The organism is Vogesella lacus (genome assembly GCF_979366295.1).
In genome coordinates this window covers 1-41,744 of sequence record NZ_CEETQT010000017.1, presented here as the reverse complement: position 1 = coordinate 41,744, position 41,744 = coordinate 1, and the positions used below count along the sequence as shown (strand labels likewise).

Annotated in this window: 36 protein-coding genes; 14 read left to right on the top strand and 22 right to left on the bottom strand. The window is 55.9% G+C overall.

Annotated elements, in window-relative coordinates; genetic code table 11:
• The first annotated feature begins 203 nt into the window (after nucleotides 1-203).
• The gene (gene nadB, locus ACZ9W6_RS17125) at nucleotides 204-1,781 is read left to right on the top strand and encodes an L-aspartate oxidase (RefSeq protein WP_465192402.1); all 1,578 of its coding nucleotides are present in this window, start codon (nucleotides 204-206) and stop codon (nucleotides 1,779-1,781) included.
• Nucleotides 1,782-1,817: 36 nt separating this feature from the next.
• Here nadB and ACZ9W6_RS17120 read toward each other — a convergent pair whose 3' ends face one another.
• Entirely contained in the window at nucleotides 1,818-4,091 is a 2,274-nt protein-coding gene (locus ACZ9W6_RS17120; protein WP_465192401.1) for a PAS domain-containing sensor histidine kinase, read from the bottom strand.
• A gap of 187 nt (nucleotides 4,092-4,278) precedes the next feature.
• Here ACZ9W6_RS17120 and ACZ9W6_RS17115 point away from each other — a divergent pair, with 187 nt between their 5' ends.
• The 5 genes from ACZ9W6_RS17115 to ACZ9W6_RS17095 all read left to right on the top strand — a co-directional run bounded on the left by ACZ9W6_RS17115 (nucleotide 4,279) and on the right by ACZ9W6_RS17095 (nucleotide 10,023).
• Nucleotides 4,279-5,277: a TRAP transporter substrate-binding protein gene (locus tag ACZ9W6_RS17115; protein ID WP_465192400.1), complete on the top strand. Its 999-nt coding sequence runs from the start codon at nucleotides 4,279-4,281 to the stop codon at nucleotides 5,275-5,277.
• Between the two features lie 60 nt (nucleotides 5,278-5,337).
• A complete protein-coding gene (locus tag ACZ9W6_RS17110; RefSeq protein WP_465192399.1) occupies nucleotides 5,338-6,009 on the top strand; it encodes a TRAP transporter small permease in 672 nt (223 codons plus the stop codon).
• Nucleotides 6,006-7,286 carry a TRAP transporter large permease gene (locus ACZ9W6_RS17105; protein WP_465192398.1) on the top strand — a complete coding sequence of 427 codons (1,281 nt, stop codon included), beginning with the start codon at nucleotides 6,006-6,008 and terminating at the stop codon, nucleotides 7,284-7,286. The genes ACZ9W6_RS17110 and ACZ9W6_RS17105 overlap by 4 nt, the downstream gene beginning before the upstream one ends.
• A 133-nt stretch (nucleotides 7,287-7,419) precedes the next feature.
• Entirely contained in the window at nucleotides 7,420-9,696 is a 2,277-nt protein-coding gene (locus ACZ9W6_RS17100) for an NADP-dependent malic enzyme (protein ID WP_465192397.1), read from the top strand.
• 72 nt (nucleotides 9,697-9,768) lie between these two features.
• Nucleotides 9,769-10,023 carry a PhaM family polyhydroxyalkanoate granule multifunctional regulatory protein gene (locus ACZ9W6_RS17095; protein ID WP_465192396.1) on the top strand — a complete coding sequence of 85 codons (255 nt, stop codon included), beginning with the start codon at nucleotides 9,769-9,771 and terminating at the stop codon, nucleotides 10,021-10,023.
• Nucleotides 10,024-10,077: 54 nt separating this feature from the next.
• Here the strand turns inward: ACZ9W6_RS17095 and ACZ9W6_RS17090 are convergent, their stop codons facing one another.
• The 16 genes from ACZ9W6_RS17090 to ACZ9W6_RS17015 form a co-directional block, all read right to left on the bottom strand.
• Nucleotides 10,078-10,572, bottom strand: coding sequence for a hypothetical protein (locus tag ACZ9W6_RS17090; protein ID WP_465192395.1), 495 nt, complete (start codon nucleotides 10,570-10,572; stop codon nucleotides 10,078-10,080).
• A 34-nt stretch (nucleotides 10,573-10,606) separates the two neighbouring features.
• A complete protein-coding gene (locus ACZ9W6_RS17085) occupies nucleotides 10,607-11,980 on the bottom strand; it encodes a sodium-dependent transporter (RefSeq protein WP_465192394.1) in 1,374 nt (457 codons plus the stop codon).
• Between the two features lie 194 nt (nucleotides 11,981-12,174).
• Complete coding sequence (gene argE / locus ACZ9W6_RS17080) at nucleotides 12,175-13,326, bottom strand: acetylornithine deacetylase (protein ID WP_465192393.1); 1,152 nt, start codon at nucleotides 13,324-13,326, stop codon at nucleotides 12,175-12,177.
• Between the two features lie 8 nt (nucleotides 13,327-13,334).
• On the bottom strand, nucleotides 13,335-14,279 hold the full coding sequence (gene flgL, locus ACZ9W6_RS17075) for a flagellar hook-associated protein FlgL (protein WP_465192392.1): 945 nt from the start codon (nucleotides 14,277-14,279) through the stop codon (nucleotides 13,335-13,337).
• Between the two features lie 18 nt (nucleotides 14,280-14,297).
• A complete protein-coding gene (gene flgK / locus ACZ9W6_RS17070; RefSeq protein ID WP_465192391.1) occupies nucleotides 14,298-16,106 on the bottom strand; it encodes a flagellar hook-associated protein FlgK in 1,809 nt (602 codons plus the stop codon).
• 45 nt (nucleotides 16,107-16,151) lie between these two features.
• Nucleotides 16,152-17,084, bottom strand: a complete 933-nt coding sequence (gene flgJ, locus ACZ9W6_RS17065; protein WP_465192390.1) for a flagellar assembly peptidoglycan hydrolase FlgJ — start codon at nucleotides 17,082-17,084, stop codon at nucleotides 16,152-16,154.
• Nucleotides 17,085-17,199: 115 nt separating this feature from the next.
• Nucleotides 17,200-18,270 (bottom strand): flagellar basal body P-ring protein FlgI, encoded by a 1,071-nt coding sequence (locus ACZ9W6_RS17060; RefSeq protein WP_465192389.1) that lies wholly within the window; start codon nucleotides 18,268-18,270, stop codon nucleotides 17,200-17,202.
• Nucleotides 18,271-18,306: 36 nt separating this feature from the next.
• Complete coding sequence (locus ACZ9W6_RS17055) at nucleotides 18,307-18,993, bottom strand: flagellar basal body L-ring protein FlgH (protein WP_465192388.1); 687 nt, start codon at nucleotides 18,991-18,993, stop codon at nucleotides 18,307-18,309.
• 16 nt (nucleotides 18,994-19,009) lie between these two features.
• Nucleotides 19,010-19,792, bottom strand: coding sequence for a flagellar basal-body rod protein FlgG (gene flgG, locus ACZ9W6_RS17050; protein WP_465192387.1), 783 nt, complete (start codon nucleotides 19,790-19,792; stop codon nucleotides 19,010-19,012).
• A gap of 18 nt (nucleotides 19,793-19,810) precedes the next feature.
• Nucleotides 19,811-20,542, bottom strand: a complete 732-nt coding sequence (gene flgF / locus ACZ9W6_RS17045; RefSeq protein WP_465192386.1) for a flagellar basal-body rod protein FlgF — start codon at nucleotides 20,540-20,542, stop codon at nucleotides 19,811-19,813.
• A 25-nt stretch (nucleotides 20,543-20,567) separates the two neighbouring features.
• On the bottom strand, nucleotides 20,568-21,851 hold the full coding sequence (gene flgE, locus ACZ9W6_RS17040; RefSeq protein ID WP_465192385.1) for a flagellar hook protein FlgE: 1,284 nt from the start codon (nucleotides 21,849-21,851) through the stop codon (nucleotides 20,568-20,570).
• A 26-nt stretch (nucleotides 21,852-21,877) separates the two neighbouring features.
• Nucleotides 21,878-22,546: a flagellar hook assembly protein FlgD gene (locus ACZ9W6_RS17035; RefSeq protein WP_465192384.1), complete on the bottom strand. Its 669-nt coding sequence runs from the start codon at nucleotides 22,544-22,546 to the stop codon at nucleotides 21,878-21,880.
• A 14-nt stretch (nucleotides 22,547-22,560) separates the two neighbouring features.
• On the bottom strand, nucleotides 22,561-22,971 hold the full coding sequence (gene flgC / locus ACZ9W6_RS17030) for a flagellar basal body rod protein FlgC (RefSeq protein WP_465192383.1): 411 nt from the start codon (nucleotides 22,969-22,971) through the stop codon (nucleotides 22,561-22,563).
• A 2-nt stretch (nucleotides 22,972-22,973) separates the two neighbouring features.
• Nucleotides 22,974-23,495, bottom strand: a complete 522-nt coding sequence (flgB, locus tag ACZ9W6_RS17025; protein ID WP_465192382.1) for a flagellar basal body rod protein FlgB — start codon at nucleotides 23,493-23,495, stop codon at nucleotides 22,974-22,976.
• Nucleotides 23,496-23,585: 90 nt separating this feature from the next.
• A complete protein-coding gene (locus ACZ9W6_RS17020) occupies nucleotides 23,586-24,188 on the bottom strand; it encodes a 3'-5' exonuclease (RefSeq protein ID WP_465192381.1) in 603 nt (200 codons plus the stop codon).
• Nucleotides 24,185-24,388 carry a hypothetical protein gene (locus ACZ9W6_RS17015; protein ID WP_465192380.1) on the bottom strand — a complete coding sequence of 68 codons (204 nt, stop codon included), beginning with the start codon at nucleotides 24,386-24,388 and terminating at the stop codon, nucleotides 24,185-24,187. The genes ACZ9W6_RS17020 and ACZ9W6_RS17015 overlap by 4 nt, the downstream gene beginning before the upstream one ends.
• Before the next feature lie 132 nt (nucleotides 24,389-24,520).
• Between ACZ9W6_RS17015 and ACZ9W6_RS17010 the strand changes: the two genes are divergently transcribed.
• Nucleotides 24,521-25,210 carry a nitroreductase family protein gene (locus tag ACZ9W6_RS17010; protein WP_465192379.1) on the top strand — a complete coding sequence of 230 codons (690 nt, stop codon included), beginning with the start codon at nucleotides 24,521-24,523 and terminating at the stop codon, nucleotides 25,208-25,210.
• A gap of 65 nt (nucleotides 25,211-25,275) precedes the next feature.
• Here ACZ9W6_RS17010 and ACZ9W6_RS17005 read toward each other — a convergent pair whose 3' ends face one another.
• On the bottom strand, nucleotides 25,276-26,061 hold the full coding sequence (locus tag ACZ9W6_RS17005) for an HAD family hydrolase (protein WP_465192378.1): 786 nt from the start codon (nucleotides 26,059-26,061) through the stop codon (nucleotides 25,276-25,278).
• 147 nt (nucleotides 26,062-26,208) lie between these two features.
• Here ACZ9W6_RS17005 and ACZ9W6_RS17000 point away from each other — a divergent pair, with 147 nt between their 5' ends.
• The 3 genes from ACZ9W6_RS17000 (at nucleotide 26,209) to ACZ9W6_RS16990 (ending at nucleotide 30,717) form a co-directional block, all read left to right on the top strand.
• A complete protein-coding gene (locus ACZ9W6_RS17000) occupies nucleotides 26,209-26,994 on the top strand; it encodes a DeoR/GlpR family DNA-binding transcription regulator (protein ID WP_465192377.1) in 786 nt (261 codons plus the stop codon).
• 190 nt (nucleotides 26,995-27,184) lie between these two features.
• Nucleotides 27,185-28,297 (top strand): 3-phosphoserine/phosphohydroxythreonine transaminase, encoded by a 1,113-nt coding sequence (gene serC, locus ACZ9W6_RS16995; protein WP_465192376.1) that lies wholly within the window; start codon nucleotides 27,185-27,187, stop codon nucleotides 28,295-28,297.
• Nucleotides 28,298-28,368: 71 nt separating this feature from the next.
• On the top strand, nucleotides 28,369-30,717 hold the full coding sequence (locus ACZ9W6_RS16990) for a 2OG-Fe(II) oxygenase (protein WP_465192375.1): 2,349 nt from the start codon (nucleotides 28,369-28,371) through the stop codon (nucleotides 30,715-30,717).
• A gap of 86 nt (nucleotides 30,718-30,803) precedes the next feature.
• On the opposite strand, the gene ACZ9W6_RS16985 is transcribed toward ACZ9W6_RS16990, so the two are convergent.
• The 4 genes from ACZ9W6_RS16985 to ACZ9W6_RS16970 all read right to left on the bottom strand — a co-directional run bounded on the left by ACZ9W6_RS16985 (nucleotide 30,804) and on the right by ACZ9W6_RS16970 (nucleotide 35,048).
• Nucleotides 30,804-31,241 (bottom strand): calcium-binding protein, encoded by a 438-nt coding sequence (locus tag ACZ9W6_RS16985; RefSeq protein WP_465192374.1) that lies wholly within the window; start codon nucleotides 31,239-31,241, stop codon nucleotides 30,804-30,806.
• A gap of 77 nt (nucleotides 31,242-31,318) precedes the next feature.
• On the bottom strand, nucleotides 31,319-31,504 hold the full coding sequence (locus ACZ9W6_RS16980; RefSeq protein ID WP_465192373.1) for a hypothetical protein: 186 nt from the start codon (nucleotides 31,502-31,504) through the stop codon (nucleotides 31,319-31,321).
• Between the two features lie 220 nt (nucleotides 31,505-31,724).
• The gene (gene dmeF, locus ACZ9W6_RS16975) at nucleotides 31,725-32,696 is read right to left on the bottom strand and encodes a CDF family Co(II)/Ni(II) efflux transporter DmeF (protein ID WP_465192372.1); all 972 of its coding nucleotides are present in this window, start codon (nucleotides 32,694-32,696) and stop codon (nucleotides 31,725-31,727) included.
• 114 nt (nucleotides 32,697-32,810) lie between these two features.
• Nucleotides 32,811-35,048, bottom strand: coding sequence for a patatin-like phospholipase family protein (locus ACZ9W6_RS16970; RefSeq protein WP_465192371.1), 2,238 nt, complete (start codon nucleotides 35,046-35,048; stop codon nucleotides 32,811-32,813).
• Between the two features lie 213 nt (nucleotides 35,049-35,261).
• Between ACZ9W6_RS16970 and ACZ9W6_RS16965 the strand changes: the two genes are divergently transcribed.
• From ACZ9W6_RS16965 to ACZ9W6_RS16950, 4 genes are all read left to right on the top strand, one after another.
• On the top strand, nucleotides 35,262-35,801 hold the full coding sequence (locus ACZ9W6_RS16965; protein WP_465192370.1) for a DUF1523 family protein: 540 nt from the start codon (nucleotides 35,262-35,264) through the stop codon (nucleotides 35,799-35,801).
• A gap of 167 nt (nucleotides 35,802-35,968) precedes the next feature.
• Complete coding sequence (gene cysC, locus ACZ9W6_RS16960; protein WP_465192369.1) at nucleotides 35,969-36,484, top strand: adenylyl-sulfate kinase; 516 nt, start codon at nucleotides 35,969-35,971, stop codon at nucleotides 36,482-36,484.
• Nucleotide 36,485: 1 nt separating this feature from the next.
• Nucleotides 36,486-37,328, top strand: a complete 843-nt coding sequence (locus ACZ9W6_RS16955; RefSeq protein ID WP_465192368.1) for a sulfotransferase family protein — start codon at nucleotides 36,486-36,488, stop codon at nucleotides 37,326-37,328.
• Nucleotides 37,325-41,744: Ig-like domain-containing protein (locus ACZ9W6_RS16950; RefSeq protein ID WP_465192367.1), on the top strand; the 4,420-nt coding region annotated here is incomplete at its 3' end. The genes ACZ9W6_RS16955 and ACZ9W6_RS16950, both read left to right, overlap by 4 nt.

Genomic DNA, 41,744 nt, shown 5'->3' with positions numbered 1-41,744 from the left:
AACTATACCCACCCCGACCAACCTCGTCAACACCTCAAAACCAAAACAATCACACAAAGTGAACAAGTCGTTGATTATAAAGAACCCCACAAAGCAAAAAAGTTGGCCGCAATCGCTTGCGGCCAACCTTGCTTATCTTGAAACAGGCTTTCTGCTACCCTAACAACCACTTTATTTCCTCATAAAGCGCAAAGCTGATCGCGATGTCTTCATATCAATTTGATGTTCTGATTATTGGCAGCGGCCTTGCTGGCATGACGCTGGCCCTGCATCTGGCTGAAACCCTGCAAGTCGGCCTGATTACCAAACGTGACTTACTAGAAGGCAGCTCGACTTATGCCCAGGGCGGCATTGCTGCAGTACTCGACACTGGCGACTCGATCGAGAAACACATAGAAGATACGCTGATCGCCGGTGCCGGCCTGTGCAATAAAGAAACCACGCGCTTTATCGTCGAAAACTCGAAAGACGCGATTGACTGGCTGATCGACCTCGGCGTCCCCTTCACCAAGGATGAAAGCCACCAGACCGGTTACCACCTGACACGTGAAGGCGGCCATAGTCATCGCCGCATCATTCATGCCGCTGACGCTACCGGTGCCGCAGTAACCAGCACACTCGGGCAAAAGATCAAGGCACACCCGCGCATTACCCTGCTGGAAGACTTCATCGCAGTTGACCTGATCACCGGTGACAAACTGGGCCTTGCCGAGCAACGTTGCTTTGGCGCTTATGCACTGAACAAACCGCAGGACGAGGTTGTTACCATTACCGCACGACATACAATTCTGGCCTCGGGCGGCGCGGGAAAAGTCTACCTTTACACCACCAACCCTGACACAGCTACCGGCGACGGCATCGCCATGGGCTGGCGCGCCGGCTGCCGCGTCGGCAATATGGAGTTCATCCAGTTCCATCCGACCTGCCTGTATCACCCGCACAGCAAGTCATTCCTGATTACCGAAGCCGTGCGTGGCGAAGGCGGCATTCTGCGCCTGCCTGACGGCACCCGCTTTATGCCACACCACGACGAACGCGCCGAGCTGGCCCCTCGTGACGTCGTGGCTCGCGCCATCGACTTCGAGATGAAAAAGCATGGCCTGGATTGCGTGTATCTGGATATCTCTTACAAACCGGCCAGCTTTATCCAGGAACACTTCCCCAATATCTACGCCCATTGCCTGGAACTGGGTATAGACATCACCCAGCAAGCCATTCCGGTAGTACCAGCCGCGCATTACACCTGCGGCGGTATTGTTACCGACCTAAAAGGTCGCACCGATGTTGCCAGCCTTTACGCCGTCGGTGAAGTCGCCCACACCGGCCTGCATGGCGCCAATCGCCTGGCCAGCAACTCGCTGCTGGAATGCATGGTGATCGGCAAGGCTGCGGCCAACGATATCCTGGCCGCCCAACCGGTCGCCATTCCAAGCATCCCCGCCTGGGACGATAGCCGCGTGACTGATCCGGACGAAGACGTGGTGATCTCCCACAACTGGGATGAGCTGCGCCGAGCGATGTGGGACTACGTCGGCATCGTGCGCACCAACAAGCGACTGGAACGCGCGCTGAACCGCATCAAGCTGCTGACCGAAGAAATCGACGAGTACTACAGCAACTACCACGTCAGTAATGACCTGATCGAGCTGCGCAATCTGGTGCAGACTGCCGAGCTGATTGTCCGCTCGGCACTGCAGCGCAAGGAAAGCCGCGGCCTGCACTTCAGCCGCGACTACCCGCAAACCGAAGCCACATGCGAAGAAACCATCCTCGCACCGTAATCCTCCGGTAAAGGTTGGCCGCATGCGGCCAACCTTTCAAGCCAAAGGCAGGCTGAAGTAAAACGCACAACCGCGCAGCTGCGTATCGTCAACGCCAAATTCGCCGCGATGAAATTCGACAATCGAGCGGCAGATATTCAGACCAATCCCCATCCCCTGACTCTTGCTTGAGAAAAACGGCGTAAACAGATTCTCCAGCATGCCTTCGCCCAAGCCTGGGCCATTATCACTGACGCGCACATACCAGCGCCCGCCCTCTCGCCAACTGCTGATCTGCACTGTCGGCACAGGATCGAGCTGCCCCTCCAGCGCCTCGGCAGCGTTCTTGATCAGGTTGATCAACACCTGCTCGATCAGCACCGGATCCATCAGCACCTGCACGGCATCACCCAGCTGAAGCTGCACCCGCACCCGCCCCTTTTCCAGCTGCGGCTGCAACACCTCTACGGCAATACGTACAGCCCGATCCGGATCCGCCTTTTCCAGCTGCGGCGCGCGTTTTTTGACGAAAGCGCGGATGCTGTTAACGATCTGCCCTGCCCGCCGTGATTGCTGCACCAGTGCCTGCAGGGCATCCCTGACACCAAATTGCTGCTGAACCGGCTCGCTCAAACGCCGAGACACCCCTGCCGCATAAGTAGATATCGCCGTCAGCGGCTGATTCAGTTCATGCGCCAGGCTGGACGCCATCTCGCCCATGGCAATCAGTCGCGAGGTGGCCTGCAGCTTTTGCTCTTGCGCCAAGCTCAGCTCGGCCTGCTTTCTGCTGAGCGAAACATCGGCCAGCATCACCAGCCAGGCCTCTTCTTCATCCACCCAGCTGATGCGGCGGTACTGCAGCTGATACCAGCTGCGGCCAGCATCTGGCGAGAATTCGTGCGGCACTCGCGAAACAACCGACATATCCGGCAATGAGGGCAACAAGGGGCAGTAAGCACCCACCGGGTCAAAGTCAGCCCACATCTCGCCAAAAGCCGGATTGGCATACAGTAGTTGGCCACCATTTCCGGCCACCACGCACACCCCCATATCCAGTCCATTCAATACCGTCAGGAAGCGACGATGCGAAGCATTGAGCGCCAGCCGCTTTTTTTTCAGCTCGGTGATGTCATACATTGACACCACCCAGCCATCATGACGCCCGTCATCGAGCAACAAAGGTGCGGCATACCAGCGCACTTCGAACTTCTCACCATTGCGATGACAGAACGGCAGTTCAAAACCATGCTCGGGCAACTGCCCATTGCGCATGGCCTGCATCGCCTGCAATAGCAGGTCATGATCCTCATTCGACCAGAAAGAGTATGGTGGCAACTGCCCCTCAAGCTCTGACTGGGACAGGCCAGTCAGCTCGCACATGGCACGATTGACACGACGAATCCCGCCATCCGGCCCCAGCGCCAACAGACCACTTTTCATGCTGTCTTCAACCGCTTGCCGCAAAGACATCTCGCGCTGCAAGGCACGCTCGGCCATTGCCCTCACCCGAACCTGAGCTCTGATACGCCACAACAGGAACAACAAAGACACCACAAGCAATGCAATCAGCACACTCAAGGCCGGCAAGGAGAAGCCGACCCCCGTGCGATAGCTGATGGCCCTCAAGCTCAAACCATAGCCTGGCGGGTCAAAACTCAGCGCATGCGACAGCGTGCCAACCGGCGCATTCTGCTCGAACTTGCTGGCCAGAATCTTGCCGCCCAGATCCACCAGACTGATGTGATACTTGGTCGCCAGCCACCACGGCACCTGGTATTGCAAAAGCAGATCCATGCGATACACCAGCCGCAGACCACCAACGTATCGCCCAGCCACAAATACCGGCACCGCCAGATCAAAACGGTATTTGCCATCCGCCCCCAGGTACGGCGGGCTGTATGATGCATGACCAAGACGTTCGGCACGCCACAAGGCATCGTAGGCATCGCCACCTAATTGCAAGCCTTCGCGCCGCTGGGCATCCAGCAAGACCTCACCGCGCCGCCCCACCCATTGCAAGGCATCCACCTCCCGACTTTCACGCTGCAATAGCGCCGCAGCCGCCAGAAAACGTGCTGACGCCTGCGCATTCAAGGGCAGATCATCCTGCAAACCCTGCACGACCTGCTGATGCCCCTCCAGATGCAGCCGCAGACTCTGCTCGAGCCACAGCAGCTCCTGAATCAGACTGTCGCGCTGCTCATCCTGCCAGTCCTTGTAAACCACCCAGAACAAGCCGGAAAGCGCGGCAAGCAAGCCTATCAATATCAAGGCAGCACCCAGCCACAAACGGCGTGGCGTACCCGTTACCGGTCTAACATCCGTATCCATTTTCCGAAACCAAGGTTGGCCACATCACGGCACGGTGCCGCACAGAAAAAACAAACGGCATTAGGGAAAACCCTGATGCCGAATTCCCCAATAGAGAACTGTGCATATTACTTCTAAGGTAGGGATAGTCATGAGCAGGCGCCAATAAGCCAGCCATGCAACACGACAATTAACGGAGAGTATAGAGATGAAACTGAAATACGCAGCCCTCGTTGCCAGCCTGGCCTTTGGCGTATCCGGCATTGCCAGCGCCGCCGACTTTGTCATCAAGTTCAGCCATGTTGTGGCACAGGACACCCCTAAAGGCAAAGCCGCCGAATACTTCAAGAAGCTGGCCGAAGAGCGCAGCAAAGGTCGCGTACAGATTCAGGTCTTCCCGAACAGCCAGCTGTACAAGGACAAGGAAGAAATGGAAGCACTGCAACTGGGCGCCGTCCAGATGCTGGCACCCTCCCTGGCCAAATTCGGCCCACTGGGCGTGAAAGAATTCGAAGTTTTCGATCTGCCTTACATTTTTGACAACTACGACGAGCTGCACAAAATCACCCAGGGCCCGATCGGCCTGCAACTGCTGTCCAAGCTCGAGAACAAAGGCATCAAGGGCTTGGCTTTCTGGGACAACGGCTTCAAGGTACTGTCCGCCAACAAACCACTGAAATCACCAGCCGACGTCAAAGGCCTGAAGATGCGCATTCAGTCCTCCAAGGTACTGGAAGAGCAGATGCGCAGCATGGGTGCCCTGCCGCAGGTAATGGCTTTCTCCGAAACCTATCAGGCGCTGCAAACCGGCGTAGTGGATGGCACCGAGAATCCACCTTCCAATATGTTCACCCAGAAGATGCACGAAGTGCAAAAGCACGCCACCGTGACCAATCACGGCTATCTTGGCTATGCCGTCATCGTGAATAAGAAGTTCTGGGACGGTCTGCCAGCTGACGTGCGCACCATTCTGGATGGCGCCATGAAAGACGCCACCAACTACGCCAACAAGATTGCCAAGCAAGAAAACGATGAAGATCTGGCCAAGATCAAGGCCAGCGGCAAGACCCAGGTTTACGTGCCTACCGAAGCCGAACGCCAGGCCTTCAAGAAAGCCCTGGTGCCGGTACACACCAAGATGGACGACCGTATCGGCGAAGGCCTGGTACAGCTGATCTACAAACAGACCGGCTACACCCCGAACTAAGCCCCGCCTCACAAGCGCGCCCGCAGTCCTGCGGGCGCGTTTTTATCCGGAGAATTCACCGTGATCAAGATACTCGACCATCTTGAGGAGTGGCTTATTGCCTTCCTCATGGCTGCGGCCACCCTGATTACTTTTGCCTCTGTCGCACATCGTTACGGCAGCGGCTTTGAAAGCCTGCAACCCATCTTGCTGGAAATCAATATGGGCTGGGCACAGGAACTCACCATCTACATGTTTGTGTGGATGGCCAAGATTGGTGCCGCCTATGGCGTACGCACCGGCATCCACGTGGGCGTGGATGTTCTGATAAACAAGTTCGAAACCCCATTGCGCAATAAATTCGTGTTGTTCGGGCTGTTTTCCGGCGCCGTGTTCACCGCCATCATCGGCACACTGGGTGCCTACTTTGTCTGGGAGAACGGCATGGCTTACGCCACGCTGACCACGTTTGGCATGGACGTCGGTCATTTCTACGAAGGCCCGACTACGCCTGACCTCGAGTGGCCAACCTGGATGGTTTATTCGGCCATCCCAGTCGCCTCATTCCTGATGTGCTTCCGTTTTCTGCAAGTAGCCTGGATTTTTGCCAAAACCGGCGAGCTGCCACATCACGATCATGGCCATGTTGACGGTATCGATGAAGAGCCTGTGGCGATTGGCGAAGCCTTTGCGATCGCAGAAGAACAAGAACACGCTGACGGCGGCAAAGTACGCAAAGGAGACCAGCAATGAGCGGTCTGATCATTTTTGGCATCCTTGCGGTGCTGATGCTTACCGGCATGCCCATTTCCATCTCGCTGGGCCTGACGGTTCTGACCTTCCTGTTCACCATGACCGAAGTACCGATCGAAGCCGTGGCACTGAAGCTGTTCACCGGCATCGAGAAGTTCGAGATCATGGCGATTCCGTTCTTCATTCTGGCCGGTAACTTCCTCACCCATGGAGGCGTAGCCAAGCGCATGATCAACTTTGCTTCATCCATGGTTGGTCACTGGCATGGCGGCTTGGCTTTGGCTGGCGTGGTCGCATGCGCCTTGTTTGCTGCGGTTTCCGGCTCCAGCCCGGCAACCGTGGTAGCTATCGGCTCCATTCTGCTACCGGCCATGGTCAAACAGGGCTATCCCAAATCATTCGGTGTCGGTGTTATCGGTACGGCAGGTGGCTTGGGCATTCTGATTCCACCATCTATCGTAATGGTGATCTACGCGGTATCGACCAACAGCTCCATCGGCAAGTTGTTCATGGCCGGTGTCGTGCCGGGCCTGCTGCTGGCACTGGTATTGCTGGGCGTCACCTGGTTTGTTGCACGCAAGAACAACTACCCGCGCATGGCCAAAGCCAGCTGGGGCGAGCGCATCCGCGCCTTCCGTGAAAGCTTCTGGGGGCTATTCCTGATTGTTGTGGTTATCGGTGGCATCTATTCGGGCATTTTCACGGCCACAGAAGCCGCTGCCATGTCGGCGGTGTACGCTTTCTGCGTCGCCTTGTTTGTCTACAAGGACATTCGCTGGAAACAGGTTCCCAAGGTATTGATCGATTCGGCCAATATGTCGGCGATGCTGCTGTACATCATCACCAACGCCGTACTGTTCTCCTTCCTGCTGACCAGTGAAAGCATTCCGCAAAACCTGGCCGCCTGGATTAACGAACAAGGTCTGTCGCCGTGGATGTTCCTGCTTGCAGTCAACATCCTGCTGCTGGTTGCCGGCAACTTCATGGAGCCATCCTCCATCCTGCTGATTACCGCACCTATCCTGTTCCCGATTGCGATGGCGCTCGGTATCGACCCGATTCACCTCGGCATCATCATGACCGTCAACATGGAAATCGGCATGATTACACCACCGGTTGGCCTGAATCTTTACGTTGCCTCGGGCATCGCCAAGATGGGCCTGACAGACGTCACCAAGGCCTGCGCGCCATGGATTCTGGTAATGATTGCCTATCTGATGCTGATCACTTATGTACCGGCAGTATCACTGTGGCTGCCAAACGCCCTTGGCATGTAAGGGTTGGCCGCAAAAAACGCGACGGATTCCGTCGCGTTTTTTGTCAGCATCAAAGTAGCCCGTGACTCCGGGTTAGCCCTATAATGTCAAGCCTCTCCACACCCTCATGAAATAATAATCAGGAGCCAACAGAATGGACGAGCAATTGCGCCAAGCCGCACTCGAATTCCACCAGTTCCCACAACCCGGCAAGATCCAGGTTTCCCCGACCAAGCCTCTGGCCACTCAACGTGATCTGGCACTGGCCTACTCCCCGGGTGTGGCTGCACCTTGCGACGCTATCGTCGAAGACCCGCTGAATGCCTACAAATACACCGCGCGCGGCAATCTGGTTGCCGTCGTTACCAACGGTACCGCCGTCCTCGGTCTCGGCAATATCGGCCCGCTAGCCGGCAAGCCGGTCATGGAAGGTAAAGGCGTCCTGTTCAAGAAATTCGCCGGCGTCGATGTGTTTGACATCGAACTGAACGAGAACGACCCGGACAAGCTGGTTGACATCATCTGCTCGATGGAGCCGACTTTCGGCGGCATCAACCTCGAAGACATCAAGGCGCCCGAGTGCTTCTACATCGAGAAGAAGTGCCGTGAGCGCATGAATATCCCGGTATTCCACGATGACCAGCACGGCACCGCCATCGTTGCCGCCGCCGCAGTACTGAACTCGCTGCGTCTCGTTAACAAGGAAATCGGTAATGTACGCGTAGTTGCCTCCGGCGCCGGCGCCGCAGCGATTGCTTGCCTGGACTTGCTGGTTGCCCTTGGCGTGAAGCGCGAGAACATCACCGTCTGCGACTCCAAAGGCGTGATCTACAACGGCCGCGACGAAAAGCTGGACGAATCCAAGCAGCGTTACGCCATCAATGACAACGGCTGGCGCAAGCTGGCTGATGCCATGGTTGGTGCCGACATTTTCATGGGTCTGTCGGGTCCGAAACTGGTTAGCCAGGACATGGTTAAATCCATGGCTGCCTACCCGGTGATTCTGGCGATGGCCAACCCTGAACCGGAAATCCTGCCGCCACTGGTAAAAGAAGTTCGTCCGGACGCCATCATCGGCACCGGTCGTTCCGACTTCCCGAACCAGGTCAACAACGTACTGTGCTTCCCGTTCATCTTCCGTGGCGCACTGGACGTGGGTGCCACCACCATCAATGAAGAGATGAAACTCGCCTGCGTACGCGCCATTGCCGATCTGGCCATGGCCGAGCAGAACGATGTGGTAGCCACCGCCTACGGCGACCAGGAATTGTCCTTCGGTCCGGAATACGTGATTCCGAAGCCGTTCGACCCGCGCCTGATCGTGAAGATCGCCCCGGCCGTGGCCAAGGCCGCGATGGAATCCGGCGTGGCAACTCGCCCGATCCAGGACTTCGACGCCTACATCGACCAGCTGGCACAGTTCGTCTACAAGACCAATCTGTTCATGAAGCCGGTGTTTGCCCAAGCCAAGAAAGCCAAGAAGCGCGTAGTTCTGGCTGAAGGTGAGGACGAGCGCGTACTGCACGCCACCCAGGAAATCGTATCGCAAGGCCTCGCCTTCCCGATCCTGATCGGCCGTCCGTCGGTTATCGAAAAGCGTATCAAGAAGCTGGGCCTGCGCCTTGAAGTCGGCCAGGACTTCGAGCTGGTGAACAACGAATCCGACCCGCGTTACGCTGACTACTGGCAGGACTACTACCAGCTGATGAAGCGCAAGGGCGTGTCGCAAGAGCAGGCACGTCGCCGCGTAATCGGCAACACCACCCTGATCGCGGCACTGATGGTTCGTCGTGGCGAAGCCGATGCGCTGATCTGCGGTACTTACGGCCCGTATCGCCAGCACTTCGACATCATGGAAAACGTGATCGGCTATGCCCGCAAGGACAAGGTCGCCGCTGCCATGAATGCGCTGATCCTGCCTACCGGCAACATCTTCATCACCGACACCTACGTGAACCCGACTCCGGATGCCCAAGAGTTGGCCGCCATTACCGAAATGGCTGCCGAATCGGTACGCCGCTTCGGTATCGCACCGAAGGTTGCCATGCTGTCCAACTCCAGCTTCGGCACCTGGAATTCCGACGGTGCCTGCAAGATGCGTGATGCGCTGGCACTGGTACAGGAAGCCCATCCGAATCTGGAAATCGATGGCGAGATGCAGGGTGATGCGGCACTGGTCGAGTCCATCCGTCAGCAAGCCATGCCGGACAGCCCGCTGAAAGGCGCGGCCAACGTGCTGGTGATGCCGAATGTGGAAGCGGCCAACATCAGCTACAACCTGCTGCGCGTATCGGCCTCCGATGGTGTCACCATCGGCCCTATCCTGATGGGTATGGCCAAGCCGGTTCACATTCTGACCCCGATTTCTTCGGTACGTCGTATCGTGAACATGGTGGCACTGGCCGCAGTAGACGCTCAGTACAACAGCTAAGCGCTTTGCATGGCTATACTGAACGGGTGAGCAACTGCTCACCCGTTTTTTATTTGCGCAACAGGAGCGAGCATGACCCCGGACTTCAACCCAGCCGACCCGTTTGCCGTTTTTCGCCAGATGCTGCAATCCGCCGCGCCACCCGGTGCGCAGCCCTTCCTGCCACCGATGAGCGAAGAAGAAATCGAACGCAAGATTGCCGAGCTACGCGTCGTCGAGACCTGGCTCACCATGAATATGGGCATGCTCGGCATGCAGATCAAAACACTGGAAATGCAGAAAGCGGCGCTAGCCAGTTTGCGCCCCAAGCCGAAACCGGAGCTGTAGATCAAGTCGAATGAAAAGACAAAAGGTTGGCCGCAAGTATGCGGCCAACCTTTTTTAACCCGGCAAGGCAGCCAAGTCGAAGCTGCAAGGATTGAGCGGGGTACGATCATGCGGAATCAGGCTTGCCCTACTCTCGAAGCTCAGCCAGCGCTGCCTGCGCGCTGACGTATCAAACAGCTGGGCATGCATCTGCTCCATGAACAGATGCATTTCCTGCGGATCGACAGCAGCCTTCTGTAGCGTCGGCTCGGACAGGATACAGCTGATAGCATGCCGGACATTTTCGACTTCGCGCCCGAATAACGACTCGCCATCGTGCATGACTGCTCGTTGCCAGGCTCGAGCCAACTGCCGGCTTGCCGCGCCGGCCACCGCATTGCCGGCGAATCGCCGGTCTATCATCAGGCCGACATCATCGCGGATCAGATCACCATTGCGATCAGGCGGAAACACGTTGGCCGCATGGCTCATCCCCAAGCCGTAAAGCCACACCAGCAGCAACAGTAGCAGCGAGACCGGCAGCAGCAAGATCAGATACTTTCGGTGCATACCGCCTCCTCCCCGCCTACTACCCATACACCTATCAGATCGCGCCCAAACCCTTAAGCATTACCAGCAGGATCAGCAAGGGGGTTACATACTTGATGATCAGGTACAGCACATCAATCAGCTTGTCATTGGCCAGCGAGCCATCATTGCTGAGCGCCGCACGCATATTCTGCCTGCCCCAGAACCACGCCACGAAAACGCAAATCGCGATACCGCCGACAGGCATCAGGATGGACGAAGACACAAAGTCGAACAGGTCGAAGAAGGTCATGCCGAATGGTTTGACATCGGCCAGCAGATTATTCGACAAGGCGCATGTCGAGCCGATAGCAGCCAGCAACAGCAGGTTGATCAGGGTGGCACGTGTGCGGCTGATGCCGAAGCGGCCAGCCATGACCGATACCGGCACTTCAAGGATAGACAACATCGCACCGGTTGCCGCCACAGCAGACAACACAAAGAACAGCACCATGAACAAATGGCCAAACGGCATGCTGGCAAACACCGCCGGAATGGTGATGAACAGCAGGGACGGGCCGGCCTCCGGCTTGAAGCCGAAAGTAAATACTGCCGGGAATACCACGATACCGGCAAGCATGGACACGAACAGGTCGGCACTCATCACGCGCATGGTAGTAGACGGAATATTCTGGTCGTCACGGAAGTAGCTGCCATAAGTCATCATGGTGCCCATGCCGATAGACAGCTTGAAGAAGGCTAGGCCCATGGCAATCAGCACCACCTCGGCCGTGATCTTGCTGAAATCCGGGGTAAACAGAAAGGACAAGCCCTCAACCGCACCTGGCAACATCAGACTGCGCGCCCCCAGCACCAGCAGCAGGATCAGCAGGATAGGCATCAGCTTTTTGGTAACGGCCTCGATACCCTTGGATACGCCTAGCAGCAGAATGCCGCCAATCATCACCAGCACCGCCCACTGCCACAGCAAGGACTGCACCGGGTCCGACACCAGCGCGCCAAAAGCGGCGGAGGTCTGTGCGGGGTCACTGGTCAGGATCTCGCCGCTGATTGCCTTGAACACATAGGCAAACACCCAGGCGGCAACTTCTGAATAAAACGACATGATCAGGAAAGCTGCCAGTACGCCCATCACGCCAATCAGCCACCAGTATTGGCCAGGCCTCGACAGCGTATGCAGCGTCGTCACCGCATCAGCCTTGGCCTTGCGCCCCATCATGATTTCGGAAATCATCACCGGCAGACCAACCAGCAAGGTTGCCAAGACATACACCAGCAAGAATCCGGCACCGCCGTTGGCACCAGTCACATACGGAAACTTCCAGATATTCCCCAAGCCGACGGCTGAACCCAAAGTTGCGGCCAACACGCCAAAGCTGCTGGTGAAACCATCACGGCTGATCTGCTTGCCGCCTGAATTATTCTTCATACTTCATCCCACCTGAAACAAAATGGCTCTCGAACGAGAGCCATGGATACAATCGACAAGATGTCAAAGGTGCGGATTTTGCGCTTGCCGCCAAATCTCGTAAAGCGCGTTTTCAGTTATAGCAATAAATCAGACCACACCTGCCAAAAATACCCATATTGGCAGCATGCCATGCCCAACAGGCAGCCTACCGTCTAATGACACAAACGCTCGGTCAGCCGCTGCAACCACGCCTCACATTGTGCCAGCTGTTCAAGCTCAATGAATTCATCCGGGCGATGAGCCTGCGCAATACTGCCCGGCCCGCAAACGATGGCGGCAATACCAGCCTCGGCAAATCTGCCGGCTTCGGTGGTATAGGCAACGGCATCTTTCTCGCCACAGCTGCACAAGGCATCCAGATGCTGCCAGACACTGCTGGCCTGATCAGCCTCGAAAGGCGGGCAGTCGACAAGGTTCTCGAAACTGATATCAGCCTCTGGTGCGATCTGCCGCATTTCGGCCAACAGGTTGGCCGCATAATCCTGTACTGACTCGAGAAAGCGCTGATGAGTATCGCCAGGCAACCAGCGGCACTCGAAAATGAATTCGCAATCCTTGGGCACGATATTTGCAGCCGTACCACCCTGAATCACACCAGTTTGCAAGGTAGTAAATGGCACATCATAAAGCGCATGCCGGGTACCGAATGATTGCTCAGCCTCGGCCAGCTTGCGGATATGCAGCACCAGCTTGGCCGCATACTCGATGGCATTAACGCCAAACGGCGTCAGCGACGAATGCGCCGCCCGACCTGTCACACGACAGCGATAGTGGGCGATGCCCTTGTGTGCAATAACGGGGCGCATGGATGTCGGCTCGCCGATGATGCAGCCCTCGATCGACTCACCACCCTCCTGCAAATCAGCAATCAGACGCCCCACCCCCAGACAACCGACCTCTTCATCATACGAGAGCGCAATACCGATACGCGATGCCAGTGCATTGCTGGCGGCCAACTGCTGCCAATGTGGCACCATGGCCAGCACGCAAGCGATGAAGCCCTTCATATCGCACGTCCCGCGGCCATACAGCTTGCCATCACGCTCAACCAGCTCAAACGGGGCAGTCTGCCAACGCTGCCCGTCAACCGGCACCACATCAGAATGTCCGGACAAAATCAGCACCGGCAAGTCTTTATCACCGATGGCGCAGAACAGATTAGCCTTGCTGCCATCATCCGAATAAGTCAGGCGTGATGTCAGCCCAAATTGTTGCAGGTACTCTTCAACCCACGCTATCAGCGCCAGATTGGAGTGACGACTTGTCGTATCAAACCCGATGAGACTTGCCAGAATATCGCGCATATCAAGTATCAGATGTAGTTGAACAGGGAAAGCCCTTTGACCTGGCTATAGGTCTTCTGGCTTACCTCCAGTGCCATCTTGGCCATTTCCATATCACTGACGGCTTTGGCCAGATCGAGATCTTCGAGGTTACTGGCTTGTGTTGCATACTGGATATTCAGCGCATCACCGGCGTCTTTCAGCGCATCGGCTTCCTGCATCCGCGCCCCCAAGGATGCCTGCCCTGCCAGCATGCGAGACAAGCCGGCATCCAGCCCGGACATGACCTTGCCAATATCCGCCGCATAGGTGGCACTACCGGCTGGCCCTGCTACCAAAGACTCATCAAACAAGGTAAGGGCTTGCAACAATTCATTACCGCTCGCTGCAGGTGGTGCCGAGGTAACGCCAAACAAGGCAGCGCCGGGCTCGGTAATAGCCACATCGCGACCAGGGGAAATTGCCATGTATTGGCGCTGATCATTGCCGTGATAATCGATTGCAATATTTGGTGCAGTATTACCAAAGGTCAGGGAAAACGGCGGCTGCCCTTTGCTGGTGCCACCGAACAGGTAATTGCCATTACCGTCCGTGCTGTTCGCCAATGACACCAGCTCCTTAACGCGCTCTCTCATTTCATTCTGGATCGCCTGGCGGTTCTCGTTATTGAGAGAGCCATTACCCGCCTGCACCGCCAGCGTCTTGATATTCGAGATCGATGTCGCAACCTGCCGCAAAACCGTATCGGAAATTGCCAGCTGAGTACTGGCTGCCTCGGCATTTTTGGCTTGCTGGGCATTGATGTCTTTTGACTGCCGGATTTCGACCAGACTTGCCGATGCCACCGGATCATCCGAGGCACGATTGATACGCTTCAGCGTTGAAAGCTGCTCGCCCAGCTTGGTCAGCTGGAACTGTTTATTTTGCAAGTTGAATGTACCCATGATGTACTGGGTATTGCTACTTACTCGCATGATTCAACTCCTGACCATTCAGGCAATCTGCAGCAGGGTCTGAAACATCTCCTGCGCCGCCTGAATAACCTTGCTTGATGCCTGATAGGCTTGTTGGTATCGCAAAAGATTTGCTGCTTCTTCGTCAAGATTCACGCCCGAAAACGACTCTTTCTTGAGCTTCACTTCCTGCAATGCTGCATCTTGCGCCTGCTTGCTGATCTGAACCACATTGGTACGACTGCCGACATAACTGACCATCTGCCCATAAAACGACTGCATGCTGGCTGTTCTCGGGTCTGTTGTTGGCGGAAGGACAGTTGAAGTCGAGGTTGGCGTTGGTGCCATCAAAGGCTTGGTTTGCAACTTGCTCATCTCTAGCAGGTTAGAGTTATCAAGTTGCACATTGGTGCCAGCGCTCAAACCGATAGGTATTGTCTGGGCGGCAGATGACTGCCCCTCAAACTTGAACGCAAAAGTCTGCCCTGTCGCCAGGGTAAACTGATACACCCCTGACTGATTGGGTGACTGAGTCACACTGAACAGCGAACCACCGGCGTTGGCCTGAAATGGCGGATTGATCCCCGGATCATACTCAAGACTTAATGCGCCACCAGGCCAAGGCGTGTTGGCCGCAGCCGTACCACCAATCTGACCCACCTGCCAGATCGAACTGATCTTCGGCTGAATGCCCGTCGCTGCCGTTGACACGACATTTGAAGACAGTGCCAGTTTTGATGGATCCTGAATTGCCACGCCAAAGTTATCCAGCGCATCACGCATTGCCTTGGCTTGACCACCCACCGTAGTCGCAGCATACGCAGTGGTACGAAATGAAGACAGATCAGTAAACAGCCCACTGGTAGCTGCATTACCATTGAGATCAACACCCATCAGATGCTGGGTATTGATGGCATCCGTAAACTCGATCGCCATTCTGCCCATGTCGGCCTGAACACGTGTCAGATCATACGTCAGAGTCGTCATTGCACCGGCAATCGACCCACCCTTGATCAGCTGTGGATCAACAGCAACCTGGTTATTAGTACCCGGCAACTTGATATTCAGTGACGGCGCCTCAGGATCTTCAGGGTTATTTACCCCGCCCCTCGCCATTACCAGCTCATAATTTGACTCACTCAGCACCAGCGGGTGACCTTGACCAATAAAAACATCAACCGTGCCATCCGGCTTGGCAATCATGTCGGTCTTGATCAGCTTGTTCAGATCACGAACAATTACATCACGCTGATCCAGCAGGTCATTAGGCAAGCGACCATTTTGCTCATTCAATGACACAATCTGCTTGTTCAGGTCAGCAAGCTGCTTGGCATAGGCATTTACCGCCCCTACAGAGTTCCCCACCTGGTTTATCAGTCCATTGCGTAGCTCTTCAAGACGATTATTCATGGACTGAAACCGTCCGGCCACAGTTTCCGCCTGGCTGATCACAGTCTGCCTGGCAGCAACCGAGCTCGGCTGCTGGCTCAGCTGCTGCAAACTGCTATAAAACCCCTGCATGACGCTTGAGAGACCAGTACTGGGATCTGACAAAAGATTGTCTATGTCATTCAAGGCAAGCTCTTGCGTCTGAAAACCACTACTCGACGCGGTCACCGCTTGCAGCTGATTCTCCATAAAACCATCGTACATCCGTGAAACCGCATAGAGATCCACGCCACGACCCACATAGCCAAAGCCGACAAACTGCGGACTAGCCGCAGCCTGCTCCAGCCGCTGTCGGTTATAACCATCCGTATTCACATTACCAATGTTATGGCTGGTTACTTCAAGTGCGGCCTTGGCCGCATTAAGCCCGCTCACACCAATGCTGAAAATACTGGACATGTTGAATCTCCCATCTACTTCTTATCGTCACGGCATCAAGGTGCTTTAGCGTTGAAATACTGCCTGCGCCACATCAGTCAATTTACGAGCATATGCCGGGTCGGTTGCATAGCCACCTCGTTGCAAACCGTTGGCAAAAGCCGAGGCATCCGTACCACGATTCAGCGCAGCCTGATAACGACCATTGTTTTTCAACAGATTTGCATAATCATCAAATGCTGCCTGCAAATCCGGATACGACCTGAAACTCTCGACCTGCTTCTGCGCCTTGCCATTCACATACTCGGTTGTCAGCGTCGCCACGCTGTCCCCTCCCCATGCAGCATTGGCCTTGATACCAAACAAGTTATAACTTTCCCGGCCATCCGGATGCTTGATACTGCGCTTGCCCCAGCCACTCTCAAGGGCGGCATGCCCAACTAACAGCTCTGGTGCCACGCCCAGTTTTTCAGCCGCCTTGCTAGCAAATGGCAGCAAGGTAGAAACAAAACCTTCTTTATCCGTCGGAATATCAGTCACTGCTGCAAGCGGTTTGACAGGGCTGGTCGCAACATCAGCCTGCATCGATTGATAACGACCGACTGCATAAGAAATTTTTGCCGGTGCCGGCAAGGCCAGCGGCAAGTCCTGCAAGGCGGCAACGGCAGGGTCGTTTTGCAACTTGTCAGTGTGCGCCAGCTTTTCAATTTGCCTGGCCAGCATTTCTGCCATCCCCAAACCACCACCTTGTGTCAGCCCCATCACCAACTGCTGATCTACCAAGCCCTTGTAAGTACCAAGCTCCGAAGAGTCCTCATCACCGCTTAAACTGTTCTCACGAGCACTTGATAGCAACTGATTCACCAGCATTGCCTCAAACTGACCGGCAACTTGTTTGATAGCCAGATTAGGATCTTGCTTGGCAAGTGCCATCATCTCCTGACTTGCGCTCGGATCAATAGCAAGGCGATTAGCCAAAGGGTTGGATAGAATCTGCATGACGAGAATCCCTGATTAACACTCAAATCAAAGCAAGATCCAGGCCAGAAATAAAAAAAGGCGATGCTCAAGAGCATCGCCTTAAAACTCCATTAATAACGGAGTGCCTATCAACCTAGATGATCTGCAGATCTGCTTTCAACGCCCCAGAAAGCTTCATCGCCTGCAAAATCGAAATCAAATCCTGCGGTGTTGCCCCGACTGAATTCAGCGCACCAACCACCTCGGACAGCGAAGCGCCATTCGGCATGTTCACCATCCTGCCGCCATCAGCACTCAGCTTGATGTCAACTTTGTTTGTAACCTGAGTCTTGCCGCCAGCCAAAGCATTCGGCTGACTGACCTCTGGCGTACTATTAACAGTCACCGACAGATTTCCGTGAGCAATCGCGCACGGATCAATTCTTACCGACTGATTCATCACAATCGACCCAGTCCGCGCGTTGATGATAACCAGTGGCGTTGCCTCTCCAGCCTGCACGGAAATATTCTCCAGCCGTGACAGAAACTGAATTCGTGCATTACTGTCTTGCGGAGCACGAACCTCAATTTGCCTACCATCAAGAGCACGCGCCATCTGGCTGCCAAACTCCCGGTTGATCGCAGACACCACCCGGTTTGCCGTCGTGAAATCAGCATCATTCAATTGCAGCGACAACACATCACCCATACCCAGCGAGGCCGGCAACTCTCGTTCGACAATCGCACCCGCAGGCACGCGGCCAACACTCAGATGATTCACCTGCGTACGACTGCCACCCGCAGATGCACCCGCGCCACCGACGACCACATTACCCTGCGCCAACGCATAAATCTGGCCATCAATCCCCTTCAGCGGCGACAACAGCAGCGTCCCACCGCGAAGACTCTTCGCATCACCAATCGAAGAAACTGTCACATCGAGCTCCTGCCCTCTGCGCGAGAACGGCGGCAAGGTTGCAGTCAAAGAAACAGCGGCGACGTTCTTGGGGTCAAGTTCAACGCCTGATGGCACCTGAATACCCAGCTGATTCAACATATTTGCCAGCGATTGACCCGTAAATGGCGAAGCCGATTTCTTGTCACCACTACCATCAAGCCCGACCACCAGACCATAGCCGATTAAAGGATTGGATCTGACGCCGGCCACATTGGCCAACTCCTTGATTCTTTGTGCCGCATGCACAGGACCGGCAAACACCAGCATGCACACACACAATAACAAGACCCTCATTTTTACCCCTTAGAACGGCATCAAGGACAGGAAGACTCGCTGCAGCCAGCCAGTATCGTTATACGCCCTACTGCGCCCCTGATTGATCTGCTCTATCCTTGCATCCGCCACTCGGGTTGACGCTATCGTATTGCCACGTTCGATATCACGTGGATTAATCACGCCAGAAAGACGAATAAACTCGTGCTCCCCGTTGATCTTCATCTGCTTCTCGCCACTCACCAGCAAATTGCCGTTCGGATAAACATCAATAACCGTTACCGTCACCGACGCACTAAACGAGCTGCTGTTACTACTACTTGACTTACCGGTCTCGCTAGCCGAACCCGTACCAGAAAGACTCAAACCACCAAGCTTCTTCTCGACCGCACCCGGAATGAAAGGCAAATTGGTTCCCGCCGTAATCCCGCCATCAATACTGCTATCACGGGATCCTTTTGTGTCTTCAGCAGTTGCCGACTTGTTCGACTCCTGAATCGTTACCGTCAAGATATCCCCCACCCGGACAGGTGAGCGATCCTCAAACATCGGACGAAAACTTGCTGCCTGGAAGATGGAACCATCAGTAGGTACTGCCGCCGGCATTGGCTGCGGACGCATCGACATCGGCTGATGCGTAATTGGCGCCGTTTGTACCGCACAACCTGTCAACAAGCCCAACAGGGTCGATGTGACCAACAAGCAGAGAGTTTTCATCTACGCATCAACCTCATCACAACTGCGACAATTTCTGCAGCATCTCATCCGACGTCTTGATCGCACGCGAATTCAAGTCATACGAACGCTGTGCAGTGACCATATTGATCAACTCTTCCGTAACGTTCACGTTAGATCCTTCCAGCATGCTCTGGTTAATTACACCACGACCATCCGTGCCTGGCTGGCCATCCAGCGGCTCGCCCGATGCAGCAGTAGCGAAATAAATTGTCCCGCCATTCGATGACAAACCCTGAGGATTGGTGAAATTGGTCAGCGTCAGCTGAAATGAGCCAGATGCTGTAGTGCTGCTTCCTTCGTAATACTCAAGCAGCCCCGTTGGTGAAACTGTAATCTTGCTTGCCGTCCCCGGAATGGTTACCGGTGGATCCAGTGGCATACCTGCTGGCGTAACAACAGTGCCTTCACTATTGCGCTTGAATTCGCCATTGCGCGTATAGCCGATAGTCCCTTCCGGCGTCAGAATACGAAAAAAACCATCCCCGGCAATCGCCAAGTCAAGAGACTGTCCGGTCCGGATCAGATCACCCTGAGAATGATCGCGCGATGTCGCTACCGGTGCCGAGCCGCTACCAACATGCAAGCCCGTCGGCAATTCGCTACCATTACCAACCTGCGCACCCGGCTGGCGCAGAGTCTGATAATAAAGATCTTCAAAAACTGCATTCGATCGCTTGAAACCGTTTGTGCCAATATTCGAAATATTATTAGTAATCACGCTAAGCTTGAACTGACTGGAGTCCATGCCGGTTTGCGCGATGTAAAGCGATCTCATCATGATAAAAATTCCGCCCTATCAAACAGTCGACAACAACTGGGTCGCCTGCTTTGAATTCTGATCAACCGTCTGCATCAGCTTGATGTTGAGGTCGTAGTGTCGTGAGTGACTGATCATTTCAACAAGGCTCTTGACTGCATTCACATTGCTGGACTCAAGAAAACCCGCCCTGACCTGAACCCCCTCAACTGCAGCGGCAGCTTGGCCATCATGCTGCCGGAACAGCCCATCATCACCTTTGTAAACAGCACGATCACCCGGATTAACCAGTTTTATGCGGCCAACCACCTGCGCCACCCGATCAGCACCGGTTGCCGTTACCGTACCATCTTCACGCAACGTCACTTCAGTACCTTGCGGCACAACAAGCTGGCCACCATCTCCGACAATAGCCAATCCGGAACGGGTTCTCATCACGCCATTTGCATCAAGAACAAAACCACCGTCACGCGTATAAGCCTCACCACCATCTGGCGTTTGCACTGCAAAGAAACCACTGCCTGTTACCGCAAAGTCACGGACATTGCCAGTATGCAGCAAGGCACCTGGAGTCATATCGTGACCGATCGTGGTATCCACCTGATAGGTTCGCGTTGGCGCGCCATCACCCACTACACGAAGAGCCTTGAACGCCGCCAGATCGGCCTTGAAACCGGTTGTATGGACATTGGCAAGATTGTTTGACGTCGTTGCCTGCTGCCAAGCCACATGCTTGGCACCATTCATCGCCAGAAAAATTGCCTTGTCCATATTAAGACCTCAATTAAAAGCCGAATTAGCGCAAATTCAAAAGTGTTTGCATAATAGCATCCTGCGTTTTGATTGTCTGCGCATTAGCCTGATAAAAGCGCTGGGAAATAATCATGTTTACCAGCTCAGCCGTCGTATCGACGTTTGACTCCTCCAGCGATGAGGATTTCAAATAGCCCATACCGCCGGAATTCGGATTAGCCATACTACGCGCACCCGCCTCACTGGTATAAGACCAGCGATTATCACCATTTGGCACCAAACCCTGCACATTGGCAAAATTATAGAGACTTATCTGGCCGATAGGTTCGCTAATACCATTCGTATACTTGGCATAAAGCTTACCTGTAGCATCGGCAGAGACACCTGACAATTTACCTGCAGCATAGCCACCCACTTCCAGTTTGGTAACCGAGTAATCACCACTAAACTGGGTAGTCCTTGCAAAATCAATATCAAATGATGGGTGCGCAGACGAGGCTGTGGTATTAGCAGGAACGGTAATCGTCGAAACCGCAGGCGCAGTTGTCACCAACTGACCAGACTGATCAAACTCCAACGTCACAGGGCCCGTTGCGGCAGCACCATCAATCGAGTTATAGACTTCCCACTGATTCACCGGCGGCGTACCAGTACTTGGGTCACGCCTCACAAAATACAGTGAAACTGTGTGAGTATTACCCAGGTTATCAAAATACTTGGCGCCGGTTGTATAAGAGAAGGAGCCAATGTCAGTCGTATTAAATGCCGGTGTAGTTGCTGTACCTGGCTGGCCGGTAAATATTTTTGCACTACCGTCCAGATTAAAACTCCAGTTAATCCCTTTTTCACCCGTCGCACCAGTTGCCTTGGCAATACCGCTATTCAGCGTAGACACCTGCAATGGCTGCTCAGCACCACTGGTGCCACCATTAACAATCGGATAACCATTCAGGTAATAGCCGTTATTGACAATATAGCCATCTTTATCCAGTTTAAACTGACCATTGCGGCTAAATGACTCCATACCGCCATTCGGAGTATTGTCACTGGTCATCCGGAAAAAACCATTTCCCGAAATAGCCAGATCAAGCGGATTATTGGTACTGGTAATATTACCCTGCTGAAACTGCTGCGAGACTGCCACCGTCTGCACACCAATACCTGCCTGGGTATTAGCACTGGCAGCCAAGGTGCTTGCATACAGATCACCAAACTCGGTACGCGAACTCTTGAAGCCGATAGTGCTGCCGTTGGCAATATTGTTACCGATCACATCCAATTGTTTGGCCGCTGCACTCAGACCACTCAAACCTTGCTGAAAACCCATGATGTTTCTCCGACTTCAATATTGCCTTAAACGATTTGAGTAACTTCACTCAGAGACATTTTCTTGCCCGACTCCAACACCAGCGAAGCAACGCCGGCACTGATGGCCACGCTATTGATCTTTGCCGGACTGAGCAAACTATTCTCGACCGCGGTATTACCATTTACCGCACGGACAGAAACCTTGTACTGACCATCCGGCTGCTGAGTTCCTTGAGCATTTTTCCCATCCCAAGACAGCGTCAACTGGCCGGCAGGACGAGAACCCAGTTTCATCTCATTAACCACCGTACCTGCCTGATTAGTGATGGTGACCTGCACCTCGCCAGCTGCCTCAGCCAGATCCAGCACCATTTGCCCTTGATTACCAGACACTTTCATTTCAGTCGAAGGAATCAAGGCTGTGCGACCAATCATCAGAGTTGCCATCAAAGACTGGCTCGCTGCCTGGTTATCGGTCAGCGACTTGATCGACTGATTCACCGCCTCCAGGCTGCTGACCGTGCTGATCTGTGCCATCTGGCTGGTCATCTGTGCGTTATCCATCGGGTTGGATGGATCTTGCGTTTTCAGCTGGGTTGTCAGCAGCTTCAGAAAACGGTTCTGAATCTCTTCAGCCGAACTTTCTTTCGCCTTGGTCTGACCATTCAGGGATTCGAAATTGAAAGCCTGATTACCGGAAACACTGCTAACCATGATCTACTCCTGACTTACTGGCCCATTTGCAGAGTTTTCTGCAGCAGGGTCTTGGCGGTATTCATTACTTCAACACTGGTCTGATAAGAGCGTGAGGCAGAAATCATGTCAGCCATCTCTTCAACCGGATTCACATTCGGCATCTTGATGTAGCCACGCTCATCAGCCAGCGGATGACCCGGCTCGTACTTCAGACGAAACGGCGAAGTATCTTCAACAATCGAGGTCACCCGCACACCGGCAACCTGCGGCAATTCCTGGCTGGCCGGAATGGCTGTAAATACGGCACGACGCGCCCGGAAAGGCTCGCCAGTCGAGCTGGTCGCACTTTCAGCATTCGCAATATTGCTGGCCACCAAGTTCAGTCGCATCGACTGGGCATTCAGCGCCGAGCCGGCAATATTGAAAACATTAGAGAGCGACATGCTTACTGACCTCCTTTGATCGCATCCATCAGGCCACTGATGCGTCTATTCAAAAACAGCAAAGTACTTTGGTACTTGATCGAGGCGTCGGTAAACGCAGCTCGCTCGATATCCATATCAACGGTATTGCCATCCAGGCTTGGCTGCACTGCACTGCGGTACTGCAAACCACCCTCACCGGAGCCCACACCCTGCGCTGCAATATGACGACCATCAGTCGTATTCAGCGCCATGCCGCTATTCGATGTAGCGTTCAGCTGACCTTGCAATGCCTTGCCAAAGTCGAAATCCACTGCCTTGTAGTAAGGCGTATCAGCATTGGCAATATTGCTGGAAATCACCTCAACTTTCTTGGCACGCAAGGCCAGAGAGTTTTCGAAGAAGCTGAGGTGGTTGGCAATTTTGTCTAGCATGATGTCTGAACCGTTGTTTGCTCTTACATAAGCATGAAGCGTGCCAGAAAATAACTGCAAAAAAGTACTCAAGAAAAGGTGAATGCGGCCGATTGGGCCAACACCAGCCATCCGCCACGGCAAATCTTGCCGGCAACACTGGCAAGAAATGAAAAAGCCGCCACACTCGTGACGGCTTTTTCATTCTTTACCCTGCCATACTCACCACATAGCCAGTTCCGCGCCAATCTTGGCTGCCGGCACCTTCTGCAAGCGCAACAAGGCGGCATGCGCCGGCAAACTACCGCAACGCCGCTCTACGCACGTCTGAAGATGCAGCCAAAGGTTGGCCGCCATCTCGGCATCGGCCAGCGCCCGGTGGGCGCGGCCGGTATCCGGCAGCCCCAGCCAGCGATTTAGCGTTCCCAGCTTGTGATCCGGTGCCTGCGGCAACAAACGCCGCGCCAGCAACATGGTGCAGGCAAAATCTTGCCGCACCGGCAAATCCAGTCGACCCAGCTCGTACTCCCAGAATTTGCGATCGAACGATGCATTGTGTGCCACCAGCGCTGCATCGCCGACAAACTCTGCTGCCTCGCGCATTACCGCTTCGGCTGATGGTGCCGCCTGCAGCATGGCATTGCTGATGCCGGTCAGCTGGGTGATAAAGGCATTCACCCGCACGCCGGCATTCATCAGACTCTGGTAACGCGACACCACCGCGCCGTCCTGCAGCAAGACAATACCGATCTCGGTCGCCCGACCCTCTCTACCTGGGCTGATGCCCGTCGTTTCGAAGTCGATTACGGCGATGCGTTCGCTCATGCCAGCGCCTGCTTGGCCGCCTCTTCAGGACTCAGACCATCGTAAAACATGTCGGTAAACCATTCGGCCTGCTCTTCGATGTATTCCTGGGTTTCGCGCTGACTGGCACCCGCCTCGATCAGCAAAGCCTCAACCGCCTCACACCAGGCCAACAATGCCAGAGTTTCCTCATCCAGCTCTTCATCTTTTCTACGCGACATTTCAATACCCTCCAGCAAAAACACGATTGTAAGCCAAAGCAGGCTTCCCAATGACATATCGCCATCAGACAACTCATGGCAAACTGCCTGAAGCAAGCCCCATCACACAACAATAGCCATACAGGAGGAATGATGAGCAAGCTCAAATACAACCAAGGCAGCCCGGCACAAATTGCACTGGGTGAATACCCGCAATTTACCGAGCAGGAAATGCTGGATCGCACCGCCGCCTTTTACGACTACATGAAACGCCGCCGCAGCATCCGCGAATTCTCGGATCGCCCGATATCGCGTGCCGTCATCGAAAACTGCCTGCTGACTGCCGGCACCGCACCCAGCGGCGCCAACCATCAGCCCTGGCATTTTGTCGTTATCTCAGACCCCGCAATGAAACGGCAAATCCGCGAAGGTGCCGAGGCGGAAGAGCGCGAATTCTACGAACATCGCGCCCCGCAAGAATGGAAAGACGCCCTCGCCCCGCTGGGCACAGATGCCAGCAAACCGTTTCTGGAAACCGCGCCTTACCTGATTGCCATCTTCGGCCAGAAAAAAACCGTGCTGCCTGATGGCGAAGAAATGAAGAATTACTACGTACCGGAGTCGGTATCGTTGGCCGCAGGCTTTTTGATCGCCGCGCTGCATCAGGCCGGGCTGGCCACCCTGACCCACACCCCCAGCCCGATGAACTTTCTCAATCAGCTGCTGGATCGCCCCATGCACGAAAAGCCCTACATCCTGCTGGTGGTCGGCTATCCGGCCGAGGGCTGCATGGTGCCCAATATCAGCAAGAAAACACTGACAGAAATGGCCAGCTTTATCTGAACCTCGCCATGACAAAGCGGCAAGTTCCTGCCGGAGCTTGCCGCTTTGTTTTGCCGACTCTGCGCTTACAGCGCGAAATGCTCGGCCAAGGCCTCGGCCACGCCTGCCTCGTCGTGGTGACCGATTACCCGTGCAGCCGGAACCAGTCGCGGCAAATCAGCATGTGCATTGGCCATCACGTGCGGATAAGCCACCAGCTGCAACATCTCGACATCGTTCAGATTGTCGCCAAACGCTGCGCAATCGGCCGCCTCCAGCCCCAGGTGAGCCAGCAGACGCGCCAGCGCGCTTCCCTTGTGCGTCAACGGCGCCATGACTTCCAGATACTGCGGCTGCGAGTAGGTCATCACCAACTGACCCTCAAAACGCTCGCGGATATCGTGCTCCACCACTTGCAGCTGCGCCGGCTCGCCGCAGTAGATGATCTTGGCAACATCGGCTGCCTGGAAATTGGCCGGATCCTCCAGCACAGCGGCAATACCGGTGTAGTGCTGCAGATTGCTGCTGGCATGCCACGCCAGAATGCCGCTATCGCGATAAACCGCCACCTCGACCCCGCGCACCAGTGCCGGCTGCAACAGCTTGTTGACCAGCCGCGCATCCAGGTTGGCCGCATGAATCAGGGTATTGTCTGCCGCATGAATGCGCGCACCATTGGCACTGATTACCGGCACCGCCGGCAGATCAGCCGGCCAGAAACGACGCACGGCATCCAGATGACGGCCAGTGGCAATCGCTACCTGCACACCTTGCGCCAACAGCTTGCCCAGCACCTCCTGACTGCGCGGTGCGATGCGCGAATCGGCGTCCAGCAAAGTGCCATCAAGATCACTGACTACCAGTTTCATCATTCTTACTCCATGCATGATCGTGCAAACACATTGCCACATCGTGCAGAGACATGCAAACAAAACCAGCAAAACTGTGCACAACCAGGAATTAATTGACCAAATCCGGCAATATCGTGCACGATCAGGCAGAAACATCACGGAGCCATCATGCGCAAGGACAAACCCGCCAACAACAGCCTGCCCGGCGACCGGCAGCTTTATATCCGCCAGCAACTGGCAAAGCACGGTCGCGTCCTGGCCAGCGAACTGGCCGCCACCCTTGCCATCTCGGAAGACTCGATCAGACGCGATCTGCGCGAACTGGCCGCCCAGGGCGTGTGCCAGCGGGTTTATGGTGGCGCGATCGCCCTCACCCCCAATACCGGCAACTTTTTGCAGCGCCAGCACGAAAACGTTGGCCGCAAGGCAAAACTGGCACAAACCGCCGTCCGTCAGCTGCAGGCCGGCCAATTCGTGTTTCTGGATGCCGGCACCACCAATCTCGAGATTGCGCGCGCCCTGCCGGAAGGGCTCCCGCTGACCGTCGCCACCAATTCGATTCCGATTGCCGCCGCCCTTTTCGGCAAGAGCTGGCTAGAGGTATTGGTGCTGGGCGGGCGGATGGACCAGCAGATAGGCGGCACGCTGGGCAGCATCCCGACCCTGATGCTGCAAACCATGCATCCCGACATCTGCTTTCTCGGCACCTGCTCGGTTGATGCCGAGCTGGGCATCGGCACCACCATCGCCGATGAAGCCGCCTTCAAGCGCCTGCTGGTCGCCCAGTGCGGCCAGACCTTGCTTGCCGTTACCAATGAAAAGCTGGATACCGCCTCGCCGTTTTCAGTCGCCCAGCTTGGCGACGTCGGCGGCCTGATTGTCGAAGCCGATGCCGATCCGGCCAGACTGCTCCACCTGCAAGGCGCGGGAGTGCCGCTGATTCTGGCCGACTGATTTTCGGATCCTCGCTCAACGTAGCCCATTGCGCCATGGGCTACCCTGCCAATCTGGCTCAGACAAAGTCATCACACCAGCCAAACCACCCCATCTTCTCCTTGACTGCCCACACAGCCACTACAAATACTGAAATCGCCACCAAAATGCCAAGCCGGTCATATAGATGCCTTTTCAGGAGCAAGATGCCATGTCCGCCCAAGCAATGGATCTCGATCGCAACGCCCTGAACTTCTCTGGTGGCCCTGGCGCCCTGCCGCAAAACGTCTTACTGCAAGTACAGCAAGCCATTCTGGCGATCCCCGAGGTAGGGCTTTCCATCTTGGGCATCAGCCACCGCTCAAGCTGGTTTGAATCCGTCATTCACGAGGCCACGCAAAACATCCGGACCCTGTTGGCCGTGCCCGATGATTACCGGATTCTCTTCCTGCAAGGCGGGGCCACTCAACAGTTCGCCACCATTGCCATGGGCTTACTCAATCGTGGTGGCAAACCCGCCGACTATCTTTGCACTGGCTACTGGAGCAGCAAAGCCATCGACGCGGCACGCCATGCCGGCAACATCCGTCTTGCATGGAGTGGCGAGGCCAGCCAATACTCACGACTGCCAGCTCCTGAGGAGCTGGAACTCGCCGCTGATGCACCATTCTTTCATTACATCAGCAACGAGACCGTCGAGGGCCTGCAATTTACTGACATCCCGGGACGAGATGATGTGCTGCGCATCTGTGATATGTCTTCAGACTTTCTGTCAAAGCCGGTAGACGTTGGCCGCCACGATCTGATTTATGCCCACGCCCAAAAAAATATCGGCCCGGCAGGCATCACCATTGTCATCATCCACAATTCACTGGCAGAACAGATGGGCGACAGGCTGCCGGCCTTTCTGGACTATCGCTCTCACATCAAAGCCAACTCGATTTTCAACACGCCACCCGTCTTCGCCATCTATGTCGTACTGCTGATTACCCGCTGGCTACGCAATGACATCGGTGGCCTGACAAACATGCATGCCTTGAATCAGGCCAAAGCCGACTGCATCTATACAGCGATTGATCAAAACCCGCAGCTGTACCGTGGACACAGCCAGCTGCGCGATCGCTCATTGATGAATGCCACATTCCACCTGCCAGACAGCCGGCTTGAACAACACTTCCTGACTAGCGCGGAAGGCCATGGCATGAGCGGATTGGCCGGACATCGTGCCGCTGGCGGCATACGTGCCTCCCTGTATAACGGCCTGACGCTGGCCGCAGCCCAGACCTTGGCCGCCTTCATGACCGACTTTGCGCGTCAGTATTAGCCCATCCGGACCAAAGCCATTCATCCGCACGCCAGAGCGCCCTCTCCCGAACCTGTACCGGAAGCCACCTCATGACACTTGCCGATAGCAGCATCGCCACACAAGCAACAGATAATCCGATCGCCGCGAAACACGGGGCTGGCTGGTTGAAATGGATTGACGAGGCACTGAGCGCCGGCTGCAAGCCATCGGCACTGGTCAGCACCATGGCCGCCGCCGTCTGGCAGCGGGAGGATGCCATCCTTGCCCTGCAAGAAAGGGCAACCTGCCTCGGCATTTCGATCAAGCCGCATTGCTCGCGGCCAACGATTCCCAAGGACGACACGTTTGCCCTTTCTGACGGACAAATCATTACCGTATTAAGCCGGATTGCACACCCCAATGCTGTGGTTATGGCCAATGTATTTACCCCGGCCGAATGTCAGGCACTCATCGAATGCGCTGCTCAAAAAGGCTTGCATCACTCCAGTGTGGTGGATGCCGGCAGCGGCAATAGCGTCATGCACGAAGCCCGCACCAGCTCAGGCGTTTTCCTGACCCACAATGATCTGCCACTGGTGGCCCAACTCGAGCAGCGCCTTGCCGAACTCAGCAATTGGCCGGCAGAGCGCGCCGAAGGAATACAGATACTGCGCTATGCCCCGGGGCAGCAGTACAAACCCCACTTTGACTGGTTCAATCCCGAAAAACCCGGCTCGGCCGTGCATCTGCAACGCGGCGGCCAACGGGTAGGCACTATCGTCATTTACCTGGCAACAGCCGAATCCGGTGGCGGCACATCCTTTCCCAAAGCCGGTATCGAAGTACGTCCACCACTGGGTGGTGCCGTCTTTTTCAATGATGTTGACGAGCTTGGCATGCCCGACGACATGTCACTGCACGGCGGCACACCGGTCAATCGCGGCACCAAAATCGTGGCGACTTACTGGCAACGCGAGCACGAACACCCTCGCGCCACAAACAAGCCGCCAAGTACCAGCACAGTAAGCGCTTCTGCGGAACCATTGCACACGACAGCAGCCACCAGCGACCCGAACCCGCAGCGGCAAATCGATGCTGAAGTCCGCCAGCTGATGAAGAAAGACCGTGCTGCGGCACTGGCACTAGCCAGAGACTGGTCACAACGGCACCCCGATCACATTTATTCCCGCCTGATGTACGCATGGACACTCGGTGCCAACGGCCATTTCGAGGATGAAATCCGCGAACTGCAGCAATGTGCCAGTGTCGCGCCTGATCAACATATCTCGCGCTGCCTGGCACTAGCCTGTCACCGGATTGGTGATTACGCCGCCAGTTTCCATCATCGCCTGCAAGTGCTGACCTATCCGCAACACGAGGCTCACGATGTACTGCGTGCCGCTTTTGCGGCCAACCTCAATGGTCAACGTGATTGGGCTCGTTCGCTGCATCACACTGCCGGCAAATCCCTGCAAACGGCTGAAGGATTATTCGGCCAGTTCCTGACCGAGCAGCAACACTCACGGCTGAAGACAAAAATCCGCGAGCAATTGCTGGCGCTGGGCGAGCGCAGTGACCAAGCCGTATGGTTCTGGAAAGAACATGACGCTCACCCCTATCGGGTCATGGACAACAAGCGCGGCCTGAATGCCCTTATCCGTACGGCCTGCCAGCGAACACCCGACTGGTGGCCAGAAACTTATGACCTGTCCGACAGCCAGCAACAAGCCGATCTGGCCCTTGCTGCAGACCCGCAAGCATGGTGGATCTATAAACGCGCCAACCTGGTCGCCACCCAAGGGTGCCACGTTGGCCGCGGCCCGCTGCAAAGCTGGCTTAGTCCGCAAGATCTTGCCGCCGATGCCATCATTCAGCGTTACCTAGACAAACCCTGCCTGGCGGCCGGACGCAAGTTCAACCTGCGCCTGCAGCTTTGTCTGCAAGCTCCCTACCCTGAGGCGGCCTTTCTCTGGCATGACGGACTCGCCTTCCTTGCCACCTCGGACTACCAACCGGACAGTTTTACTCATGACAGAGCCGCGCATTTCGTCAATCCGCTGACCGCCCATCGCGAGCTGCTAAGCACCCCGATCGGTCCCTATCCGGCACCGGGCATGGCCTTACGACAGTTTCTGGCGTTGAGCTTTGATAGCGACACTGGTGCAAGAATCATGGCAGACCTGACACAACTGGCGCGCGAGGTAGTGGCGATACTGGAGGCTGGCGGACTGCTGGGCGCGATAAGAGACATCCCGAACTGGCGCGCCATGCCACCAAAATTTTTCGGCATGGATGTCGGCCTGGATGCCCAGTTAAAGCCCTGGCTGTTCGAGCTGGAACGCTTCTCCGGCATGGGCACCGGCAATCCGGGATCAAAAGCCGTGCTTGCCCGCTTCAGGCAAGACTGGCTGCCTTTTGCCCTTGGCATGCCATCAGAGCGCTTTCTGCCCTTGTCCTAAAGCGGGAATGCCGGATCGGACAGGAACGACAAGGGCCCGACAGGGCCCTTGTTACACAATATGCGCATGGCGCATCAAGGTTGGTCTCAGGTAAAGTCAATCACCGCCATCACATCAAAGCCCTTGGGCAAGCCAACCAGTTCGATCGTACCGCCAGCATCACCACCAACATTAATAGCGGCAACTTTGCCTCCTTGCATGACAAGCTGCACCTGACTGGCAGAGACATTGAGCGCCGAAAGGTCAATCCTGTCATTACTGCCTAGTCCGTAAATCGTGTCACGTCCAAAATTGGCCTCAAACACGAATACATCGCTGCCGCTGCCACCATACAACTTGTCATTCCCAGTACCGCCGTTCATGACACCGCCGCCTTGCAAGGCTTTCAGGATGTCATTCCCGGCACCGCCCAGCAATGTCTCATTACTGCCGTGGCTGATGATCAGATCATCGCCAGCTCCACCAGCCACAATGTCATTACTGCCAAAACTGTTCATGACATCATTCCCTGCCGTACCGAACACCGTTGGCGGAGGAGGTGGCTCCGGCGGCGGCGGAGGGGGTGGCTCCGGCGGCGGCGGCGGTGCTCCACCATCTCCATCTACAGGAGGTGGCGGCGCAGCACCATCTCCATCAGGAGGCGGAGGTTCCGGAGGGGGTGGCGGTGGTGGTGGAGGTGCCCCACCGTCTCCATCAGGTGGCGGCGGTGGCGCACCACCATCACCATCATTGAAATAGTAATCAGCCATGAAATGACTCCTTGTTCTTGCATCAGGCCGAACAGCACCGATCCTCCCGCAAGGAGGACTTAATTGAATCTAGCAAGCCCCGCCTTCAATTCAAGAAGTCACACATCACAAACGATTCGATAATTGAAATCTTCTTACAAAATAAAAAACATCTTGGCAACAAATGCCAAAAAACTATGCAAAATGACACATTGAGCAAACTCCCCTCTTCCAAAAGTCTCGCCCTGTCATCAATGTTGGCAACACGGGAAAGACCATTCAATGTCCACAGTGATGCACCTCGATGGTGGCGTGGGCAATCTCTTCGTGAATCGCCAGCGCCGCCCTGATGGCCTCGGCGCTCAATGCCTGATCATGGCTGACGACAGTCAGCGCACAAGCGTATGATTCGCGGCCAACCCGCCAGACATGCAGATCAGTCAGCTTCGCCTCACCCGGACAGGCGGCTATGACTTCGCGAATCTCGGCCACCACCGGATGATCCATCTCGCGATCCAGCAACACCTTGCCGGTTTCGACCAGCAAACCGCGCGCCCAGATTGCCACCAGTACCGCGCCCAATACGCCCATCAGCGGGTCCAGCCAGGCCCAGCCGTACAGCCAGCCACCAAACAAGGCCACGATTGCCAGCACCGAGGTCACGGCATCGGCGATAACGTGCAGATACGCCGACTTGAGATTCAGATCATGTGCGTGATGTGCATCGTGATGCCCGTCATGTTGATGCGCATGCTCATGGTGATGATGTCCATGGCCATGATGGTGGTCATGATGATGCGCCTTGCCCAGAATCAGCGCACACACCACATTGACCACCAGACCCAGCACCGCCACCAAGATGGCCTGCTGGTAATGAATGGCCTGCGGGGAAATCAGCCGCTCGACCGAACCCAGCACCATCATGACCGCCACCCCGAGCAGGAAAATGGCACTGGCAAAACCGGCAAGGATTTCGATCTTCCAGGTGCCGAAGGCAAAACGCGCATCGCTGGCATAGCGGCGCGCCATCGCATAGGCAAAGGCCGACAAGCCGATGGCGACCGCGTGCGAGCTCATATGCCAGCCATCCGCCAGCAAGGCCATCGAGTTGAACCACCAGCCAGCCGTGATTTCGACCAGCATGGTCAGCGCGGTAATCGCCATCACCAGCCGCGTGCCTCGCTCTGCGGCCTGATTGCCACGGTCAAACTCGTGACTGTGAGTCCACTGCGCCTGATTGTCGCTATGCATAAATCCTCCGCTATCGCCTAGCACGACAGGCGCACCAGCCATACATTATCAAAACATGAAATGTAGCATTGCCATGCACAGCCCGACAGCCGACAGGATTCAGCCCAGCCAGCCTCAGTACTCGACACCCAGATTGAAATAACCGGTCAGCTTGCCGCCCTTGCCATGCCCTACCCCGAGAAATGCCGGGCCCAGCAAGGTATCCGCGCCGATAAAGATTGAAGCCGCCGGCAACCACAAGGGCTTGGGATCCTCCTGCAACAAGGACCAGATACGCCCAAGTTCGGCCGATGCCCCGACGTACAAGCCGGAGCCCAAGGCCGACGGCAGGCTGGCGACCCGCCACGACGCCATGCCACGCGCAAACAGCATGCGGTGGCCGAGCAATTCGCCCGGCTGATAGCCGGACAGATTACGGAAACCGCCAAGCTCGTAGACATCACCACTGCCCTGGCTGTCGCTATAACCACCGCGCACCGTGAAACGCCAGCTGATATCACGACGGTCGGTCTTTACGGTATCCAGCATGAAGCTGGTGCTCGGATGCGGATCTGCATCCAGACTATTGTGCAGCGGCTTGCGCACCTCCAGCTGCAAGGCATAGCCATCGCGCGGCCAACGTGGATTGTCCAGCTGGTCTAGCGTCAGCCGCGTCAATAAGCCCGACTCGCGTGCCTGACTGCTGCTGCGGTCAACCAGCTCGGTTTCACCAACCGACAAGGACAGGCTGTCGCGCATGGCATACCAGCCAGTACGCCACTCGCCAAGACTGCCGAGGCTCCAGCCTGCATCCAGATTGGCCTGGGTGGTCAGCCGCATGACCTCGGCCTCGGGCTGGTGATCGCCGACAAACAGCTTGTAACGCTTTTCGCGCCGGCTGCTGCCTGCGGCCACAAAGAATGGCGAGTTGGCCGACAAGGGCTGCAGCCACTCGGCATGCAGCGTCGGCTCTTCACCCAGCTTTACCTCGGCCAGCAGGCTGCCACCGGCAGGATTCAGCCAGCTGCGCTTGTACTCGCCCAGCAGCGAAAAAGTGGCATCCCCCTGACTGTTGCTGCGCAGCTCCAGCCCGCCACGCAAGTAATTCGGCCCGGTATGGCGCTCTTGCAGATGAACGTCGGCGATATGGCTGCCCTGCTGTTCGCGCAGGGTGTAATCCAGCTTGTCGAGATCCCCCTCGGCAAACACCTCGTTCAGTTTCTGATGCAGCGCACCAAGACCGAGGCGACTGCCGATCGCCAGCTTTTGCTGCATGGCGGCCGGGTCGACAAACTCGAAATTGCCGGCCAGATTGATCTGGTCAATGCGCACGCTCGCCTTCTGGCCATGCCGCTGTTGCCATTCGGCGTATTGCGCTGGCGCGATGCCCAGCGCAGCCAGCCTGTCGACAATCGCCCGTGCGGCCAACCTGCCGGCCTCGATAATGCGCGCATTGTCGGCAAAGTCAGCCGGCGAGATACCGTCCAGCTGCGGGCGGATCAGGATGTCTTGCGGCCCGAGTCGCGCCAGCGATTCGCGGCTATTGCGCGCCACCATCAGATAAGTGGTCTGGTCGAGCACATCAAGAAAATTGCCCAGTTGCTCGCGCGGCACCGGCGGCGTACCAACATCGACCACGATCAATACATCCGCACAGCGCCCTTGCAATTCCTCTACCGGCAGCTGTCGTGCCAAACCACCGTCCACCAGCACGCGGCCATCATGCTCCACCGGGGCAAACATGCCGGGCACGGCCATGCTGGCACGCATCGCCAGGCTCAGATCGCCTTTGTCGAACACCACGGCATCGCCGTTTTCCAGATCAGTCGCCACCGCACGAAACGGAATGCTCAGCCCGTCAAAACTCGCTTCGCTACGCGCACGCGTCAGCTGGCGGATGTAAAGATCAATGCCCTGCGCATTGATCGCCGCCTTGGGCAAACGCAGCTTGCCGTCGCGCAGGCCCAAAGTCAGGTCAAAGTAATTGCGGTTATCACTCTGCTTGCGGTTGTAAGGCACCTGCTGCCGCGGTGGCTTGCCCGCCAGCAGACCATCCCAGTTCGCCTCGGCGAACTGCTTTTCCAGCTCATCCAGCGGCTGGCCGCTGGCATACGCGCCGCCAATCAGCGCACCAGCAGAAGTGCCCGCCATACAGGCAATCGGCACCCGCAGCTTTTCCAGCTCCTGCAACACCCCCAGATGGGCAAAACCACGCGCCCCGCCGCCACCAAGCACCACCCCGATGCGCGGCGGATCAGCTGCCTGCACCTGCAGCCCACTGGTCAGCAGCCATAGCATCAGCACCGACTTGCCGCCAGCAAGGGCAAAGCTTGGCCGCAAATGCTTAAGTACACGGGAGAGTTGATGAGACATGAATACGCTTCCAGACAGATTCGACGGGGACTGACTACACAGGCAGGCGAAGCATTATGCCAATACCAAGCCAGAACAGGCCGCAAATAAACAGGCCTCACCCCGCAAGATACACAGATGACAATAATAAAAGCGGGTGCCCATCCGCAGCCAAATGCGCATAATGAATGCAGATAGCAAGGAATACGCTGATTATTAAAGGAAAAACATAAAATGAAGCAGCAACTACGCAAGGCCGGCTTTATCGTATTGGCAGCATTTGCCGTCAGCGGCAGCCTGCTGCTCGATTACTACCTGCCGGAAAACAGCATCACCACCATTACCGGTGTCGAAGTGAAACTGGCCGACAAGGATGGCTTGATCAGCCAGCAAAACCCGCCCGACCAGCCGGTTCGCGATATGTACCTTATCTACACCCAGCATGCGATTGACGATGTACGCGTCTACCGCAACGAAGACACCGGCTGGAGCTGGCCGCCCTATCTGAAATTTGACTCGTCCGACGTCCAGGCCACCGCCCGCGCCCTCGAAAACGCCCGCCAGCCCGCCTATCTGACCAGCTACGGCTGGCGCGTCAATATGTTCTCGCTCTACCCCAACGTCACCCGCATCCGTCTCGCCGAAGACGGCGAAAGCACCTGGAACCTGGTGCGCTGGCTAAGCGGCAGTCTGTGGCTGGGCTTGTTAGGCTGGCTGGGCTGGCAACTGCAGCGCCGCACGTCGCAGCTCCCTGCGGCAAATCCAAAGCCTTGATTGCTGCCCGACATACCTGGCAAGGAAATAAATAGCTCTTTCCACAGGCGAACTTAAACCAGAAGCAACCGCCAGTTATCCTGAGTCAACAAATTACACTAACACTTATGAAATACTTATATCATTAACAAACACTACACCCTCTTTGAATCTGCTCCGAGGATGAATTGAATACAAACCGCGTCTTCTGGATCACTGGGTTACCTGCTGCAGGTAAAACCACCTTGGCTGAGAAGTTGCAAGCCGCCTTAAACGCCCAAGGGCAAACTGCCATCTTGCTAGATGGTGATCTTCTGCGCCGTGGCCTGTGTGCCGATTTGGGTCTCAGCCCTGCCGACCGGCAGGAAAACATCCGTCGAGCTGGCCAGCTTGCCAAGCTGCTGCACAATCAGCACGTCAACGTGGTTTGTGCTTTTGTCTCCCCCTACCAGGCCGACCGCGATGGTGTACGCGCCCTGTTTACCGTGGGCGAGTTTGTCGAGATTCACCTGGCAACATCTTTGGCCGAATGCCAGCGCCGCGACCCCAAAGGCCTGTACGCTCGTGCAGCCAACGGCCAGCTACCAGGCCTGACAGGCGTGGATGCTCCCTATGAAGTGCCATCCGCCCCCGAGTACACCTTCGACACCACGCATTGCTCTGCCGAACTAATCGCCAGTCGAATTCTGGAATCCACCTCTTAAAATGCAAAAATTCCATTTCATCAGCGGCCTTCCACGCTCAGGCTCGACCTTGCTGTCCGCCATCCTGCGACAGAACCCGCGCTTTCAGGCGGGCATGAGCAGCCCGGTAGCCGGTTTTGTCAGCACCTTGCTATCGCAAGTCAGCGCCGGCAGCGAGTTTGCGTCGCAAGTCGACAACGCCCAACGCAAGAACCTGCTGCGCGGCCTGTTCCAGTCGTATTACCTGCATGAGACTGACAAGGACGTCATCTTCGATACCAATCGTATGTGGTGCGCGCGCATGCCGCTGCTGCAAGACCTGTTTCCCGAATCGAAAGTGATTGCCTGTGTGCGCAATGTGGCCTGGGTGATGGATAGCATCGAAAGCAAATACCGCAGCAACCCTTACGAATACACCAAACTGTTTGGTAACAACGCCGGACGTAGCACCGTTTACCAGCGACTGGAAGGCCTGGCCCAGCACGACCAGCTGGTCGGCTTTGCCTGGGCTGCGCTGCGCGAGGCATTTTACGGCGAGCATGCCAGCCGTTTGCTGGTGGTGGATTACGATCTGCTGACGCAGGCCCCGCAAAAGGTATTGCCGCTGATTTACCGTTTTCTCGGCGAAACGCCATTCGATCATGATTTCGACAATGTCGAATATGACGCCCCTGATTTTGATTTACAGCTGGGTATACCCGGTCTTCACCGTGTCAAACCCAAAGTGGAACACACCGAGCGGCGCAGCATCTTGCCGCCGGATTTGTTCGAGAAATACAGCCAACTGACCTTCTGGACCGATCCGAGTGGCAGTGCCGCCAATGTGATCGCACCCAAACCGACTGCCAAGGAAATGGAATCATGAGAGAGCTGCCACAGGACCTGTACATCACCAATCAGACACCTGATACCCAAACCAGCCCGCTTGCGGCCAACCTTGACAGTCTGACCGTGCTCAGCGATCCATCCCGCAGCCTGGGCGAGCTGTCACTGGCCAGTGTGCGCAAAGAAGTGGTGTTTGTAGAAAGTGATCTGCCAGATCTGGCAACCCTGCTGGCCGGGATTTCGCCAGACAAAACGGTATATGTTCTGGATAGCACACAGGATGGCCTGCAACAGATGCTGCAGCATCTGGCGGGCCAGCAGGATATTGATGCGATCCACCTGCTGTCGCACGGCCGCGCCGGCGTGGCCGATCTGGGTAGCACTTTGCTGGATACCGCTCAACTGGCGGCGCGCCAAGCGGAATGGAAACAGATCGAGCAAAGCCTGAGTGCGGATGCCGACTTTGTGCTGTATGGCTGCAATACGGGCGCGGGCGAGGTTGGCCGCACGCTCGTAAGCGAGCTGGCGCTGGTGACCGGCGCAGATGTGGCCGCATCAGATGATTTGACGGGAAATGAACAACAAGGTGGTGATTGGGATTTGGAGGTAAAGCAAGGTCAAATTGATGCCACAGCATTAATCAGCCGTGAATTTATTGAAAATTATCAGCAAACCTTGGCGCTGAGCAATGTAACAATCAATTTCGATACCAACCCTTCATATTCTGACGACGGTGATGGGTCATATAAAGCAAGTCAAAACGCAGGCTACAAGATCAATAATAGCAACAGCTATAGGTTTGTAGCTGATGGAGAAAGTAAAGCCACCTCCGTCCAGAGCGTTGCCCCAGACAATACGCACAAAGCTTTACAATTGTACGGCTACGGGGAGACAAAACTCACTTTTTCATTCGATGGCTCGGCGGTATTTACCCCAACGTCGATCAAGTTTTATAACAAGTATTTCGTCCCAGCCCATGGTGCTTATGCGCAGACTTTGTATTTACAAGCGTATAACAACAGTGGTGTTGTTGGCAGTAAACTGACGGTCTCAATACCAGCCGGCTCATTAAGCTCCCAAACGGTGACCTTTACAGGTGGCGCAGCCGTCAGCGATATCACCAAGCTGGTATTGACTGCCGCCAGTGGCAGCGAGCTTAACTATATATATATCGACGATTTTGTTTTTGCTGATATTCACATCCCGGTATCTGACTCCACCCCGCCTGAACTGAACTCCATCTCGCTCTCTGACAGCGCGCTTAAAGCCGGTGAAACCGCCACGGTCACCTTCACCTTCTCAGAAGCAGTGACAGGTTTTGACAACAATGACATTACAGTGCCCAACGGTACATTGTCTTCGGTCAGCTCCTCAGATGGCGGCACAACCTGGACTGCTACTTTTACACCGGCATCCTCAGTAGAAGACAGCAGCAATGTCATCTCAGTAGTTATGAACGGTGTGCAAGATGCTGCCAGTAACAGTGGGACGGGTAGCAAGAGCAGTGATAACTTCATCATTGACACCATTGCACCTACAGCACCCACCACCCCTGACTTGACCGCTGGCACCGATACCGGCGATCTAAACAATGACAATATCACCGGCGACGTCACGCCAACCTTCATCGGCACCGGCGAGATCGGTAGCACGATTACTATCTACGATACTGATGGTAGCACCGTACTGGGCTCCACAGTCAATGTCGGCGGCAAATGGAGCATTACCACGAGCACGCTGAGCCATGGCGCGCACACCATCACGGCCAAACAGACCGATACCTCCGGCAATGTCAGCTCGGCTAGCAGCGGGCTAGGCATTGTGGTGGTCAGCACCGCCCCCACAGTCAGCAGTGTGGCTTATAACGAACGCACCGGCGTTTTGACGGTGACCGGTGCCGACTTTGTCGCGCTGTCAAGCGGTAGCGATATCGACGCGTCCATGCTGACATTCACCGGCGAAGCTGGCACTTATCAGTTGACTGACACCTCGGATGTCGAGATTTCCAGCGCCACATCATTTTCGCTGACCTTATCCGCCACCGATCAAGCCGGTATTCAGCAAATCCTGAATAAAAACGGCACGACGTCCTTCAGCGGCACAACGTATCAACTGGACCTCGCTGAAGGCTGGGATGCCGGCGTAGCTGGCACGCTTGTGTCCGCCATATCCGGCAAGGCGGTCACGACATCCGGCATCGCCACTATCAGCTCTGCAACATATACCGCACACGGCAGCGGGCCGACTGCAGCCGGCACGTTGACGGTGACTGGCACAAATCTGAGCACATCCTCCGACACCATCGACCCGACCAAGCTCACGCTGCAAGTGCTGAATGGCAGCAACGTGGTTGATTTTTATACTCTGACCACGGCTTATAATCCGGCCACTGTCACAGTGGACAGCACCACCCAGTTCAGCATTGTCTTGAATGCGACAGACCAGCTGTTTATCAACGGTCTGTTGAATAACGCCGGCAGCACTTCGATTGACGGGGATCACTTTAACCTGAATGCAGCGGCCGGCTGGAACACCAGTTTTACCTATGCGCCGGACAAGTATGTCTCAACGCCTGCGCTGACCAATTCGGTGAATGTGAATGACGCTGCGGCGCCCGCCGTCACTTCGGCCAGCTTCAACACCATCAGCCAAGTGCTGACTGTCACCGGTATGGACCTGGTAGCATTTTCCGGCAGCAACAATGACATCCAGGTTTCGTATCTGACCCTGACCGGAGCCGGCGGCAAGACTTACACCCTGACGTCAACCGATGTCGATGTTACCTCCGCCACCTCGTTTGCCGTAACGTTGAACAGCGATGACCAGACAGCGCTAGCCATTTTGCTGGATAAAGACGGCACCAAGGCGGACGATAATACGACTTATAACTTGAGCGCTGCGCTGAATTGGAATGGGCAGGTAGCCACCGCCGCCGACACCACCAATGCGCTGACCGTGACCACTTCTGCGCCCAGCGTATCGAAGGTGATGCAAACCTCGGGCGACGGCAGTTATAAAGCCGGCGATACGGTGACTTTCAAGGTCAGTTTCGATCAGGCGGTGGTGGTGGATGACAGCGGCGGCACGCCGCGCATCTTGCTCGAAACCGGCACGACTGACCAATATGCGAGCTATGTGTCCGGCACAGGCAGTGCGGATTTAATTTTTTCCTACGTGGTGCAAGCCGGCGACACCAGCAGCGATTTGCAATACTTCGACACCGCCTCGTTTGATTTGAACAGCGGCACGATTGTGTCGGTGGCGAATGGCAGCACAGCGGACTTGACCCTGCCCGGCACCGGAACCAGCAATTCGCTGGGTGGCTCGTCGGCGCTGGTGATCGACACTACCGCACCTGGTACACCCGGTGCGCCGGATTTGGATGCCGGCAGCGATAGCGGCACATCCAACAGCGACGATTACACCAGCGACAATACGCCAACCTTCTCCGGCACGGCGGACGCCAACACCACCGTGTATTTGTATGACACCGATGGCTCAACCGTGCTCGGCAGCGCCACGGCGGATAGCAGCGGCAATTGGAGCATCACCGCTTCCAGCATGAGCGATGGCAGCCATACTTTGACGGTGAAAGCCAAAGATACGGTTGGCAACTACAGCAGCGCATCAAGCAACTTGAGCGTGACGATTGACGCCAGCGCGCCGACCACTACGGTTTCTACCGTGACCTTCTCGGACGACACCGGCAGCTCCAGCTCGGACTTCATCACCAGCACCGCGAAACAGGATATTTCCGGCACGCTTTCAGCCAAACTGGTAGCGAATGAAACGGTGCAAGTTTCGTTTGATAATGGCGCAACCTGGAACGATGCTTCCGCCACGGTCGGCCAAAGCACGTTCACGCTGAACAAACAAACCCTGTCCGGCACGGACACCATGAAAGTGCGGGTGGTGGACGCAGCCGGCAATACCGGCTCCGCGAAATCGCAGGCATATACAATCGACAGCAGCGCGCCATCAGCCCCATCCGCCCCGGACTTGGATGCCGGCAGCGATTCCGGTTCTTCCAACAGCGACGACAACACCAGCGACAATACGCCGACCTTCTCCGGCACGGCGGAAGCCAACGCCACTGTCACCCTGTATGACACGGATGGCGTAACGGTGCTCGGCACCACCACAGCGGATGGCAGCGGCAATTGGAGCATTACCTCGTCCAGCCTGGACGACGGCGAGCATACGATCAGCGTAAAAGCCACTGATACCGCTGGTAATGCCAGCAGCGCCTCCAGCACGCTGGCGGTGACAATCGACAACAGTGCGCCAAGCACCACCGTATCCACACTAGCGTTTTCAAATGACACCGGCTCTTCCAGCAGCGACTTCATCACCGCGACGGCGGCACAGGATCTCTCCGGCACGCTGGCGGCCAACCTGGCCAGTGGCGAGACCGTGCAGGTCTCCCTCGACAACGGCAAGACCTGGACCGACGCCA

Coding starts and splice junctions, on each gene's coding strand:
- nadB (WP_465192402.1), top strand. CDS start 204: ATGTCTTCATATCAATTTGATGTTCTGATTATTGGCAGCGGCCTTGCT.
- ACZ9W6_RS17035 (WP_465192384.1), bottom strand. CDS start 22,546: ATGGTTAGCAGTGTTTCCGGTAATCAGGCTTTCAATTTCGAATCCCTG.
- ACZ9W6_RS16955 (WP_465192368.1), top strand. CDS start 36,486: ATGCAAAAATTCCATTTCATCAGCGGCCTTCCACGCTCAGGCTCGACC.
- flgG (WP_465192387.1), bottom strand. CDS start 19,792: ATGATGAGATCGCTTTACATCGCGCAAACCGGCATGGACTCCAGTCAG.
- ACZ9W6_RS17100 (WP_465192397.1), top strand. CDS start 7,420: ATGGACGAGCAATTGCGCCAAGCCGCACTCGAATTCCACCAGTTCCCA.
- ACZ9W6_RS16990 (WP_465192375.1), top strand. CDS start 28,369: ATGACACTTGCCGATAGCAGCATCGCCACACAAGCAACAGATAATCCG.
- ACZ9W6_RS17010 (WP_465192379.1), top strand. CDS start 24,521: ATGAGCAAGCTCAAATACAACCAAGGCAGCCCGGCACAAATTGCACTG.
- ACZ9W6_RS17000 (WP_465192377.1), top strand. CDS start 26,209: ATGCGCAAGGACAAACCCGCCAACAACAGCCTGCCCGGCGACCGGCAG.
- serC (WP_465192376.1), top strand. CDS start 27,185: ATGTCCGCCCAAGCAATGGATCTCGATCGCAACGCCCTGAACTTCTCT.
- ACZ9W6_RS17095 (WP_465192396.1), top strand. CDS start 9,769: ATGACCCCGGACTTCAACCCAGCCGACCCGTTTGCCGTTTTTCGCCAG.
- ACZ9W6_RS17105 (WP_465192398.1), top strand. CDS start 6,006: ATGAGCGGTCTGATCATTTTTGGCATCCTTGCGGTGCTGATGCTTACC.
- ACZ9W6_RS17115 (WP_465192400.1), top strand. CDS start 4,279: ATGAAACTGAAATACGCAGCCCTCGTTGCCAGCCTGGCCTTTGGCGTA.
- flgL (WP_465192392.1), bottom strand. CDS start 14,279: ATGCGAGTAAGTAGCAATACCCAGTACATCATGGGTACATTCAACTTG.
- ACZ9W6_RS17085 (WP_465192394.1), bottom strand. CDS start 11,980: ATGAAGAATAATTCAGGCGGCAAGCAGATCAGCCGTGATGGTTTCACC.
- ACZ9W6_RS17020 (WP_465192381.1), bottom strand. CDS start 24,188: ATGAGCGAACGCATCGCCGTAATCGACTTCGAAACGACGGGCATCAGC.
- flgE (WP_465192385.1), bottom strand. CDS start 21,851: ATGGGTTTTCAGCAAGGTTTGAGTGGTCTGAGTGCAGCGGCCAAACAA.
- argE (WP_465192393.1), bottom strand. CDS start 13,326: ATGCGCGATATTCTGGCAAGTCTCATCGGGTTTGATACGACAAGTCGT.
- flgC (WP_465192383.1), bottom strand. CDS start 22,971: ATGTCGCTCTCTAATGTTTTCAATATTGCCGGCTCGGCGCTGAATGCC.
- ACZ9W6_RS17015 (WP_465192380.1), bottom strand. CDS start 24,388: ATGTCGCGTAGAAAAGATGAAGAGCTGGATGAGGAAACTCTGGCATTG.
- flgF (WP_465192386.1), bottom strand. CDS start 20,542: ATGGACAAGGCAATTTTTCTGGCGATGAATGGTGCCAAGCATGTGGCT.
- dmeF (WP_465192372.1), bottom strand. CDS start 32,696: ATGCATAGCGACAATCAGGCGCAGTGGACTCACAGTCACGAGTTTGAC.
- ACZ9W6_RS16970 (WP_465192371.1), bottom strand. CDS start 35,048: ATGTCTCATCAACTCTCCCGTGTACTTAAGCATTTGCGGCCAAGCTTT.
- flgK (WP_465192391.1), bottom strand. CDS start 16,106: ATGTCCAGTATTTTCAGCATTGGTGTGAGCGGGCTTAATGCGGCCAAG.
- ACZ9W6_RS17060 (WP_465192389.1), bottom strand. CDS start 18,270: ATGCTGGTGTTTGCCGGTCCTGTGCATGCGGCACAAAGAATCAAGGAG.
- ACZ9W6_RS17090 (WP_465192395.1), bottom strand. CDS start 10,572: ATGCACCGAAAGTATCTGATCTTGCTGCTGCCGGTCTCGCTGCTACTG.
- ACZ9W6_RS17055 (WP_465192388.1), bottom strand. CDS start 18,993: ATGAAAACTCTCTGCTTGTTGGTCACATCGACCCTGTTGGGCTTGTTG.
- flgJ (WP_465192390.1), bottom strand. CDS start 17,084: ATGCAGATTCTATCCAACCCTTTGGCTAATCGCCTTGCTATTGATCCG.
- ACZ9W6_RS17120 (WP_465192401.1), bottom strand. CDS start 4,091: ATGGATACGGATGTTAGACCGGTAACGGGTACGCCACGCCGTTTGTGG.
- ACZ9W6_RS16965 (WP_465192370.1), top strand. CDS start 35,262: ATGAAGCAGCAACTACGCAAGGCCGGCTTTATCGTATTGGCAGCATTT.
- ACZ9W6_RS17005 (WP_465192378.1), bottom strand. CDS start 26,061: ATGATGAAACTGGTAGTCAGTGATCTTGATGGCACTTTGCTGGACGCC.
- flgB (WP_465192382.1), bottom strand. CDS start 23,495: ATGGCTGGTGTTGGCCCAATCGGCCGCATTCACCTTTTCTTGAGTACT.